At 44.3% G+C, this 57,671-nt stretch carries 42 protein-coding genes, 1 tRNA gene and 1 riboswitch (2 of these 44 cut by a window edge); of the genes, 29 read left to right on the forward strand and 14 right to left on the reverse strand.

What is annotated here, in order from left to right:
- From Q0465_RS11075 to Q0465_RS11160, 18 genes are all read left to right on the forward strand, one after another.
- Window positions 1-1,234, forward strand: the 3' portion of a protein-coding gene (locus Q0465_RS11075; RefSeq protein ID WP_298616209.1) for a polysaccharide lyase family 8 super-sandwich domain-containing protein. 935 nt of this gene lie to the left of the window's left edge; only the last 1,234 of its 2,169 coding nucleotides appear in the window; its start codon lies beyond the left edge, outside the window; its stop codon occupies window positions 1,232-1,234.
- 218 nt (window positions 1,235-1,452) lie between these two features.
- Window positions 1,453-3,306 carry an endonuclease/exonuclease/phosphatase family protein gene (locus Q0465_RS11080; RefSeq protein WP_298616211.1) on the forward strand — a complete coding sequence of 618 codons (1,854 nt, stop codon included), beginning with the start codon at window positions 1,453-1,455 and terminating at the stop codon, window positions 3,304-3,306.
- Window positions 3,307-3,354: 48 nt separating this feature from the next.
- Window positions 3,355-4,908, forward strand: coding sequence for an arylsulfatase (locus Q0465_RS11085; protein ID WP_298616213.1), 1,554 nt, complete (start codon window positions 3,355-3,357; stop codon window positions 4,906-4,908).
- A gap of 280 nt (window positions 4,909-5,188) precedes the next feature.
- Window positions 5,189-6,211, forward strand: coding sequence for a LacI family DNA-binding transcriptional regulator (locus Q0465_RS11090; protein ID WP_298616215.1), 1,023 nt, complete (start codon window positions 5,189-5,191; stop codon window positions 6,209-6,211).
- Window positions 6,212-6,278: 67 nt separating this feature from the next.
- Entirely contained in the window at window positions 6,279-7,121 is an 843-nt protein-coding gene (gene kduI, locus Q0465_RS11095) for a 5-dehydro-4-deoxy-D-glucuronate isomerase (protein ID WP_298616217.1), read from the forward strand.
- Window positions 7,122-7,178: 57 nt separating this feature from the next.
- Window positions 7,179-7,967 carry a gluconate 5-dehydrogenase gene (locus Q0465_RS11100; protein ID WP_298616327.1) on the forward strand — a complete coding sequence of 263 codons (789 nt, stop codon included), beginning with the start codon at window positions 7,179-7,181 and terminating at the stop codon, window positions 7,965-7,967.
- 29 nt (window positions 7,968-7,996) lie between these two features.
- Window positions 7,997-9,127: a DUF4861 family protein gene (locus Q0465_RS11105; RefSeq protein ID WP_298616219.1), complete on the forward strand. Its 1,131-nt coding sequence runs from the start codon at window positions 7,997-7,999 to the stop codon at window positions 9,125-9,127.
- Between the two features lie 64 nt (window positions 9,128-9,191).
- Window positions 9,192-10,235 (forward strand): sugar kinase, encoded by a 1,044-nt coding sequence (locus tag Q0465_RS11110; RefSeq protein WP_298616222.1) that lies wholly within the window; start codon window positions 9,192-9,194, stop codon window positions 10,233-10,235.
- 18 nt (window positions 10,236-10,253) lie between these two features.
- The gene (locus Q0465_RS11115) at window positions 10,254-10,937 is read left to right on the forward strand and encodes a bifunctional 4-hydroxy-2-oxoglutarate aldolase/2-dehydro-3-deoxy-phosphogluconate aldolase (RefSeq protein WP_298616223.1); all 684 of its coding nucleotides are present in this window, start codon (window positions 10,254-10,256) and stop codon (window positions 10,935-10,937) included.
- A gap of 2 nt (window positions 10,938-10,939) precedes the next feature.
- Entirely contained in the window at window positions 10,940-11,959 is a 1,020-nt protein-coding gene (locus tag Q0465_RS11120) for a TRAP transporter substrate-binding protein (protein ID WP_298616224.1), read from the forward strand.
- Complete coding sequence (locus Q0465_RS11125) at window positions 11,959-12,426, forward strand: TRAP transporter small permease (RefSeq protein WP_298616226.1); 468 nt, start codon at window positions 11,959-11,961, stop codon at window positions 12,424-12,426. The genes Q0465_RS11120 and Q0465_RS11125 overlap by 1 nt, the downstream gene beginning before the upstream one ends.
- 29 nt (window positions 12,427-12,455) lie before the next feature.
- Complete coding sequence (locus Q0465_RS11130) at window positions 12,456-13,751, forward strand: TRAP transporter large permease (RefSeq protein WP_367274311.1); 1,296 nt, start codon at window positions 12,456-12,458, stop codon at window positions 13,749-13,751.
- Window positions 13,752-13,772: 21 nt separating this feature from the next.
- Window positions 13,773-14,588 (forward strand): SDR family oxidoreductase, encoded by an 816-nt coding sequence (locus tag Q0465_RS11135; protein WP_298616330.1) that lies wholly within the window; start codon window positions 13,773-13,775, stop codon window positions 14,586-14,588.
- Window positions 14,589-14,621: 33 nt separating this feature from the next.
- On the forward strand, window positions 14,622-15,803 hold the full coding sequence (gene uxuA, locus Q0465_RS11140; protein WP_298616230.1) for a mannonate dehydratase: 1,182 nt from the start codon (window positions 14,622-14,624) through the stop codon (window positions 15,801-15,803).
- Between the two features lie 11 nt (window positions 15,804-15,814).
- On the forward strand, window positions 15,815-17,215 hold the full coding sequence (gene uxaC / locus Q0465_RS11145; protein ID WP_298616232.1) for a glucuronate isomerase: 1,401 nt from the start codon (window positions 15,815-15,817) through the stop codon (window positions 17,213-17,215).
- Between the two features lie 60 nt (window positions 17,216-17,275).
- Entirely contained in the window at window positions 17,276-19,393 is a 2,118-nt protein-coding gene (locus Q0465_RS11150; protein WP_298616234.1) for a glycoside hydrolase family 2 protein, read from the forward strand.
- A gap of 106 nt (window positions 19,394-19,499) precedes the next feature.
- Window positions 19,500-20,909 (forward strand): alpha-L-fucosidase, encoded by a 1,410-nt coding sequence (locus Q0465_RS11155; protein WP_298616236.1) that lies wholly within the window; start codon window positions 19,500-19,502, stop codon window positions 20,907-20,909.
- 19 nt (window positions 20,910-20,928) lie between these two features.
- Window positions 20,929-22,062 carry a glycoside hydrolase family 88 protein gene (locus tag Q0465_RS11160; RefSeq protein WP_298616238.1) on the forward strand — a complete coding sequence of 378 codons (1,134 nt, stop codon included), beginning with the start codon at window positions 20,929-20,931 and terminating at the stop codon, window positions 22,060-22,062.
- A gap of 121 nt (window positions 22,063-22,183) precedes the next feature.
- Here the strand turns inward: Q0465_RS11160 and Q0465_RS11165 are convergent, their stop codons facing one another.
- The 3 genes from Q0465_RS11165 to pruA all read right to left on the reverse strand — a co-directional run bounded on the left by Q0465_RS11165 (window position 22,184) and on the right by pruA (window position 28,591).
- Complete coding sequence (locus Q0465_RS11165) at window positions 22,184-23,443, reverse strand: amidohydrolase family protein (protein WP_298616333.1); 1,260 nt, start codon at window positions 23,441-23,443, stop codon at window positions 22,184-22,186.
- A gap of 297 nt (window positions 23,444-23,740) precedes the next feature.
- Window positions 23,741-26,263 (reverse strand): beta-N-acetylglucosaminidase domain-containing protein, encoded by a 2,523-nt coding sequence (locus Q0465_RS11170; protein ID WP_298616240.1) that lies wholly within the window; start codon window positions 26,261-26,263, stop codon window positions 23,741-23,743.
- A 696-nt stretch (window positions 26,264-26,959) separates the two neighbouring features.
- Window positions 26,960-28,591 (reverse strand): L-glutamate gamma-semialdehyde dehydrogenase, encoded by a 1,632-nt coding sequence (gene pruA, locus Q0465_RS11175; protein ID WP_298616243.1) that lies wholly within the window; start codon window positions 28,589-28,591, stop codon window positions 26,960-26,962.
- 200 nt (window positions 28,592-28,791) lie between these two features.
- On the opposite strand from pruA, the gene Q0465_RS11180 reads away from it, so the two are divergent.
- Window positions 28,792-30,744 carry an ABC-F family ATP-binding cassette domain-containing protein gene (locus tag Q0465_RS11180; RefSeq protein WP_298616246.1) on the forward strand — a complete coding sequence of 651 codons (1,953 nt, stop codon included), beginning with the start codon at window positions 28,792-28,794 and terminating at the stop codon, window positions 30,742-30,744.
- Between the two features lie 39 nt (window positions 30,745-30,783).
- The gene (gene rlmB, locus Q0465_RS11185; protein ID WP_298616247.1) at window positions 30,784-31,530 is read left to right on the forward strand and encodes a 23S rRNA (guanosine(2251)-2'-O)-methyltransferase RlmB; all 747 of its coding nucleotides are present in this window, start codon (window positions 30,784-30,786) and stop codon (window positions 31,528-31,530) included.
- Between the two features lie 57 nt (window positions 31,531-31,587).
- On the opposite strand, the gene Q0465_RS11190 is transcribed toward rlmB, so the two are convergent.
- Complete coding sequence (locus tag Q0465_RS11190) at window positions 31,588-34,179, reverse strand: putative LPS assembly protein LptD (protein ID WP_298616250.1); 2,592 nt, start codon at window positions 34,177-34,179, stop codon at window positions 31,588-31,590.
- Between the two features lie 171 nt (window positions 34,180-34,350).
- Here Q0465_RS11190 and Q0465_RS11195 point away from each other — a divergent pair, with 171 nt between their 5' ends.
- The 4 genes from Q0465_RS11195 to Q0465_RS11210 all read left to right on the forward strand — a co-directional run bounded on the left by Q0465_RS11195 (window position 34,351) and on the right by Q0465_RS11210 (window position 39,256).
- Entirely contained in the window at window positions 34,351-35,478 is a 1,128-nt protein-coding gene (locus Q0465_RS11195) for an N-acetylmuramoyl-L-alanine amidase (protein WP_298616252.1), read from the forward strand.
- A 5-nt stretch (window positions 35,479-35,483) separates the two neighbouring features.
- Window positions 35,484-36,671 (forward strand): MlaD family protein, encoded by a 1,188-nt coding sequence (locus Q0465_RS11200; protein ID WP_298616254.1) that lies wholly within the window; start codon window positions 35,484-35,486, stop codon window positions 36,669-36,671.
- A 385-nt stretch (window positions 36,672-37,056) separates the two neighbouring features.
- Window positions 37,057-38,481 (forward strand): chromosomal replication initiator protein DnaA, encoded by a 1,425-nt coding sequence (gene dnaA, locus Q0465_RS11205; protein WP_298616257.1) that lies wholly within the window; start codon window positions 37,057-37,059, stop codon window positions 38,479-38,481.
- Between the two features lie 178 nt (window positions 38,482-38,659).
- Window positions 38,660-39,256, forward strand: coding sequence for a YigZ family protein (locus tag Q0465_RS11210; protein WP_298616259.1), 597 nt, complete (start codon window positions 38,660-38,662; stop codon window positions 39,254-39,256).
- On the opposite strand, the gene Q0465_RS11215 is transcribed toward Q0465_RS11210, so the two are convergent.
- On the reverse strand, window positions 39,239-39,859 hold the full coding sequence (locus tag Q0465_RS11215) for a thymidine kinase (RefSeq protein ID WP_298616262.1): 621 nt from the start codon (window positions 39,857-39,859) through the stop codon (window positions 39,239-39,241). The two genes, Q0465_RS11210 and Q0465_RS11215, sit on opposite strands and share 18 nt — an antisense overlap.
- Before the next feature lie 203 nt (window positions 39,860-40,062).
- On the opposite strand from Q0465_RS11215, the gene Q0465_RS11220 reads away from it, so the two are divergent.
- Window positions 40,063-40,135 (forward strand) — tRNA-Lys (locus tag Q0465_RS11220).
- A gap of 467 nt (window positions 40,136-40,602) precedes the next feature.
- Here the strand turns inward: Q0465_RS11220 and Q0465_RS11225 are convergent.
- From Q0465_RS11225 to Q0465_RS11245, 5 genes are all read right to left on the reverse strand, one after another.
- Window positions 40,603-43,209, reverse strand: coding sequence for an alkyl sulfatase dimerization domain-containing protein (locus Q0465_RS11225; RefSeq protein ID WP_298616265.1), 2,607 nt, complete (start codon window positions 43,207-43,209; stop codon window positions 40,603-40,605).
- Between the two features lie 300 nt (window positions 43,210-43,509).
- Window positions 43,510-44,373: a fimbrillin family protein gene (locus Q0465_RS11230; protein ID WP_298616267.1), complete on the reverse strand. Its 864-nt coding sequence runs from the start codon at window positions 44,371-44,373 to the stop codon at window positions 43,510-43,512.
- 23 nt (window positions 44,374-44,396) lie between these two features.
- Window positions 44,397-46,214, reverse strand: a complete 1,818-nt coding sequence (locus Q0465_RS11235; protein ID WP_298616269.1) for a fimbrillin family protein — start codon at window positions 46,212-46,214, stop codon at window positions 44,397-44,399.
- Between the two features lie 32 nt (window positions 46,215-46,246).
- Entirely contained in the window at window positions 46,247-47,212 is a 966-nt protein-coding gene (locus Q0465_RS11240) for a fimbrillin family protein (protein WP_298616272.1), read from the reverse strand.
- A gap of 47 nt (window positions 47,213-47,259) precedes the next feature.
- The gene (locus tag Q0465_RS11245; RefSeq protein WP_298616274.1) at window positions 47,260-47,697 is read right to left on the reverse strand and encodes a hypothetical protein; all 438 of its coding nucleotides are present in this window, start codon (window positions 47,695-47,697) and stop codon (window positions 47,260-47,262) included.
- A 43-nt stretch (window positions 47,698-47,740) separates the two neighbouring features.
- On the opposite strand from Q0465_RS11245, the gene Q0465_RS11250 reads away from it, so the two are divergent.
- On the forward strand, window positions 47,741-48,052 hold the full coding sequence (locus Q0465_RS11250; protein ID WP_298616276.1) for a hypothetical protein: 312 nt from the start codon (window positions 47,741-47,743) through the stop codon (window positions 48,050-48,052).
- A 93-nt stretch (window positions 48,053-48,145) separates the two neighbouring features.
- Here Q0465_RS11250 and Q0465_RS11255 read toward each other — a convergent pair whose 3' ends face one another.
- From Q0465_RS11255 to Q0465_RS11270, 4 genes are all read right to left on the reverse strand, one after another.
- Window positions 48,146-49,240 (reverse strand): DUF3575 domain-containing protein, encoded by a 1,095-nt coding sequence (locus tag Q0465_RS11255; protein ID WP_298616279.1) that lies wholly within the window; start codon window positions 49,238-49,240, stop codon window positions 48,146-48,148.
- A gap of 11 nt (window positions 49,241-49,251) precedes the next feature.
- Window positions 49,252-49,503 carry a hypothetical protein gene (locus Q0465_RS11260; RefSeq protein ID WP_298616282.1) on the reverse strand — a complete coding sequence of 84 codons (252 nt, stop codon included), beginning with the start codon at window positions 49,501-49,503 and terminating at the stop codon, window positions 49,252-49,254.
- A gap of 185 nt (window positions 49,504-49,688) precedes the next feature.
- Entirely contained in the window at window positions 49,689-51,437 is a 1,749-nt protein-coding gene (locus Q0465_RS11265; protein ID WP_298616285.1) for a helix-turn-helix domain-containing protein, read from the reverse strand.
- Between the two features lie 181 nt (window positions 51,438-51,618).
- Window positions 51,619-52,506: a WG repeat-containing protein gene (locus tag Q0465_RS11270; protein WP_298616287.1), complete on the reverse strand. Its 888-nt coding sequence runs from the start codon at window positions 52,504-52,506 to the stop codon at window positions 51,619-51,621.
- A 1,277-nt stretch (window positions 52,507-53,783) separates the two neighbouring features.
- Window positions 53,784-53,992, forward strand: a riboswitch (cobalamin riboswitch).
- A 153-nt stretch (window positions 53,993-54,145) separates the two neighbouring features.
- On the opposite strand from Q0465_RS11270, the gene Q0465_RS11275 reads away from it, so the two are divergent.
- The 3 genes from Q0465_RS11275 to Q0465_RS11285 form a co-directional block, all read left to right on the forward strand.
- Window positions 54,146-54,988 carry a DUF4465 domain-containing protein gene (locus Q0465_RS11275; RefSeq protein ID WP_298616290.1) on the forward strand — a complete coding sequence of 281 codons (843 nt, stop codon included), beginning with the start codon at window positions 54,146-54,148 and terminating at the stop codon, window positions 54,986-54,988.
- Between the two features lie 122 nt (window positions 54,989-55,110).
- Complete coding sequence (locus Q0465_RS11280) at window positions 55,111-56,103, forward strand: YncE family protein (RefSeq protein WP_298616336.1); 993 nt, start codon at window positions 55,111-55,113, stop codon at window positions 56,101-56,103.
- 32 nt (window positions 56,104-56,135) lie between these two features.
- Window positions 56,136-57,671, forward strand: the 5' portion of a protein-coding gene (locus tag Q0465_RS11285; protein WP_298616292.1) for a PKD-like domain-containing protein. 273 nt of this gene lie beyond the right edge of the window; 1,536 of the gene's 1,809 nt are visible here — the first part of the coding sequence; the start codon lies at window positions 56,136-56,138; its stop codon lies beyond the right edge, outside the window.

The raw sequence follows: 57,671 nt of genomic DNA on the forward strand, positions 1-57,671 counted from the left end.
TGAGCATGCTCAGCGGGGGAAAGCCTTCGCTTTGGGAAAAGCGCTTCGGAATATGATGATAGCTGATCCTGCCTACAGCAAGCAGTATGAATACTTTTACAATGTTCACGTCCGGGGAAAGGAAAAAAGTAATAAGAAAAACGGATTTCGTTTCTTTCCTTATTCGGATTTCGGCGTATTCCGGAGTAAAACGTGGTTTGCGACTGTAAAAATGAGTTCCAGCCGGGTAATTGGCGGAGAAATTGTAAACAGCGAGAATCTGAGGGGGGATTATTTAGGAGACGGAGCTCTTTATTGTTATATACGGGGAGATGAGTTCCGGGATATTTTTCCGGTGTGGGACTGGCGGAGGATACCGGGGGTAAGTGTTTGGGAGGAAAAACAACTGTTTGAAACAGACAGAAAATGGGATATATTTCAAAATAAAGCTGATTTTGTCGGAGGAATTGCTGACGATAAAACAGGTATAATGGCTTTGGAAATCGATAAAAATGCTTTGCTGGGGCATAAAACTTACTTTTTTACCGGGAAAGCAATTATCTGTTTAGGCAGTGAGCTTAAAGGAAAAGGAAAGGGCAAAATAATGACTTCTGTTGCTCAATGTTTGCGGAGAGGGAAAATTGACTCTTTACATTTATTTGACGGAAAAGGAATGGCATATTATCACGACGGGATAGCTTATATTTTTCCGGAAAGGAAATATGTAGTGTACCGGCTGAGGGAGCAAAAAGGTAACTGGAAAAGGGTAGCCGCTTTTTATGATACTGTAGAAATTAAAAAAGAAGTATTTAATTTATGGGTGGAGCATCCGGCCGGAAAAGGAGAATACGATTATATTGTCTTACCGGGAGTGACAGAAAAAAACTGGAAAAAAGCAGTAAAGGCTTTTCCGGAAAAATTTTACCGATGTGGAAAAAATGTGCATTTCGTGGAGAACGGAAAGCAGTTTCAGCTTGCTTTTTATGCACCGGGCAAGGTACAACTGGAAACAGGTGTTGTTTTAACGGCTGATCAGGCTTGTTTGTTAATGTACCGGAAATCCGGGAAAAAATATCAGTTCAAAGTATGTGATCCTACTCAAAACCTGAAACGGATCCGCCTGGGTTTATCCGGAAAATGGACAGGGGAAAGGAGCGATTATGATCCGGAAAAAGGGGAAACCCGGATTCAGGTAGACATAAATGGGAAATCCGGGGAAAGCGTGAGCTGTTTACTGAAAAGGGATGATTTTTAGAGCGGTAAATCGGGTGAGAATATCTTTCCCGTTTCAGTTGTTCCCGTTTTATCTTTGTTCGGGTGAGAACTGAAAGTTCCTTTTTCACTTTAAGATAAAGGAGAAAAAACAGAGAATCGGTTTAGGAGGATAAAAATTTTAGAGAAATGAAGACGGCTAGGGATTTTTTGCATATTTGCACAATCGATTGCAGAGGTATAACAGATAAAGTAAAAACAATGAAATTTAAACTAGCAGGCATAAGCCTGATGTTCTTTTGGGTATGTGCTGTAAGTGCCCAGGTTTCCGCTCCGAAAGAGGGGCAAAGACTGAGGATTATGAGTTATAACATCCACAACGGGACAGGACTGGACGGGCAAAGGGATTTGGAACGGATAGCGGCATTTATTCATCGGGAAGATCCGGATGTCGTAGCTATTCAGGAGGCAGACAGTATGACGGAACGTTCCGGTTCTGTCGATATGATGAAGGTTTTAGGGCAGTATACAGGGATGTATCCGGTTTTCGGGGCTGCCATTCCTTATCAGGGAGGAAAATATGGAGTAGGAATTTTATCCAGGGAAAAGCCTTTGAATTGGTATACCTTACCTCTGCCGGGGCAAGGAGAGAGAAGGGTTTTACTGATTGCTGAATTTGAAAAATATGTTTTTTGTGCTACTCATTTTTCTTTGACAGAAGCAGACAGGCTTGCCAGTTTGCCTTTGCTTAACGGGGCTGTAGAAAAATATAGGAAACCTGTATTTTTAGCCGGAGATTTAAATGCGCACCCGGATGATGCTGTTATTCAGAAATTGAAAGAAAAATTCCAGCCTTTGACAGATCAGAGAAAGATGACTTTTCCGGCTGATAAACCGACGGAATGTCTGGATTATATTTGGGGAATGAAAGGGGAAGGGATTCCCTCCTATGCCGGTATACAGAGCCGGGTTGTCGAGGAGACTATAGCTTCCGACCACCGTCCGCTATATGCTGAGGTGCGATTGGGAATGAAAAAGGACAGGATATTCCGGACAAATCCTTATTTACAGAATCCGATGGACCGGGGCATTACGGTAAGTTGGCTGACGAATGCTCCCGTATACAGTTGGGTGGAGTACGGTACGGATTCACTGGAAATGACAAGAGCCCATACGTTAGTAGACGGCCAAGTCATTGCCAATAATTATATCCATAAAATTCGTTTGAATCATCTGGAGCCGGGTAAAACTTATTATTACCGGGTATGTTCAAAGGAGATTCTGTCTTATAAAGCTTACAGTAAGGTTTTCGGAGAGACGGCTTGCTCGGATTTATTTTCTTTTACTTTACCGGAAGAGGACAGAGATGAGTTTACGGCTTTGGTATTCAATGACATTCACAAACACGATCAGACCCTGGATGCTCTGTATGCCTGTGTAAAAGATATAAAATACGATTTTGTAGTGTTTAACGGAGATTGTATAGACGATCCAGCCAATGAAGAACAGGCTGTCAGGTATTTGTCTCACTATAATGATAAGGTGGGAGCAAGTCGGATTCCTGTCTTTTATCTGAGGGGAAATCACGAGATCCGGAATGCTTATTCCATTCAGTTGAGAGAATTGTTTGATTATGTCGGAGGCAAAACATACGGGGCTTTCCATTGGGGGGACACGCGTTTTGTCCTGTTGGATTGTGGGGAAGACAAACCGGATACCACCTGGGTTTATTATGGACTGAACGATTTCAGTCAGTTGCGGCAGGATCAGGTTGGTTTTTTGAAACAGGAATTAAATTCCAGAAATTTTAAAAAAGCGTCTAAACGGGTATTAATTCACCATGTTCCGGTTTTTGGAAATACCGATAAATATCAGCCCTGTAAAGAATTGTGGGGTGAGAAGCTGGGAAAAGCTCCTTTTCAGGTAGCCATCAATGCACATACACATCGGTTTGCCTATCATCCGGCAGATAAAGAACATTCTTTTCCGGTGGTAATCGGAGGAGGATATTCCCTGAAAGATGCAACAGTAATGATTCTGCAGAAAAAGGGGAATACGATGACATTAACTGTCAGAAATACGCAGGGGAAGGAATTGCTAAAACTGACTTTTTAGGAAACGGAAGGGAAACTTCTCTTTGTGCATATAATTAAAATTTTTGCTATGAACATCCGGAGTTCTCTGTTGTTGGGTACTTCTTTTTTGTTGGGTACGGGTACCGTAGGGGCCCGGCAAATCAGAAGACCGCACATTATTCTGATTATGACCGATCAGCAGCGGGGGGATTGCCTGGGAGTGCAGCATTCTGTTGTAAAGACGCCGAATCTGGATGCACTGGCCCGGGAAGGTTTTTGTTTTGACAGGGGATATTCGACTACTCCTAGTAGTACGCCGGCCCGGGCAGCCCTGTTGACCGGTTTGTCGCCCTGGCATCACGGTATGATGGGATACGGAGTGGTGGCGGAACATTATCGTTATGAAATGCCCCGGATGTTGCGGGAGAACGGGTACTACACATTTGGTATCGGTAAGATGCATTGGTTTCCCCAAAAGACTTTACATGGATTTCATGGAACATTGGTGGATGAAAGCGGACGTGTAGAGCAAAATGGGTTTGTAAGTGATTATCGCGACTGGTTTAAATTGAATGCACCCGGTCAAAATCCGGATGCACTCGGTATCGGCTGGAATGATCATAAAGGAGGGGTTTATCCGCTGGATGAAAAATTGCATCCGACTTGGTGGACCGGGGAAATGGCTGTGGAATTTATTCATCATTATAAATCGGATAAACCTTTATTCCTGAAAGTATCTTTTGCCCGTCCCCACAGCCCGTACGACCCGCCTCAGCGCTATCTGGATATGTACAGTGAGGTAAAAATTCCGGAACCGGCTATCGGGGAATGGGCTGCTGGGTTTGCTGATCGTCCGCAAACGGCTGATGCTGCTTTCGGGGATTTTGGCGTAGAACATGCCGTAGAGTCGAGGCGGTATTATTATGCAGCGATTACCTTTGTCGACGATCAGATTGGAAGGGTAATACAAGCGTTGAAGGAGGAAGGATTATATGAGGATGCTGTCATTTGCTTTGTGTCCGATCACGGAGATATGCTGGGCGATCATTACCATTGGCGGAAAACGTATGCTTATGAAGGTTCTTCACATATCCCTTATCTGCTGCGTTTACCTGCCTGGATGCAGGGCGAAAGAAAACAGGGAGAACATTTATCCCATGTCGTGGAATTGAGAGATATATTGCCGACCTTTCTGGACATTGCCGGAGCAGAAATTCCGGAGGATTTGGACGGGGCTTCTTTGTTGCCTTTGTTAAGGGAAAAACATGCCCGCTGGCGTGAATACATCGATCTGGAACATGCCACTTGCTATAATGCGGACAATTACTGGTGCGGGCTGACAGACGGAAAAATGAAATACATCTGGTTTTTTCGTACAGGAGAAGAGCAATTGTTTGATCTGAGCCGGGACCCGCAGGAAAAGACAGACCTTTCCGCCCAGAAAGAATATCGTAAAGTTTTGGAATTGTGGAGAAAGCGGATGATTGAACATTTAGAAGAAAGAGGAGAGGAATTTGTAAAAGACGGACAGTTGCAAAAACTTCAGAATACCTATTTATACAGTCCGAATTATCCCCAGGATAAGCGGTCGAAAAGGGATAAGCTGAAAGACTGGAAAAGAGACAGTCGTTTTGAAGAATAAAAATGGGTAAAATTTAAGTATTTTCCGGCTTTTAAACTCAGAACGTTCATAAGGTCCGGAGGATGCATGTAAGATAGACTTTAAATTAAAGATTTATATTTGTACCATTAATTCAAATGAGGTAAACCCTGTATTTTTAGGAGTAAATAAGGGAAAAGTACTTCTCAAAAGGGGAAATCCGGTGAACGGATACTTTCCCCTTTCCTTTTCAAAAAAATATATTGAATCTATATTTTTTTTCAAAAAAAATGTATATTTGTGCAACCGATTGCATAAACGAATGGAGTTAAAACGTAAAAAGATATCGATTTATGATATTGCCAGGGTATTGAATATTTCCGGTTCAACGGTATCCCGCGCCCTGCAGGATCATCCTGCCATTAGTAAGGAGATGAAAGCGTTGGTTAAGAAAACGGCCCGGGAGATGAATTATAAGCCGAATACGGTAGCGGTGAATTTAAAGCGGGGAAAATGCAATACGGTAGGGGTAGTCGTACCAAGCATAAACCGGAATTTTTTTGCATCCGCCATAGAAGGTATAGAAGAGGAAGTAAATAAAGTAGGATATGATGTGTTGATTTGTCAATCGCAGGATCTGTATGAAAAAGAGAAGAAAGTGATCAGTTCTCTATCACAGGGAAAGGTGGATGGCGTCATTGCTTCCATTGCTGCCGGAACCCGGGATTATACCCATTTTAATAGTCTGGAGACTTATGGGATACCTTTGGTGCTTTTCGACCGGGTAGCGGAAGGAATTAATGCCGGAATGGTAACCGTGGACGATTACCGGGGTGCTTACCGGGTGGTAAAGCATTTGCTGGCGCAGGGGAAAAAGCGTATTTTTCATTATGCCGGGTTTCAGCACGTTTCTGTGTGGAGAAACCGGTATAAAGGCTATATAGATGCATTGAAAGAGTATGGGATTGAGCCGGAGAAAGACTGGGTAGTTGTAGGGAATATTACGCGGGAAGAAGGGGAAGCTGTGGCACGTAAAATACTGAGAATGAAAAATAAGCCGGATGCCTTGTTTTGTACCAGTGACTTTGTTGCATTGGGAGCTATGTTAGAGTTCCTGAAGAATGGGGTAAAAATCCCGGAAGATATGGCGATATGCGGATTTGCTAACGAACCTTTTGATGAGTTGCTGCAACCTTCCCTGAGTTCTGTCGATCAGTTCAGTAAAAAGATGGGACAGCAGGCCGCCCGTATGTTGCTCGACCGGTTGAACGGGGAATCCTGGGTAAATATTATACTGGACCCGGAATTAATTGTACGCGAATCTTCCAGAGTCACTCAATCATAAAAAGAAAGTTACTGAAAGAATAAAGGTAAATGCAATCGATAATCTAAAGAATTAAACAATATCAGTCATGGAAATAAACTACGAAGTTCGTTATGCCTCCCATCCTCAGGATGCGAAGACTTATGATACCAGTCGCCTCAGGCAGGAGTTTTTAATAGAAAATCTGATGCAGCCGGATCATATTCAGCTGGTATACAGCATGTACGATCGCCTAATTGTGGGGGGAGCTGTGCCGGTGAAGGAAGAACTGGAGTTGTGTCCGGTTGATCCCTTAAAAGCAGCTTTTTTTCTGCACCGCAGGGAGTTGGGAATTATTAATGTGGGGGGAACGGGATGGGTTTCGGTAGAAGGTGAAAAATTTGAGTTGGGGTATAAAGAAGCTTTATATATAGGGAAGGGAGACCGGAAGGTCGTTTTTAGCAGTAAGGACAGTGCTTGTCCGGCTCACTTTTATTTTAATTCGGCTCCGGCCCATACCACTTATCCGGACCGGAAGATCACGAAGGCTGAAGCTGTGGTGGCGGAGATGGGCAGTTTGGAGGAAAGTAATCATCGGGTGATTAATAAATTAATTGTCAGTCCGGTATTGCCGACTTGTCAGTTACAGATGGGAATGACCGAGTTGAAGCCGGGAAGTGTATGGAACACAATGCCCGCTCATACGCACGATCGTCGTATGGAGGCTTATTTTTATTTTGAAGTTCCGGAAAAGCAGGCTGTCTGTCATTTTATGGGAGAACCGGAAGAGACGCGTCACATCTGGATGAAAAATGAGGAAGCTGTAATTTCCCCGGTATGGTCGATTCACTCGGCTTGTGCCACTTCAAATTATACATTTATATGGGGGATGGCAGGAGAAAATCTGGATTACGGGGATATGGATATGGCTGCCCCTCAGGATTTAAAGTAGAAAGCTTTTGTAAAATAAAGATTACGTCTGTTTTAAAAATAGAATACCATGAAAGGTTTGGAATTATTCGATTTGACCGGTAAGGTTGCGTTGGTAACCGGCAGTTCACACGGATTGGGTATGGCAATTGCTACTGCTTTGGCTCAGGCCGGGGCTACGTTGGTCATCAATGGTGCTTCTTCTGCCGGAAAGCTGGCAGATGCTGTAAAGGAATATGCCGGAAAAGGGATTCAGGCCCGCGCTTATTTATTTGATGTGACGGACGAACAGCAGGTGGCGGAATATATTCCAAAAATAGAACGGGAGGTCGGGCCTATCGATATTCTGGTAAACAATGCCGGGATAATTAAACGGATACCGGCTTTGGAAATGTCTTTAGCGGATTGGCAGCAAGTGATTCGTACTGATTTGACCGGACCTTTTTTAATGTCGAAAATGGTGGCTAGAGGGATGAAAGAAAGAGGGGGCGGAAAAATCATCAATATGTGTTCCATGATGAGTGAAGTTGGAAGGGATACCGTGAGTGCCTATGCTGCTGCCAAAGGAGGGTTGAAAATGCTGACCAAAAATCTGGCAACAGAATGGGCGCGTTATAATATCCAGGTGAACGGAATCGGACCGGGCTATTTCGCTACTTCCCAAACCGCTCCGATTCGGGTAAATGGGCATCCTTTCCATGAGTTTATTGTAAAACGGACACCGGCAGGACGTTGGGGAAATCCGGAAGATTTGGGCGGAACGGCTATTTTTCTGGCTTCATCCGCTTCCGATTTTGTTACAGGACAGGTGGTGTATGTGGACGGAGGCATTTTAGCTTCCCTGGGAAAAGCTGCAAATGAAGATTAGATAATTGTTTAATTCAGATGATCCGATATATGAAGAAATCTATTGTATGGGTTTTGTTATTGAGTATGACAATGGGGTGTAGTCCGGAATCCGGAGTACGGGTAAAGGTGAAGAATCCGATCCGCCTAGACCGTCAGAAAGAAACGGTTGAAATTCAATGGAGTGATTTAAACGGAAAATTAAGGGGGTTAAGTGATACGAGTATCGTGGTTTTGAGTCCCGAAGGGAGAGAAATACCTTCCCAGGTCCTTTTCCGGGGACAATCACAACCTCAGGCTCTTATTTTTCAGGTGGATGTTGAGCCGACTTCAGAGGCTGTGTACCGGATTGTGTCCGGGACTCCTCAGGCATACGAATCGCAGGCATACGGGCGTTTTGTACCGGAACGAATGGACGATTATGCTTGGGAAAATAATCTGGTCGGGCACCGGATGTACGGACCTGCCTTGGAGGCTACGGGAGAGATCAGTAATGGAATTGACGTTTGGGTGAAAAAAACAGGAGAGTTGCTGATTGACGAATGGTACCGTACCGGAGATTATCACAAAGATCATGGAAAGGGAATGGATTGTTATAAAGTCGGACGTACGCTGGGGGCAGGTGCTATGGCTCCGTATAAAGACGGAAAGATTGTATGGGGGAATAATTATGTCTGTCAGCGGACCCTGGACAATGGTCCAGTCCGGGTTAGTTTCCGCTTGGATTATGCTCCTTTTAAAGTAGGGGAGGAGGAGGTAAGGGAGACCCGTATCATTTCTTTGGATGCCAACGACCGGTTTAACCGGATAGAAGAACATTATGCCGGTGTGCGGGAAGGTATGGAAGTCGTTGCCGGAATTGTCGTCCGTCCGGAGCCCGGACAGGTAGTAAAGGAAGCGAAAAACGGGTTTATGGGGTACTGGGAACCTCAGAATAATGATAATGGAGATAATAACGGACATTTAGCTGTGGGCGTAATCTTTTTGCAGCCGGTGAAAGAGATTATTGAAAATGAAGGGCATTTGCTCGGAAAGGCGGATTATTGTGCGGAAGAACCCTTTGTATATTATATGGGGTCCGGTTGGAGTAAAGGGGGGGTCGAATCTTCAGAAGCCTGGTTTACAATGCTGGAGCAGGAAAAAGAGAAACGGATCCATCCTTTGCAGGTTAGCTTGGAGTAGAGAGTTAAGGGAAAGGGAGAACCAATAAAAATATCGGGTTTAATACAAGATAAAAAAAGTAAATATGAGTAATAAAGTAGTTACTTTCGGAGAAATTATGCTGCGTTTAGCGACCCCGGCTTATCTGCGTTTTACGCAGGCGGGGGAATATACGGCCACATTCGGAGGAGGGGAAGCCAATGTAGCGGTATCTTTGGCCAATTACGGAATACAGACGGAATTTGTAAGCCGTTTGCCGGAAAATGATATTGCGAAAGCTTGTCTTATGGATTTGCGGAAGTTTGGGGTAGGGACTACCCATATCTTATTCGGAGGGGAACGAATGGGAATTTATTTCCTGGAGACAGGCGCTGTGGCCCGGGGAAGCAAAGTGATATACGACAGGGCGCATTCTGCGGTATCGGAGATAGAACAGGGAATGATCGACTGGGAAAAAGTTTTCCGGGGGGCAAACTGGTTTCACTGGACCGGGATTACGCCGGCTTTATCACAGGGAGCGGCGGATGTGTGTCTGGAAGCCATCCGATGGGCCCGCAAAATGGGATTGACGGTTTCCTGTGATTTGAATTATCGCAAAAATTTGTGGAAATACGGGAAAAAGGCTGCAGAGGTTATGCCTGCATTAGTGGAAGGTTGCGATGTGATCTTGGGAAATGAAGAAGATGCGGAAAAGGTATTTGGTATAAAGCCGGAAGGATTTGATGTTATTGCCACCGAAGGTAAAGTCAATGCCGCTGAATTTGAGTCAGTATGTAAGCAGTTGAAAGAGCGGTTTCCATTGGCCCGTAAGATCGTCATTACGTTAAGGGGATCGGTAAATGCCAATCACAATACGTGGGGCGGTGTGCTCTATGACGGTAAAAAGTTGTATATATCCAGGTGTTACGATATTACACATATTGTAGACCGGGTCGGTGGAGGGGATGCTTTTATGGGCGGATTGATATACGGTTTGTTGACTTATATCGGTGATGACCAAAGGGCTTTGGAATATGCTGTGGCAGCTTCCTGTCTGAAACATACCGTTTACGGGGATTTTAACCGGGTGACGGTGGAAGAAGTGGAGAAATTAATGGAAGGGGACGCTTCCGGAAGGGTAGCCAGATAAATAATAAAATAAACTGAAATGGCAAGATTTACAAGAATAGAAGTCGCTTTAAAAATGTCGGAATGTGGAATTATTCCGGTGTTTTACCATCCGGATATTCAGGTCTGTAAAGAAGTAATGCGGGTGGCTTATACAGCGGGGGCCCGGGTTTTTGAATTCACCAACCGGGGCGATTTTGCCCAGGAGTTATTCGGGGAATTGAATAAATGGGCTGAACGGGAATTGCCGGAAATGATTCTGGGTGTCGGTTCGGTTGTAGATGCATCTACAACGGCTTTATATTTGCAGCTGGGAGCTAATTTTGTGGTTTCGCCTTTGTTAAATGAAGAGATGGCTAGGGTATGCAACCGCCGGAAAGTTTTGTGGAGCCCTGGTTGCGGTTCACTGACAGAGATTGGAAAGGCTGAAGAACTGGGAGCGGAGATTGTAAAAATATTTCCCGGGGCCGCTGTTGGAGGACCTGCTTTTGTGAAGGCGGTTAAAGGGCCTTGTCCGTGGAGCAGTATCATGCCTACCGGCGGAGTAGAGCCGACAGAAGAGAATCTGGAGGCCTGGTTTAAAGCAGGGGTAACCTGTGTCGGAATGGGGTCGAATTTGTTTCCGAAATCAAAAATTCAGGCGGGCAATTGGGAAGAATTGACGGCTTTTGTCAAGGATTGTTATGCTATTTTACACCGAGTGAGGACCCGCTTAAAAAAATAAAAATGAAATTCAGGGATTGCCGTTTTATCGGAATTATCATTTGTGCAATCGTATTCGCGGCCTGTACCTCCGGAGGAACGAAAGTCCGGGTACTCAAATTAGCCCACGGTCTGGATCAGGCACACTCTCTTCACAAAGGGATGGTCTTTATGGCCGATCGGTTACGGGAGATTTCCGGAGGAAAAATGCGGGTAGATATCTATCCCGGGGCACAATTGGGATCGGAGACTCAGAACATCGAACTGGTACAAATCGGGAGTCTGGCTATGGCAAAAGTGTCGACGGCTTCTCTGGAAGGTTTTGTGGAGGAATATAAGGTATTCGGTATTCCTTATATTTTCAGATCCAAAGCCCATCTTTTTCGCGTATTGGAAGGAGAAATCGGGAAAGAATTGCAGACAAGTACCGAGAAATACCTTTTCCGGGGCTTGGGATATTTTGATGCAGGGGCCCGCAGTTTTTATACCATGAAAAAACCGGTTTTAAAACCGGAGGATCTGAAAGGAATGAAAATCCGGGTGATGAAGAGTCCGGTAGCTGTCGCTATGATGCAGGCTTTTGGAGGATCGGCCACTCCTATTTCCTGGCCGGAATTGTATACGGCCTTGCAAAGCGGTGTAGTAGACGGGGCTGAAAATAATCTGCCTTCCTTTGTCACTTCCCATCATCACGAAATATCTAAATACTTTACGGTTAATGAACATACGATGTTGCCGGATGTATTAATTATCAGCAAGGTGGTGTGGGATAAATTGAGCCCTCAGGAACAGCGATGGCTGAAGCAGGCGGTAGCGGAAGCCGTCGTTTATCAGCGCAGATTGTGGGCACAGCAGGAAGAAGAGGCCATGGAAACAGCCCGGGGAAATGGAGTGGAAATTTATTTTCCGGATAAGAAGCCTTTTATGGAAAGGGTGGTTTCTATGCGGGAGATGTTCCGGGAAAATGAACGGGTTTACCGGATGATTCAGCGGATTGAAGTCATCCCGGATACGAATGTTTTACAAACAGAAAAGAAGAGATAATGCTTCGGAAGACTATTGATAAAATATTGGGAAACCTGCTGGCTTTTCTATTGGCTGTATTGGTACTGGATGTATTATGGCAGGTTTTCAGCCGTTATGTATTAGTCGCACCCAGTTCGTATACGGATGAGTGCGCCGGTTATTTGCTGATATGGGTGGGATTATTGGGGGCGGCTTATGTCAGCGGGCAAAAGGAACATTTGGCTATCGATATAATTTTGCACAAATCGGGAAGGAAGACCCGGCGGATACTGGAGATTTTGATTTCTGTTTTTACCCTGCTGTTTGCATTGACCGTAATGGTCACCGGCGGGGCCTGGCTGATGTATACCCGGTTTATGCTGGAGGTTACCTCCGCTTCCTTAGAATTGAATATGGGGTATGTCTATTCTGTTTTACCTTTAAGTGGCGGATTGATAATGTATTATGAGATAGACAGTTTAGTGAAATATAAAAGAGACCGTTAAAAAGTGTGTGTCTTTTGATTCTGGAGAATATGGATATTGCAGGTATTTTAATATTGGTAATTAGTTTTTTTCTGCTTCTGGGGATAGGAGTTCCCGTAGCTTATAGTATTGGAATTTCGGGCGTACTGACCATGCTGGTGAGTATCGATTCTTTGCCGGCTTTTACGACTTATGCGATGACGATGGCTTCGGGCCTGGATAGTTTTACTTTATTGGCTATTCCTTTTTTCGTTTTGGCAGGGAATATCATGAATAGCGGTGGCATTGCTTTGAGGTTGGTGAATTTCGCGAAAGTTTTGGTAGGACCTTTACCCGGTGGTTTGGCGTTTGTAACGGTAATGGCAAACATGTTGTTCGGTGCTATTTCGGGTTCAGCGGCTGCTTCGGCTTCGGCTATCGGAAGCATTATGGGAAAGGAAATGAAGAAGGCGGGTTACGATGAAAATTTCAGTGCTGCAGTAAATATCTCTTCCGCTACTACGGGTTTATCCATACCGCCCAGTAATGTACTGATTGTTTATTCTTTGGCTAGCGGGGGAGTATCTATTTCAGCTTTGTTCTTAGCCGGATATCTCCCTGGAATACTGACAGGTATCGCCATTATGCTGGTAGCGGGCTGGGTGGCTTATCATAAAAAGTATCCGGTAGGAAAAAGAGTTCCTTTCCGTCAGGCTTTAAACGTTTTTGCTGCAGCACTTCCCAGTTTGTTGCTGTTGGTTATCGTGATCGGAGGAATTATTGCCGGGATATTTACGGCTACAGAGGCGTCAGCAATTGCGGTATTGTATGCTTTACTCTTGTCGTTTATATATAAAGAGATAAAATGGAAGGATTTACCGGAAATATTGCTGGTATCGGTGAAAACGACGGCTATTGTGTTGTTGTTGGTGGCGACTTGTACGGGTTTGTCATGGATTATGTCGTATGAAAATATTCCGCAGACTGTCAGCCGGGGATTGTTGGAATTGAGCCATAATCCGGTGGTCATTTTGTTGATTATCAATTTGCTTTTATTGGTGGTCGGAATGTTTATGGATATGACTCCTGCCATTTTGATATTTACGCCTATATTTTTGCCGGTTGTTACCCAGTTTGGGATGGATCCCATTCATTTTGGGATAATGATGGTCGTCAATTTGAGTGTAGGATTATGTACTCCTCCGGTAGGCTCGGTTTTGTTTATCGGTTGCAGTGTGGCAAAAGTCAGAATCGAGAATGTACTGAAACCGTTGGTTCCGATATTTGTAGCTATGTTTATTGTTTTAATGTTGGTTACTTATATTCCTCAGATCAGCTTATGGATACCTCATTTGTTCGGTTTCTAAGGGAATAAGGATAAAAAATAGATAAAAATGATGTTTGACATAAAAGACAGGGTTGCTGTGATAACGGGTGGTTACGGCGTATTGGGTTCGTCTATGGCCCGTTGTTTGGCCCGGCAGGGGGCAAGGGTTGTTATTTTGGGAAGAAGGGCAGAAAAAGGAGAGGCATTAGTGGAAGAGCTGAAAGCCTTAGGGGTGGAAGCTTGTTTCGGGAAAGCGGATGTTTTAAATAAAAGTGAGGTAGAGGAGGTATGTTCGGCTGTTGTAAACCGGTGGGGACGTGTGGATATACTGATTAATGCGGCGGGCGGAAATATCGCAGGGGCAACGATTGCTCCCGGACAGACTGTTTTGGATATGGATATAGAAGCTTATCAGCAGGTGTTGGAATTGAATTTGAAAGGAACCGTCGTTCCGACTTTGGTCTTCGGTGCTCAGATGGCCCGGCAGAAAAAAGGTTCTGTTATTAATATTTCTTCCATGACAGCTCAGTCGGTTGTCACGCGCGTAGTAGGCTATTCTTCTGCAAAGGCCGGTATAGATAATTTTACCAAATGGGTAGCTGTAGAATTTGCGAAGAAATTCGGGGAAGGTATTCGGGTAAATGCGATTGCTCCCGGTTTTTTCCTGACAGAGCAAAACAGAACATTGATGACCTTACCGGATGGGTCGTATTCAGAAAGGGCCAGGGAGGTTATCCGGGCAACTCCTTTCGGCCGTTTGGGAAAACCGGAAGAACTGAATGGAGCGGTTGTCTTTCTGGCGAGTGATGATTCCTGTTTTATGACAGGGACGGTATTACCGGTAGACGGAGGTTTTAGTATTTTCAGCGGGGTGTGAGTTCAGAAAAGAGATATTTTTAAAATTTTGGAAATGAATACTTATCAATTTGAGCAGAGTTTCCGGTGGTATGGGCCGAATGATGTGGTCAGTCTGTCGGATATCCGTCAGGCCGGAGCTACAGCTGTCGTCAATGCCCTTCACCACATTGCCCCCGGGGAAGTGTGGACAGTGGAAGAGATTCGGAAACGGAAGGCAATGATAGAAGCTGCCGGACTGAGTTGGACAGTGGTAGAGAGTTTACCGGTGAGTGAAGAAATAAAGACAAGGGCTCCCGGTTATGAAAAGCACATCGGACATTATAAGCAAAGTATACGGAATCTGGCGGCATGCGGGATAAAGGTGGTGACTTATAATTTTATGCCTGTTCTCGACTGGACCCGTACTTCTGTCGTATATGAAACGGAAGATGGATCCCTGGCGCTCCGTTTTGAACGGGCGGCCTTCGTGGCTTTTGATTTGTATATATTACAGCGGGAAAATGCTTCTCGGGATTATACGCCGGAGGAGATAAAACGGGCCGGGGACCGGTATGCCCGAATGACGGAACAGGAAAAACGGGTGTTGGTGAAGAGCATACTGATGGGATTACCGGGGGCGGATAAAAGCTTTACGGAGCAAGCCATCCGGGAAGGTTTAGCATTGTATAGGAATATAGATGAAGAGCAATTGCGGCAGAACCTGATCGGTTTTTTGAAAGAAGTAGCTCCCGTGGCCGACGAAGCCGGTATACGGCTGGCTATTCATCCTGACGATCCTCCCTATAAATTATTGGGGTTACCCCGTATTATGAGCACCCGGACCGATTTTGAACAATTGGTGAAAGCCGTACCCAACCCGTCCAACGGATTGTGTTTTTGTACGGGCTCTTTCAGTGTGCGGGCAGATAACGATTTACCCCTTATGGCGAAAGAGTTGGGTGACCGGATTTATTTTGTGCACCTGAGGAGTACACAGCGGGATGAATGGGGAAATTTTTATGAAGCCTATCATTTGGAAGGCAGTATCGATATGTATGCCATCGTCCGGAATCTGATAGAGGTGATGAACAGACGGAAAGAGATTTTGCCTATGCGTCCCGATCACGGGCATCAGATGCTGGATGATTTAAAGAAAACAACTTATCCCGGTTATTCCGCCATCGGTCGTCTGAGGGGGCTGGCAGAAATAAGGGGATTGGAAGTGGGAATTGCCCGTACACTTGGATATCTTTAAAGAACCGACCTATGTTTATAGACGAACATTTTTTACTTGAAAACGAGTTTGCGGAAGAACTTTTTCAGCAGCATGCCGCTTCTTTACCGATTATTGATTATCACAATCATTTAAATCCCCGGGATATTGCGGAAGACCGTCAGTTTACTTCACTGACAGAGTTGTGGTTGGGAGGGGATCATTATAAATGGCGTTTATTGCGTGCCAATGGAGTAGAGGAAAAATATATTACAGGAAAAGAAGATGACTTTGCAAAGTTTATGAAATGGGCAGAGACGTTACCGTATGCTATGCGGAATCCTCTGTACCATTGGAGCCACCTGGAATTGAAACGTTATTTCGGAATAGACGATTTACTGAATAAAGAGAATGCCGGATCGGTTTACCGGCGTTGTAATGCTTTATTGAAAGAACGGGAGTTCTCAGTAAGGCATTTATTGCTACGGATGAAGGTAGAAATCTTGTGTACAACGGATGATCCTGCAGACAATCTGGAATTTCATGAGCAGATTGCGGCTCATCCTTTTGGGGTAAAAGTATTGCCGGCCTGGCGACCGGATAAGGTGATGGCGGTGGAGGACGGAACGGCTTACCGGCAATACCTGGAAAAGCTGGGGTGTGCTGCGGACATGGAAATCCGGCATTGGGCAGATTTATTGGAAGCTATAGACCGCCGGATGTGTTATTTCCATCAACGGGGTTGCCGGTTGTCGGATCATGGATTATACGCTTTTCCCGGAGCTGATTTCAGCGACGGCACTTTGGAATGTTTATTCAATAAACTTTTGAAGGGACAGAATTTAACGGCAGAAGAAACTGGCATATTTCAGGCAGGCATGTTGTATCAGTTAGCGGTGCGGAACTACCGGATGGGTTGGGCACAACAATTTCATGTGGGAGCGATCCGTAACAATAATATCCGTTTGTATAAAGTGCTGGGGGCTGATATCGGATGCGATTCAATTGCCGACCGGCCGATGGCGGAAGCTTTGTCTAAATTTTTGGGACGTTTGGATGCGGAGGGGAAACTGGCGCGTACAATCCTCTATCATTTGAATCCGAAAGATGCGGAGGTCATGATGTCGATGGCATATAATTTTAACGACGGATCAGTAGCGGGAAAAATGCAGTATGGGGCTGCTTGGTGGTTCCTCGATCAGATGGAGGGGATTATCCGGCAGTTGAATGTGCTTTCTAACGGGGGATTATTGAGTCGTTTTGTCGGTATGTTGACGGATTCCCGCAGTTTTCTTTCTTTTTCTAGGCATGAGTATTTCCGGCGTATTTTGTGTAATATGCTGGGGACAGATCTGAAAAGGGGAATATTGCCCCGTGAGGCTTTGGATTTTGTAGGACAGATGACCGAGGATATTTGTTACCGGAATGCCAAAGAATATTTTTTCAATCATTGAGAAGTTTATAAAAGTGTATAGGGAGAACAAAAAGTATAAACCGGAAATAAAATACAGTATATGCGAAAAAAGTTTGTATTATTTCTGATCGGGATCGTTTATGTGATTGCCGGATTACGGGCAGAAGGAAGGCTCGTCAGCACTTTTAATGACGGCTGGCAGTTTAAAAAAGGACCTTTCCCGGAAGATCCTGTAAAATGGCAGGCAGCTTGGGAAAAGGGTTGGACGGAAGTCAAAATACCGCATACCTGGAATGCCCGGGATATGCAGGAATATCACAATCAGTTTTATGCCGGTCCGGCATATTACCGTAAACGGTTACAGGTATTGTCCGGTTGGAAAGGGAAAAGGGTGTTCCTGCGTTTTGAAGGAATCGGACAAGTTGCTGATTTGTACATAAACGGGGTATATGCGGGTAATCATCTGGGAGGGTATTCGGCTTGTGCATTTGATGTGACTTCTTTGTTGAAGTTCGGGGAGGAGAATGAAATTCTGGTCCGGGCAGACAATCGTTCCCGTCCCGATGTGATTCCGGTCAATCACAATCTCTTCGGGGTGTATGGCGGAATTTACCGTCCGGTTGAGCTGATTGTCACGGAGCCTGTTCACATTGCTGTGACAGATTATGCTTCTCCGGGGGTATATATTACCCAGAAAAATGTTTCGGCCCGCCAGGCAGATGTAAGTGTGAGAGTCAAAATTGATAATCAGTTGGGAATAACCTGTGAAATGAGACTGGAAAATACTATTTATGATGCTGGAGGAAAGGTGTGCGAAGTACAGGAAGAGCAAATAAGGGTATTACCTCAGGGAGAACAGGAATTTATACAGCATTTCCGGATTAAAAAACCTCATTTGTGGAAAGGGCGCCCTGATCCCTATCTGTATAAGGTGGTTACCCGTTTGATACAGGACGGACAAGTCCGGGACGAAGTGGTACAACCCTTGGGATTGCGGAAATATGAGGTAATTGCCGGAAAAGGGTTTTATTTAAACGGCGAAAAATATCCCATGTACGGAGTAACGCGCCATCAGGATTGGTGGGGATTGGGCAGTGCTTTGGAAAGAGAGCAGCACGATGCGGATTTGGCTGCTATTATGGATATCGGGGCCACAACTGTCCGTTTGGCTCATTATCAGCAGTCGGATTATTTTTATTCCCGTTGCGATAGCCTGGGATTGATTATCTGGGCCGAAATTCCTTTTGTAAACCGCGTGAGTACTCAGGAAGGACCGAATGCAAAAGAGCAATTGAGGGAATTAATCCGCCAGAGTTTTAATCATCCCTCGATTTATGTCTGGGGTTTACACAATGAAGTATATGCCCCTCAGGCTTATACGGCAGCTTTGACCCGGCAATTACACGATGTGGCGAAAACAGAAGACCCGTACCGGTATACGGTTTCTGTAAATGGATACGGGCATATGGAACATCCGGTAAATTTAAATGCCGACATACAGGGAATGAACCGGTATTTCGGTTGGTACGAAAAGAATATACAGGATATTAAGCCTTGGATTGAGAATTTAGAGGCCCGTTTCCCGGACCATAAGCTGATGCTCACGGAGTACGGTGCAGATGCCAATATTGCTCACCAAACGGAATATATAGGTGAGTCCCTGGATTGGACAAAAGAATTTTACCCCGAGACTTTTCAGACTAAAACTCATGAATACCAGTGGGGAATTATAGCACAACATCCGTATATAATTGCTTCCTATCTGTGGAATATGTTTGATTTTGCTGTTCCCATGTGGAAAAGGGGCGGAGTGGAGGCCCGTAATATGAAAGGTTTGGTTACTTTCGACCGGAAGGTGAAAAAAGATGCTTATTTCTGGTATAAGGCAAATTGGAGTAAAGAGACTGTGGTATACATTACACAACGTCGCTTGAAAGAAAGAGAAAAACAACAGACAGAGGTGACAGTATATTCGAACGCAGGCCGTCCGGATTTATATGTAAACGGCGTCCTTCAGGCTCCCGCCAGACAGGGATATACATCGGTGCATTTTATTTTTGAGCATGTCGGCCTTCAAAAAGGGGAAAATATATTGAAAGCAGTTGTAAAACAAGGAGATAAAATTTATACAGACCAGATTGAGTGGCAATATGAACGGGAGCGGAAAGCCGGGGAAGCTGTTCCTTTGGATAAAAGTACGGAACATTGGGGATTTTGATTAATGAAATCCTCCCGGTTTATTTACTATTTGCATATTCTCATTTCATAAAAACGAGTAGAATTCCGAAAGTATGCTGCTTTCTGATTAAATTATTGAAGAAAAAATGAAACGTAAATTAGCATTAACTGTTGTTTTTTTAGGGTTATATTTTATTGTCTCCGGACAGGTCCCGGAAGAAATCCCGCTGAAATATGGCAGCAGCCGGGAAGGGAAGCGTACCGATGCCGCCATGCAGCATTGGCGGGATAACCGCTTCGGGCAATTTATCCATTTCGGTTTGTATTCTTTGGCAGGTGGCTACTGGAAAGGAAAATATAGGGAAGGTGCTGCTGAATGGATAAAAAGTAATGCCCGTATTTCCGATGCGGATTACGAAGCGTTGACACAGCAATTTGTCCTGTCTGAATTCGATGCAAAAGAATGGGCGCGCATTGCCAAAGAAATGGGGGTAAAATATTCTGTCATAACGACGAAACATCACGAAGGGTTTTGCTTATGGCCCAGCGCGTATACGGAATACGATGTTGCCAATACCCCTTTCGGGCGCGATTTATTGAAAGAATATGTAGAAGCTTATACGAAAGAAGGGATAGAGGTATATTTTTATTACTCTATTATCGACTGGAATCATCCGGATTGGCGTTCAAGGGTAGAGACGGCAGAAGACAGTCTCGCTTTTTTCCGTTATTGTGATTTTATGAATAAGCAAATTACGGAATTGATGACTTTTTATCCTGAAGTAAAGGGCTTTTGGTTTGACGGGACCTGGGATAAATCGGTGGTTAAATTCGGGAAGATTACCTGGGATATTGAACAATTGATGCATCGTATAAATCCTGCTATCATTTGTGGGAGCCGGTTGAGGGTAGATGAAAGAGGTGCCCGGCATTTTGATACGAACGGGAAATTGATGGGAGATTACGAACAGGGATGGGAAAGGAGTTTACCGGAAAAAACGCCGCAGAACGACTGGGAATGTGTAATGACAATACCTGAAAATCAATGGGGATATCAGGCTGATTGGCGGGGACATATTAAAAGCCCTGCGGAAATCATTGAGATGTTGGCAGCTGCTACTTCTATGAGCGGAAATTTTGTATTGAATTTCGGTCCGAAAGGAGATGGGAGTATACGGGAGGAGGAAAAACAAATGGCAAGAGAAGTGGGGAAATGGATGCGAATCAACGGAGAGGCTATTTATGGATGTGAAGGAGTCCCTTTCAAAACGCAAAAATGGGGATATTATACACAGAACCGGACTTCCGGTTCTGTGTATATGGTAGTGTCTTATCCTCCGGTGGCCGGGGTATTGAAGGTCGTGTTGCCTGCGGGGGTCGTCGTTGAAAAGGGTGTTGTGCTGGGAAATGAAACCATAGAGCTGAAAGCAGAGAAAAGTACAAAAAATGAATTTATTATTCCGGCTCCGGAAATAAATACCGGTTTCCCTTATGTGATCCGGCTGAGGTTGAAGAAAGGGGATTCCGTCGGGAATTATGTAGCGCCGAAAATATAATTAAAATCTTGTATAAGTTATGAAAAAAGGAATTAGTATTGTTTGCCTGCTCATCGGAATCAGTTTGTTTGTGCGGGGAGAAGGATATTCTGCTGCTTGGACGCCGGAAGAGGTGAGCCGGGTGATGAAACAGGTTGCGGACTGGCAGATCGGACATTTTGAAGAAGTAAAACACCGGCGGACGGACTGGACCAATGCTGCTCTTTATCTGGGAATGTTTCAGTGGGCAACCCTGGCAGAAGAAAAGGGGGATTCTACGTATTTTGAATGGCTGATGAAAATCGGGAACCGCAATTACTGGCAGCCGGGAGGAAGAATGTATCATGCCGACGATATTGCTGTGAGTCAGTTGTATCTGGATATGTATAAAAAATATGGGAAAAAAAGCATGATCCAGCCTACACTGGCCCGGACAGATTGGGTAATCGCCCATCCTTCCCAGGGCTCGTTTGAACTGGATTATCGCCAACCGGAAACATTGGAGCGCTGGACCTGGTGTGATGCGCTGTTTATGGCTCCGGCTGTATATGCCCGTTTGTATGTGATGAGGGGGGATAAAAAATACATCCGTTTTATGGAGCGGGAATTTAAAGAAACCTATAAACAATTGTTCGATGAAGCTGAAGATTTGTTTTACCGGGACCGTCGTTACCTGAATGAAAAGGAAGCAAACGGGGCGAAAGTATTCTGGGGAAGGGGGAACGGTTGGGTAATGGGAGGTTTGTGCCAGCTGTTGGAGCAGTTGCCGGCGAAAAGTAAATACCGGGATTTTTATGAGGATTTGTTTGTCCGGATGGCAGAACGGATTGCAGACTTACAACAGGCGGATGGATTTTGGCGGGCCAGTTTGTTAGATCCGCAAAGTTATCCTGCTCCTGAGACCAGCGGTACGGGTTTCTTTGTATATGCTTTGGCTTATGGCATCAATCAGGGTATCCTGCCCGCAGAAAAATTTCTTCCTGTAGTGGAAAAAGGCTGGAAAGCCCTGGTATCCGCAGTGGAAGAGAATGGTAAACTGGGATATGTACAGCCTATTGGTGCTGATCCGAAAAAAGTGAAGCGGGAAATGACAGAAGTGTATGGAGTCGGGGCATTCTTACTGACCGGTTGTGAGATATACCGGATGTGTCATGACCGCAAAGGAAGTAAATGAAAAATGTCCTGAACCTTTATTGACAAACTGACTAATAGTGGAGGTAATCCTGATGGAGCCAATGGTGAGCGGAAGGGAGATTACGGCAAAGACAAAAACAAACGGCAGCTGACGGGTGTAATTATAAATTATTTTTGTATACTTTTCCGTTTTTCATGATCAGTAACATGTTCTTTTCCGGTTCGGTCAGTACTTTTATATCTTGTAATGCATTTCCGTCTACAATGATCAAATCGGCCAGCGCTCCTTCTTCGATGACTCCCAGCGTACCCGGATAAGGATTGCGGCGGCCGGATAAGGACAGCAGTTCGGCATTGTCGTGGGTAATCATTTTCAGAATTTCGTAATTGGAAAACCAGCGGGTCATTTTTTCAATATTCAGATTCTGGTTCTTTGCATTGGCTGGATTGAACAACAGATCGGTTCCCCAAGCCAGTTTTACGCCGTATTTTTTGGCCAGTTTATAGGCATTTTCCGTTCCCTGTACGACCAGTTCGTGTTTTGCCTGTTGCTGGGGATTGGAATAGTGATTATTCCCTTCTCCGATAAAAGGTTGCATGGATAGCCATACGCCTTTTTCTGCAATTAGTTTCATGGTTGGCTCATCGATCAGCTGACCGTGTTCTATGCTTTTTACGCCTGCTTTAATGGCCCGGCGGATGGCTTCCGGTACATAGACATGTACCATTACGTAGGTTCCGGCATCGTTGGCAGCCATAACGGCAGCATGCAACTCGTCTTCGAAGTACTGTACATCTTCCAGCTGGTCGTATAAAGAAGAAACTCCGCCACCGGCCATTAATTTAATCTGACTGGCTCCCAGACGCAGATTATTCCGGGCCGCTACTGTTACGGCATCGACTCCGTCGGCAACCATCGCTGCTCCGATTTTTTCCGTATGAGTCAGTCCGCAGCAATCAAAGGGTTGCGGAATATCGTATACCATTCTGAAATCACCATGTCCTCCGGTTTCTGTGATGATGGCTCCACTGGGGTAAATCCGGGGACCCAGGAGTAATCCTTCATCTATTGCCCGCTTCAAACCAAATACCGGTCCTCCGGCATCCCGTATGGTGGTAAAGCCCCGCAGGAGGGTCCGGCCTGCTTCCTGCCCGGCTCGCAGCTGAGTATAAGAAGCATGGGCCGTCAAAAGGTCTACCATGGTATTGGCTGCCAGGTAAGCATGCCAATGCGCATCTATTAATCCGGGCATCAGGAATTTTCCATGACCGTCGATTACTTCAACATCTTCCCCCACAGTTATCGGTCCGGCGGAAACTTTCCGGATCACATTGTCTTCAATCCATATATTTCCGGTAATTGTTTCCGGATTTTTTCCGTCAAAGATGACAACATTCTGTATCAAAATTCCTTTTCCCATAGTCAGTAATGGCCACAATGCCAGTAAAATGATGAAGTGTAGTTTTTTCATAGATGTTTCATTCTCATTCAGGTTGTTTTTATTACTCTTTTCCCCTTTCCTTTTTTTAGATGCAATTCAGAAGATTATCAGTCGGAATGGGAAAAATAAAACAACGCTTTTCGACTTTCTTTTGAAACAATTATACGTTTGAGGATAGAGAAGGTTTTATATTATCCCTATTCCTCCCTACGGATTTTTTAGGTTGAATTAACAAAATAAAGTTGTTGGGAAAAAGAGATTATTTTTGCAGTTTTTTTATTGCTCGATCAATTCGTAAAGAGGGATGGGGTGTGAGGCCCGGTTGGAAATATGTATTTCTTCCATTTCTGACGGACAGGAAAAGGTATAACAATTTTTGTCGGCTGTTCCCAGGGAAATAAACCGGTTGTCTTTTGTTTTCCCTTTTATGTCGAGTGTTGCCTGCGGAACTAAAATGGACAGTAAACTGTAACAGCATTCCGTACCTTTGTGCGGGTTTACGATAACGGCGCTTTGTCCTGGAAACAGTATGCAGGCTGTTTGCAGCTGCTTGTCTGAGAGAAAGGCAACGCTGTTTTTAAGGTCTGTCAGCTGGGGGGAAGTAAGGCTGTATTTTTTCAGGTAGATTTCTTTTTGCGCCGGACTGAAATTTAGAAAACGGATGTATTGGAAAGGAAGACTATCCGGTAGAACTGCTGTAAACGCTGTTCCCTGGAATTTTACTGTAGAGGGGATCCATTCCATACCGTTTACTGAAATTTCCGTGCGTCCCCATTTTGAAACGGAGGTATTGAAGTTGACTTCTAGGCGGGTTGAAGAAACAGGATAGGGAAATGCGATGCCCAGGTATTCTCCGGGACGGATCCGGATTACTTCCAGCAGCGGGGATAGTGAAATACCGTTTGTATCTTTCCGGATGGGCAAGTCTTTGATTTGTTCGATATTTGTATAAAGCCGGGGAACGGAACTGTTGTTTTGTGTCACCTGGGATTCCTTTTGCCAGAATTGTTGTTCGCTGATAAGGCGTATGCTGTCGATAAAGGGCTGCATAACAAGGGAACCGGTTTTTATTCCGGTTTGATACGGATTTTGATTGGAGGTCCTGTCTGTACGGAGACGCTCATTTTCGTAACGGATCAAGGCGCTGTATTTGTCCCAATATTCACTGAGGCCTTCGCGGGGAGATAATGTGGCTAATTCGGTAGCCGCAATACCGGCTTTCCCTAGGATTTCAAATTGAGTTAACCAGGGGGAGATTTCCCGGAGAAAGTCTGGGTTTTCCCGGCTTGCTGAAAGCTGAAGAGGGGCTGATGCGATCTTTTGGTATTCTGTACGGATTTGAGAAAGAGATTCTTGTAGGATTTCTCCTTTCCGGAAGGCTGCCAGAAATTTCCGGATTTCCGGTTTTATATTTACCGATTCTTCCCTTCTGTATTTGTGACCGTTGGGACCGGGGTCTGAATTGTGGGTGGCAAAGGTATGCAAGGCCGGAGATGTACCGGGCATCAATACTTGTATAGCTTGTTCCCAAGCTTTTTCGGGATCGTATTTCACAGGATTCCAGGCATAATCTGCCACACTGAAAATCGCGATTTTAGAAGCTTCGGCTTTTTCCATCGGATTGGCTACAAATCCGGACATCTTTTTCCCTGCAGCGGCCTCTAAGCCGTAGGCAGGTCCCATTAACAGATGATCCCGGACATAGTCGTTTACCGGGAAATTCCACCATACATAAGCCGGCCGGCGGATACGCTGATTGACCCACTCCAGACCGGAAGCGGTGATGTCGGAAATAACCCGGTCGCCGGTCCACATAACCAGCACAGAAGGATATAGTTTTTCTCCTAAAATGTCCAGGTAACTGCCGGATTGGGGATTTGACCAACTTTTGTTGTATTCAGTGGGGCACATGATCAAAGGGGTTACATCCGGTTTGGCAGCTACGAAATGGTTGTGCAGAAAATTCAATAATTCTGCCTGGCGTAACGGGTCGGTTCCTTCTCCGGAGATATCGTCAAAAAAAACGGCGAAAGAACGTACTCCCAACCGATACATATCTTCAAATTTTTCCAGAAGAGCCTGACGGTCACTATTATTCCATTGTATATCCTGTCCGGGATGAACGGCCCATATAAAATCCACCTGATTGGCTTTTGCTGCTTTGACCAGTTCGCTGATCTGCTCTGCCTCTTTTTCCGGATAGGGAATTCTCCAGTGAGGAGAACTGTGATAAGGATCGTCTTTCGGACCGTAGATATAAGTATTCAATTTAAAATTTCCATAAAAGTGCAGCTGGCGGAGGCGGTCTTCATGACTCCAGGGTTGTCCGTAGAATCCTTCTACTACTCCCCGGTAGGCTACTTCCGGAAAGTCGGTAATATCCACTTCCGGTAATGAATTGTGCTGACGGAGCTGCCGTAACGTTTGCAAAGCGTAAAAAATACCTCTCTCGTCCGCTCCGGCGATAACTATGGTTTCCGGACGGACGGATAAATAATAAGCACCCGGAATTTCCGGAACCTGTGTCCGGAATTTTTTAATATAGGGATCCGTTGTTTGCCCCATAAAGAGTTGGGGAGAACGGCCTTTTTTCCCCTGTTGAAGCGGAATAATTTCCGAAAGCAACTGTTGTAAATGGGGATCTGTATGCTTCGTCTTTACCCGGAAAGCCTGTTCTAAAGAAAAGGTTTTACCGGTAAAATTCATTTTCTGAGGAGTCGGGAAAATTTGTATGTCAGTACAAAATCCTGTAAAATAACTTATTACAAAAATGCAAAGGAGAGAAAAGCGGATATACATAAACGACTGTATTTAAAAATTTATTTATCGGGTCAGCAAAGGTAAAAAATTCTGAAATCAAAAAGAATAACTGTATTCCTGGAACAGTAGATTTTTGTAGCTTTCTATTCGTTCTTTGTATTGTACCCATCCTCCGTCTTGTTTTGCCTGAAAGGTTCGGGCTGCGTTCGTTATAGCGTAACGTTCAGCTTCCGCTGCAACGCCGATACTTCCTCCTTTTAGGTGCACAGAATGCACCTAACGTCGGCGGACAACCCGGCGTTGCGGCCGCTGTAGCTTCACACGCTATCACACTCACCTCCGCCAGACCTTTCAGGCAAAACAAGACTCCGGAGAAGCAGTCTGTGCCTTGAATAACCGGTATTCAGGGCGGTTTGTTCAGAACCGGAGGTCTGTTGTATTTGCCGGTCCTTGCGGGAACGAGCGTCTTTTCGTTTGAAGTCCGGAGTGTTAAAAAACGCCGGGTTGTTTGCCGACGTTAGGCAGGCAAAGCCTGACTAAAAGGAGGAAGTATCGGCGTTTTAACGCAGGACGAATTACGAAAAAGCGAGTGGAGCATCAGACCGGCAAATACAACAGACCGAAGGGAAAAGACGACAAAAGAAATCTACGTTTTTCCTGGGAATGAAAAAAGCTCCCCTGCAGAGTATATACAGGGAAGCTTTTTAAACTACATCTTAAAGTATAATTTATTTTTTAGTCTTCTAAAAAATTGGGATACATATAATCCGTTGCCGGTACAAATGTCTCTTTAATAGCCTGGGGAGATACCCAGCGGAGCAGATTCAGGACAGAACCGGCTTTATCATTGGTGCCAGAGGCTCTTCCGCCGCCGAAGGGCTGTTGATCTACTACTGCGCCGGTCGGTTTATCGTTGATATAGAAATTACCGGCAGTGTAAGTAAGACGCTCAGTCATCCATTCGATAGCAGCCCGGTCTTGTGAGAAAATAGCGCCTGTCAGTGCATAATTGGAGGTATGATCCAATATGTCAAGGGTTTCTTCTACCTGGTCCGGTTCGTATACATATACAGTCAGTACCGGTCCGAACAATTCTTCCTGCAGGGTGACATAATCCGGTTTTTTAGCCAGAATAACAGTCGGATAGATAAAGTAGCCTTCTGATTTATCGTATTTTCCTCCCATAATCACTTCTGCGTCCGGGGAAGCCTGTGCATTGTCTATCGCTTTCGCCAGTTTGTCGAAAGAATCTTCATCGATTACGGCGTTTACGAAATTTGTAAAATCTTCTACGCCTCCTACTTTGATTTTAGCCAGATCTGCTTCTACATATTTCCGGACTTCTGCCCAGATATTGGAAGGGATATAAGCCCGGGAGGCTGCCGAACATTTCTGTCCTTGATATTCGAAAGCGCCTCTTACCATAGCGGTCGCTACCTGTTTAGCGGGTGCTGTCGGGTCGGCAAAAATATAGTCCTTCCCTCCGGTCTCCCCGACAATGCGCGGATACGTCCGGTATTTGGTAATATTTTTTACAATATTGGTCCATACGCTGTTGAATACGCCTGTAGAACCGGTAAAATGAATACCGGCAAAATCTTTACTGCTGAGGATGACGTCAGAAGCTACCGGTCCGGAACAATACACCAGATTGATAACTCCGTCAGGTAATCCGGCTTCCTTTAAAATCTTCATAATTAAGTGTGCGGAATAAACAGCAGTCTTGGACGGCTTCCATACACATACATTCCCCATTAATACCGGAGCTCCCGGCAGATTTCCTGCAATAGAAGTAAAGTTAAAAGGAGTCAGGGCAAATACAAAACCTTCTAACGGACGCCAAACATTACGGTCCCAGATTCCGGCCGAAGAATTCGGTTGCATATGATAAATTTCATACATGTTTTTTACGTTGAACCGATAGAAATCTGCCAGTTCGCAAACACAGTCGATTTCAGCCTGAAAAGCATTTTTAGATTGTCCCAGCATAGTGACAGCATTCATCAGCTGCCGGTACGGACCCGCAATTAATTCTGCTGCTTTTAAAAAAATAGCAGCCCGGCTTTCCCAATTCATCTTTTCCCAGGCCGGTTTTGCCTTCATGGCAGCATCGATGGCCATTTGTACGTGCGAAGCATCTCCCTGATGATAATGGCCTAACAGATGTTTATGTTCGTGGGGAGGACGGATATCCATTAATTTGCCGGTTCGGATTTCTTTCCCATCAATAATCATCGGCAGGTCTGCCACCGTGTTTTTCACTTCAGCCAATTTTTCTTTCAATGCTTTGCGTTCCGGTGAACCCGGAGCATAACTTTTAATTGGTTCGTTGGTAATGTTGGGTAATCTGTATACTCCTTTAGGCATAGTTGATAAGTATTAAATGTTAATGATATGTTTTTACAAATATAAAACTATTTCCGGGATAAAAAATATGACAAAAGTCATAGAGTTTTCAGCCCTGTTGGTCTTATGGGAAAAAAGGACTTAAATAATGAAGATTTACAGAGAAACTCCCTATCTTTGCAGCGGAATTTGCTTTGTATATTTTCAATTCTCAGTGTTTTATGATTTCAGTAAATGGTGTAAGTGTTGTTTTCGGAGGTTTTTATTTGTTGGATTCCGTGTCTTTCCTGATTAATAAGAAAGACCGGATCGGCTTAACGGGACGGAACGGAGCAGGAAAGTCCACTATGCTGAAGATGCTGGCCGGACTGCAGCAGCCTTCGGAAGGGAATATTTCAATGGCTTCCGGCTTGCGGATCGGGTATTTGCCTCAAACCATGATCTATCAGGATGGGAATACGGTACGGAAAGAGGCTGAGAAGGCTTTCAGCGATTTACTGGCATTGCGGGAAGAAGTCGACCGGATGAACAGCCGTTTGGCCGAAAGGGAAGACTATGAATCCGAATCTTATATGCGTTTTCTGGATCGTATCCATGAAAAAACCGAACAATTGACCCTGAGGGGAGAAGAAAATGTCAATGGGGAAGTGGAAATTGTCCTGAAGGGTTTGGGTTTCACATCGGAAGATATGGAACGTAAATGTGAAGAGTTCAGCGGAGGATGGCGGATGCGCATCGAATTGGCGAAGATATTGCTGGCGAAACCCGATATATTCCTTTTGGACGAGCCCACTAACCATTTGGATATCGAATCTATTTCCTGGTTAGAATCTTTTTTGCAGGGATATTCCGGAGCAGTGGTATTGGTTTCGCACGACCGGGCTTTTTTAGATAATGTGACGACCCGTACTATCGAAATCTCTTTGGGAAAAATATACGATTATAAAGTACCCTACAGCAAATTTACAGAGCTTCGGAAAGAAAGGGTGGAACAACAATGGAGAGCTTATCAGAATCAGCAGAAACAGATAAAAGATACAGAAGAATTTATAGAACGTTTCCGTTATAAAGCGACGAAATCAGTACAGGTGCAATCCCGGATCAAGCAGTTGGAGAAACTGGAACGGATTGAGGTGGAAGAGGAAGATGCTGCCCGGATTAATATCCGTTTCCAGCCGGCGGTCCGTTCCGGGGATATTGTACTTACGGGAAGGAATTTGTGTAAATCGTATGGGGAAAAGAATGTGTTGAGGGAGGTAGACATGGATATTAAAAGGGGCGAAAAAGTCGCTTTTGTAGGAAAAAACGGGGAAGGAAAGTCTACCTTGGTGAAAATGATTATGAATGAGATCCCCTATGAAGGGATTTTGAAAATCGGTCATAATGTAAATGTCGGATATTTTGCTCAGAATCAGGCGGATATGCTGGATACACAACTGACAGTGCTGGATACGGTCGACCGGGTGGCAGTAGGGGAAATCCGGAAAAAAATAAGGGATATTTTAGGTGCTTTTCTCTTTTCGGGGGAAGATGTAGATAAAAAAGTGGAAGTTTTGTCGGGAGGTGAGCGGACGCGTCTCGCCATGGTCCGTTTATTACTGGAACCTTATAATCTGTTGATACTGGATGAACCCACCAACCATCTGGATATGCGGACCAAGGATATTCTGAAAGAGGCGCTCCGGAAGTTTGAAGGAACGGTGATAGTCGTTTCCCACGACCGTGACTTTCTGACAGGCTTGGCGGATAAGGTCTATGAATTTGCCAATCACGGTATTAAGGAATATATAGGAGGAATAAGCGATTTTCTGGCCGCTAAGAAAGTGGCCTGTTTCAGCGAATATGAAAGATGGAAGAACAAAAATTCCGTTAAGGAAACAGGAGGTACCTCAGGTGATATCAAAATTTCCGGAGGAAAATTATCTTATGAAGACCGTAAACAACTGAACCGGGAAATAAAGAAGGCAGAACAACAGGTTGAAAACGTGGAGAAAGCCATTTCCACATTTGAGGAAAAAATAAAAGAGATGGAGGAAAAAATGGCTACCGGAGCGGTAAATGAAGATATTTATTTACAGTATAATCAGTTGAAGAAAACACTGGAGGACTATATGGAAGACTGGGAAAAAGCCCATGAAGTTTTGGAAAAGGTGAAAGGGAAAAAAGCAGAATAAGTGAAGAAAATCAGATACAATACGATATAAAAGTGAGATATGGCAAAATACAAACAGGAATATATATTCGGTTTACGGGCTGTAATAGAAGCGATACAACAGGAGAAAGAGATTGATAAAGTGATGTTGAAGCAGGGAATACGAGGAGAATTATTCCAGACCTTGTTTTCATTAATGCGGGAGAGGCAGATACCTTTCCAATATGTACCCGACGAAGTCTTCAAACCTTTTGCTGACCGGAATCATCAGGGGGTATTGGCAGAGGTGGCTCCTGTCCCTTATCAGGATATTCAGGAAGTTTTGGATCAGGTGGCTGCAAAGGGTGAAATTCCTTTTGTACTGATCCTGGACCGGGTGACTGACGTCCGGAATTTCGGAGCTATTGTACGAAGTGCTGCCTGTGCAGGCGTACATGCAATTGTTATTCCCAATAAAAATTCGGCTAAGATATCTTCCGATGCAATAAAGACTTCGGCCGGTGCTTTGTATCATTTACCGGTATGCCGGGTACTGAACCTGAAAAAATTGGTCCGGGAACTCAAGTTTGTGCGGAAGATAAAGGTATACGCCGCTACGGAAAAAGCTGAAAAATTTTATACGGAAGCAGATATGACTTCTCCCCTGGCTATTGTTCTGGGGTCCGAGGATAAAGGGATTGACGAGGGACTGTTGAATATTGTAAATGAGCAGATCAGGATTCCGTTAAAAGGCGAGATCGAATCCCTCAATGTTTCTGCTGCTGCTGCTGTGATGATGTTTGAAGCGGCCCGGCAGAGAGGATTTTGATTCCTGTTTAAAAGATAAACAGTATCCTTTGAAAATACCGGCTACCGGGAAGAGAGGTTAACGGTAAAAATTCCCTGTGTCATACCAGGATTCCTTCTTCGTCAGTTTCAAGTCCCGCAACAGACTGGAACGGACGTTGATCTGGAAATTATAGGACTGGTGGGTCCCGAAAGGAATACAGGAAAAAGTCATATCCCAACAATGCAGGTCCCGGGATACATTGAAACTCGTCGCTGTCACTTCGTGATTGTCGAAGTCGTATCCCGTGCTGAATCCGATTTTCCATTTAGGCGTCAGAGAAAAATCCCCGTTTACCCGCAGCATTTGAGAGACCGTCCCTTCCGATAGAGCTTTGGTAGCTCCCGGATTCGGATTCCGGTACCAGGTTTTCGAATAATTCAGGGTATAGTCGACACTAATCGACCAGGGTACGTCAAAATCGACATAATGGTCATAAAACCCTCCCACTAATTCATTTTTTTCTTCTCTGTTTTTCCCATTGTCGGAAGTAAACTGAAAACCGGTAGAAACACTTACATTTGTTAAACGGCCCAGGCCTCCGTGAAATTTTTTGATACGTGTCCCGTTTACATTTACGGCATAAGGGTCTAAAGTGGCAGTGGCATCCAGGTTCAGCTTATCGTTAAACAACTTTGTACGGGCAGCAATCCGGATATTGGACCAATTCATTGAATCGGCAAATATATCATAACTGGTGCCGATACTGAGACTTTCCAGAATCTTTATTTTCTTAAATTCGTTTTCTCCGGTAGTGTCTTTATCATTCCGGACTTTCATTTCGATATTGTTATCGATGCTCATACTGATGTTTCCGGAATTTTTCTGCGTGCCGCTGGGCGTTCCGTAAATACCGTCTTCATAAATAGAATATTCGTGTTCTGCATTGTCAACGTCGAGGTAAGTATAATAATATTTACTTCTTTTTACACCTATTTTGGGCGTATACGAAACGGAAACACTGGGGCGGATGACATGCCGTATAGCATATACTTTACTTTCAGGTTTAAACATATACATACCGTAAATAGTGGGATTATAGGCTAAAGTAACACTGGCAGTATAATTGTGAGCGTAATGCAGACCGTTGATCGTATCTTTTTTTACATAACCTTTGGCATAATAAGAAGTATCACTGACCCAATATTTCCGGATGGCGTGAGTATAAAGCACTCCATTATAAGTAAAATTAGGAGTCAGGGAAACGTCTTTGATGACATTAATGGTTGAACTTACAGGTATAGAATGTTTGAATCCGTTTTGCCATTTGTCGATAGATGATTTAAACAAAAGGTCTTCCTTGGTTTGAATACTGTTTTTCAGTTCAGCCGAATACGAAACTGAAATGTTGTCGTACCATTTCAGGTCTCCTGATTTTCCTTTTTTCCGCAATGGATAAAATTGGCTGACCCGGAAATTGACATTCGGTAACGTTACGGAGATGGAGGAATCCCGGCTATTCTGGTTGTGATTGAAAGCTGCTGTCAGACTGAACGGTTTTTCCGGCCACTTTTTACTCCAGGAGATACTGGATTGCTTCCGCTGGTTGGCAATGTCATTAATATTTGTGGAGTTATAGTAGTTATTGTTTGCTGAAGAAATGTCGACGGAGGCAGAGAATGTGCTGTAAGGATTCGCTTTATTATCCTGTGCATGTGTCCAGCGGATGGACCAGTCACTGGATTGCGTATAATCCGGCATCCCTTTTTCACTGGTATGATTCCGGCTCATCGTAAAATTCAAATTCCCGTTGTATTTATAACGCTTCCGGTAATTCGTAATGAGGTTGAGCCCCCAGGAACCATTGGTAAAAATGTCCCCGGTGAGGGCTAAATCGATATAATCGCTGATGGCCCAGTAATACCCTCCGTTTCTGAGGTTAAAACCTCTCATCCGCTCATCTCCGTAAGTTGGCATAATGATACCGGAAGTCCCCTTTTTGGTAATCGGGAAAAATCCGAAGGGAATAAAAAGCGGGAGGGGAACGTCTTCCAGAACGAGATTGGAAAAACCGGCAATAACCTTTTTATCCCGTATCATTTTGGCTTTATTCATCCGGATATAAAAATGAGGATGGTCGTGCTGATCACAGGTCGTATACCACCCTTCTTTAACACAATAAATGGAGTCCGTCAGCTTTTTGGTTAATTTTCCTTGTACATACCCGTCTCCTTCCTGAGTAATGATGTCTTTTACAAAACCTTTTCCCGTTTCAAAATTATACCTCAGTTCTTTACTTTCGAATTCCTGGGATCCGTCTTTAAAAATGGGGGTTCCTACTATCGTTCCCGAAGTATCCGGTAAACCTGAAGCAAAAGCTTGTTTTTTCTCCATGTCCAGTTCGATAAACTGGGCATTTAATTCGGTAGTGATGTATTTGACATTCGCATTTCCATAGAGGAACACTTTTTTCTGTTCTACGGAAAACCGGATTGAATCCTCTGCATCGTAAGAAATGATGTCCTGAAAGAGTGGTTTTTCTCTTACCGTATCCCTGATGACCGTATCTGTTACTATCGTATCCTGTATGAAAATGAGGGGTTCCGCTTCTATAACCGGAGGGGTTTGGGAGAGGAAAAGAGAATCCGCTTTCTCTTGCGCAGCAAGTGAACCCGTAATAAGTGTTACCATTACAAAAATGATACACAATCTAATAAATTGATGTATATATTCTCTAATTTGCAATTTATTGTATTATTTTTGTGTGGACGATGTCGCCGTTCACTTTCTGATTCCGAATGGCAAATGTAAGAAATATTGACTGTTAATACTCATTATTCTTTTTAAAAAGTTTTAAATATCATGATAATTCGATGCGGAGTGGGTGGATTTTTAGCAACGATGATACTTCTCTTTTTTCCGTTTTTTGCTGAAAGTCAGGATAAGTTGGGGAAAATCAAGTGTATATGTATTGATGCGGGACATGGCGGAAAAGATCCGGGCTGTATAGGGTTAAAGAGCTATGAAAAGAATATTGCGTTGAGTGTGGCCTTAAAGGTAGGCAAATTGATTAAAACGGAATATCCGGATATTAAAATTGTATATACCCGGGAAAAGGATGAGTTTATCGAATTGGATCAGAGGGGAAAAATCGCCAACAATCATAAAGCTGATTTATTTATCTCCATTCATGTAAATGCTGCAAAAGATAAAACGGTAAAAGGAATTGAGACCTATGTAATGGGGTTACATAAATTGCAGGCCAATTTGCAGGTGGCAATGAAAGAAAATGCGGCTATAAAGTATGAAGATAATTACACGGTCCGTTATGCCGGTTTTGATCCTTCCCGTCCGGAATCCTATATTATCTTTTCTATGATGCAGAATTTATACCTGGGAAAGAGCCTGGAAATAGCAGGATTGGTTCAGGAAGAATTGATTAAAAGTACCCAAAAACACGATAGAAGTATTCGCCAGGCGGGTTTTCTGGTGTTGAAAGATGTGGCCATGCCGGCTATCTTGATCGAATTGGGTTTTATGTCTAATCCGGAAGAAGAGCGTTTTTTGAATTCTCTCTCCGGTCAGAATAAAATGGCAGGAGCGATTGCCAGGGCTTTTCAAAAATATAAAACGCATGTGGAAAAGAATAGCGTTGTGCTGACACCTCATCAGACGGAAAGGGAAAAAGATACACTTCAGCAAAATCAGGTATCCGCTTCTTCACTTGAGCTTTTTTATGCTATACAGGTTGCTTCAGCGGTTGCGCCTGTTAAAAATACACAGAACTTATGTGCAGATTATGAGATTGAAGAATTACTTACAGAGAAACGGTATCGCTATTTTGTATGTAAGTCATCGGACCTGGAAGAAGTAAAGCAGAAGTTACAAAAAGTCCGTAAAAAGGTAAAAGATTGTTTTATTATTGCCGTACATAAGGGGAAATTGATTAATATTGCAGAGGCTCGCAGGCTGGAAAAGAATTTGAAATAAACACTATGGTAATAAAAAAGGAGATAAAACTGGCAGTGACAGCTATTGCAGCTGTCATTATTCTGATTTGGGGTATTAATTTTCTGAAAGCAAAGGCTCTTTTCGACCGGAATAATATGTTTTACGGTATTTACGACCGTGTGGACGGATTAAAAATATCCAGCAGTGTGATCTATCGGGGATATCATGTGGGACAAGTAACTGCAATTCGTTTTACGGGAGAACGGTATGACCGTTTGCTGGTGCAGTTTTCCGTTGGAAAGAATCTGGAAATACCGGTTAATTCCGTAGCTGTTATTCAAAATGCAGACCTGATGGGCACGAAAGCTATTAATATCGTACCCGGAGATTCCATACAATATGCTCAAAGTGGGGATACATTGCGGACAGCACTGGAATTGGGGCTGATGGAGCAGTTTAATAAGCAATTGCAACCGTTAAAGGTCAAAGCAGAAAATACGCTTTCTTCTCTGGATTCCGTACTGTCAGTCGTACAGGATATTTTTAATACGGATGCCCGGGGAAATATTGAAGGAAGCCTTAACAGTGTACATAATACCTTATTGAATGTAGAACATGCTTCTGCTAGCCTGGACGAATTGATTACGGGACAGTCTTCCCGCATTGCTTCTATTCTGGAAAACATCCATAGTATTTCTGCCAATTTAGAAAAGAATAATGACAATATTTCCCGGGGATTGGATAATATTGTTGTCATCAGCGATTCTATACGTGCGGCAAACCTGAGTAAAAGCATAAATAGCCTGAATGGCATTTTGTCCCAATTGGATTCTATCGTACTTAAAATCAACAGGGGAAAGGGAACTCTGGGAGAAGTCGTAAATGACGATGATCTCTATTACAATTTAACGGCTGTCACGGAAAACCTGAATAAGCTTTTAACTGAATTCCGTACCAATCCGAAAAAATTTGTCAATCTTTCGCTTGTCAGTTTCGGTTCGGGCGTTAAAGAAGGAGATCAATACGGAATTTCTATTTACGAATCTGAAAAACCTTTGCCGGCAGATTCGGAATGGTATTTGAAATATCCTGATCTGGTGGAATTTAAAAGCCGGGGCCAATTTTTATACTTGATAAATACTTACAGAAAATTAAAAGAAGCGGAAAAAGACCTTGGGAAGATTAAAAAAGCATATCCAAATGCTTTTATTGTTAAAATTTCTCAAAACTAATATCTGGAATGCTTCTAAATAAGCAGGTAAAAATGAGGGTTTATTATTAACATAATGTTATTATTTTTATTAATATTATGATTAATGTTAATTGAAGAACTGACCTTCTGTTTTAGTACATTAGAGGGATTGTTAAGAAGCGGTTAAGGTGTATTTCCGGATCCTTCTCAAAGTGAATTTTTTTATTTTAACAAATTGAATTTTTCTTGTGTAAATATCTGAAATACAGTATATTAAATTTAAAGTACTGATAATAAACCCCGAGCGTTTTTTTCAAAAAAATAAAATAAAATGGTATTTTTTTTATCCACTTTTTTTTCTCAATTTAGCCTTCCCAAAACGGAAATGAAACAAAAAAAAGAAACTATCTTTCTAACAGTAAACTATGGAAAAAGATTGTAAAATAATTTGGACGAAGTGTCTAAGGTTGATTGAGGAGCAGTTACCGCCCAAAACTTTTAAGACATGGTTTGAGCCAATACGGGCATTGAAATTAAAAAATGACGTATTGACGATTCAGGTAGCCAGTAGCTACGTATATGAATGTTTGGAAGAACGTTTTATCGATATCCTGAGAAGTTCTTTAAAAACAGTTATTGGTCCGAATGCTAAGTTAGAGTATTCAGTTGTTGTGGAGAATCAGCCGAAGAAGCCTTTAGCTGTTACTATGTCGTCTTCTCCTGAAAAGAGGCCGGAGACCAATACGATTTATTTGAATAAGCAACTTTCCGGCGGTTTGAAGAATCCTTTTGAGCGGACCGTAAATTGTTTGCAGATCGATTCCCAGCTGAATCCTGTTTATACGATGGAGAGTTTTATCGAAGGTGCCTGCAATCGTTTGGCGAAATCGGCAGGGATGGCTATCGCAAAAAATCCCGGGGGAACCGCTTTTAATCCTTTGTTGATTTACGGAGGCTCCGGCTTGGGAAAAACACACCTGGCTCAGGCTATCGGTCTGGAAGTGAAGCAAAATTTTCCCGGCAAAGTCGTATTGTATGTGTCGACAAATTTATTCCAGACCCAGTTTACTGAAGCGGTACGAAAGAATGAAATCAATGATTTTATGCATTTCTACCAATTGATCGATGTATTGATTTTGGATGATATTCATGAGTTGGCAGGGAAAACGGCTACACAGAATACTTTCTTCCACATTTTCAATCATCTCCAGCAGTTAGGAAAGCAGTTGATCCTGACTTCGGATAAGGCTCCGGCGGAATTGAGCGGTATAGAGGACCGACTGTTGTCCCGTTTTAAATGGGGATTGTCTGCGGAAATTAAATCCCCCGATTTTGAGACGCGCAAAGAAATTGTCCTGTATAAAGCTAAAAAGGACGGTATTGAATTTTCCAATGAGGTAATTACCTATATTTGTAAATATATTAATAATAATGTCCGGGAATTGGAAGGAGCTATGATTTCATTGCTGGCGCAGGCAACTTTTAATAAACGGGATCTGACTGTCGATGTGGTGAAGGATATCCTGGTAAAGATGGTTCATAAACAGGCGGAAGAGGAACTGACGGTGGATAAGATCCAGCAGGTGGTTTGCGGACATTTTCACATAACACCGGAAACTTTACAGGCCAAAACCCGTAAGCGGGAGATTGTACAGGCCCGTCAGCTGGCAATGTATTTCTGTAAAAATTATACCAAGGCTTCCCTTTCTTATATCGGAAACCAAATCGGTAAAAAAGATCATGCTACAGTATTGTATGCTTGTAAAGCGGTAGCCGATCTGATGGAAACTGACCGGAAATTTAAAATGGAAGTGGAGGAGATACAGCGGAAGTTGTATTGCGGAAATTGAGAGAAAAGATTTTGACCGGAGGAAACCTTCAGTTCTGTGCCTTAGGGAATTAACCAGAACCGGAGGTTTTTTTGTAAACGGGAGGTTTTGTTTACCCTTTACGGATGGAAAACGGGCAAAGGAATGGTTTTATTTTATCTCCGGCAATGGGAGAAGGGAAAGAAATATTATGGAAGGTATGGAAGATCTATATAAAACGATAGAAACGGCAGCTGAAGGTCTTTACAAAGAAAAAGGCAGTAGGTTTATCGCGCTTGCTTATCCGGTTTATACGGAAGAAGAGATTAAATCCATACTGGCCGGGGTAAAAACGAAATACTACGACGCTCGCCATCATTGCTATGCCTATTGTTTGGGGGCAGATAAAAAGCGTTTCCGGGCGAATGATGACGGAGAACCTTCTTCTACAGCAGGAAAACCTATCTTAGGACAGATATTATCTGCCGGCCTGACCAATATTTTGATTGTAGTCGTGCGTTACTTTGGGGGAATAAAATTGGGGGTATCCGGATTGATTCATGCTTATAAAGCCGCCGCCGCCGATGCCATCCTTCAGGCCAGGATCATTGAAAAAACGGAGGACCGTTTGCTTCGGATCCGCTTTAGTTATATGGTCATGAACGAAGTTATGAAGGTGATAAAAGAAGAAGAACCGGAAGTGCTGAATCGGGAATTTGAATGGGAGTGCCGGATGACTTTGTCGATACGTCAAAAATCCTGTCCGCAATTGATGGCCCGTTTGGAAACCATAGATTCTTTAATTTTTGAGGATTAAATCTTTTTTTTCAGCCTCTGTTTTTTCCTTTTTGTTTTCATTCCTTAGGGCCTGATTAAAACAATGGCGGCAGAGGGGCTCGTAAATGTCCTTTTCCCCTAACACCACCAAACGATCGTTGTCTGCCAGCCGGTGGGAGTGATGTGCCAGATTCCCGCAATGTACGCATATGGCATGTACTTTACTGACATATTCGGCTATAGCCATTAATTGAGGCATGGGACCGAAGGGATTTCCCAAAAAATCCATATCCAGTCCGGCGACGATTACCCGTATCCCGTTATTGGCTAATTTCTGGCATACTTCTACAATATTGGCGTCGAAAAACTGGGCTTCGTCTATGCCGACTACGTCTACATCCCCGGTAAGTAAGAGGATATTTCCTGAATTTTCTACCGGGGTGGAACGGATTACATTTGCGTCGTGCGATACCACTTCTTCTTCCGAATAACGTATATCAATTTTGGGTTTGAAGATTTCGACTTTCTGACGGGCGAACTGAGCCCGTTTCAGGCGTCTGATCAGCTCTTCCGTTTTCCCGGAAAACATGGAACCGCATATAACTTCAATCCAACCGGCTTTACTGGCATTTTCCAAAAACATCCTTTTTCCCTTTTATTGATGAGACAAATGTATAAAAAACGCAATTGTCACACAATGGAAAAATCTGTTAAAAGAGATGAAGTTACCAACATCCTCCGTTGATAAATATTTTTTTCTGTCTTCTACTTTCAAAAAAAGTAAAATAAAATTTGCAGTTTTAATATTTCCCCTTATCTTTGCACCCGCATTCTAAAAGTAAAGACGATTCGCTAGCTCAGTAGGTAGAGCACAACACTTTTAATGTTGGGGTCCTGGGTTCGAATCCCAGGCGGATCACTGAAAGATGCGCTGTAAGGCGAAAAAGTACAAACGACTCCTGCAATATTACTACATTGCAGGAGTTTTTGTTTGCTGTTATTACTGCCTTACAGACAAAAATACCTTAAAATTGTGACTAAATTGTAGCTGTTTTTCAGCCCCTCAAAAAATGATCATTCGGAGTCCTGGACGGGTAGATTACGAACTTTTTGTTTATCCTATAAATATCCTCATTTAAAGGCTTTAATCTGAAAATATTGCAACTTTCTGCCGGAGGGACATGCTACTGTTGCGTTCTTCGGTCCGAACGTGCCGTTTATCAGTACGCGGGTCTGCATATCGCCCGTCAGCGGAGAAATTGCCCTCCGGAACATTTGTAGACGGTCATAGCTGCCGTCATTGTCCGCAAGGCCGTTTCTGCCCTTTGTCCGTATTAGCAGAGCAAACACAACTGACAGATATAAAATGTTTGCTTTTATAATTTGTCAGCTGAACACGATTTCCCAGTTCTCTTCCGGCAGTTCCAGGTAGCGGCACAAATCCGTCAGCACGTCCGGGGTGCTTTCCTCCGCCTGCAAAGTTTCTCCTTCCGCTTCCGGGAGGTCGTTTGCTTTACGCATGGCCTTGCCAAAGGCATCGGCAAAGCCTTTTATCGAATCGTAAGACAGTAAAGGAACCTTATCGGATATTTTAGTGGACGGGATGATTTTGGCATGGAGCACACCATGGCAGAGGGTGAGACAATAAGTGGAGGATTCGGTATCGGCGAATTGCACGTAGAACTCTACGAATGGTTCTTCTCCCTTTCCGAATGGTCCGACCATTTTGCGGCCGTCTACGAGGATGCTGAGGTATTCAAAAGCTTGCTCCGGTTCCAGGACCGCGAGACGGGCGACGCAGTTGCCGATCAGGATTTCTGTGGGTGTAGGAGAGTGACGGCCTTCACGGAGTTCCTTGGCGCCGGTGAGGAAGATATTGCGCCAGGTACCGGCTTCGAAACCGTAGGCCAGTTGTTCCATGGCATCGGCCTGAAGAAAGCAGGCTTTGCGGAGAAGATCATCGCCGGGATCGTCGTCCGGAGTATCCGAAGTTGTATCATTCTCGGTTTGGGTGTCCAGTGCGAATACCATCTGCCGGGTCAGCTCCATTGTCCAGCGGTAATCACCCCCGGCAAAATATTCATAGGCTTTTTTCAGTACTGCATTTGCGCCACCCATGCTGTCCACAAACCGACAGGCAGCCTCGGCTTCGGGATAGCGGAAGTAGTTGGCAGGATTGCCATCCCACCAGCCTACATAATATTGAAAGACGGCCTTTACGTTGTGGTTGAGCGAGCCGTAATAACCGCGGTTATAACACTTCGAGGCCAGAGACGGGGGGAGGACGAACTGTTCGGCGATTTCTTCCATGTTCAGTCCCCGGTTAATACCGTGAATGACCTGATCGTTGAAGAAGCGGTACATGTCACGCTGGCTTTTCATGATTTCGCAGCATTCTTTATTTCCCCACACAGGCCAATGGTGAGTACCGATAATCGTTTGGATATCTTCTTCCCATTCATCCAGCGAGCGGTCGATGGCTTGGGAGAAGGCTTTTGGATTACGGATCTTGGCACCGCGGCAGGTCAGCAGGTTGTGCATGGTGTGGGTGATGTTCTCGCCCGGGCAGAGGGTGTGGTAGTCCTCGAAATAGATGTGGTATTCCGAAGGTGCTTCGCTGTCGTGGGCGTCGAGGAAAGAAATCTTCCGACCGTCGATCACCACCTTGCGGACATCTCCTGCTGCGAAATCGATTTCCACCGAGGGTTTATACAAAGCTCCTGAAGCGTCGCCTACGGTCTTTCCTAATCCGCTGCCGATGTGACCGCGTTCGTCGTGGGGAAGGGTGCGGCCGTACATGTAAGCTGAGCGGCGCGTCATGGAATTACCCAGATAGAGGTTTTCGGACACGGCCTCGTCGTAGAAGCAGGCGGGGGCGATGTAGAGAATATTCTTGGTGGCAGGGTTAACGTCCGCTTCCGGAGCGGGGACATAATGGATCGTTTCGTACTCTTCTCCTTCTTTGCGGGAAATATACGCTTCTCCGGGGGGAATTAATTTATGGCGTTTGTCGGTCAATGCCTGTATGCCGCGGTAATGGTCTACGTGGCTGTGGGTGACCAGTACGGCAACGATACTGTTTTCGTCGTTCTCCGCATTGCCTGAGGGAAAAATCCGCCGGAATTGAGCCAGTCCTTCTTTCACGTTCTCCTCTCCTCCCAGTGGGTCGATGACAATCCAGCCGCTTTTGCCCCGGACGAAGCTCATCGTGGCCAGATCGTAGGAACGTATCTGGAGGATGACGGCGTTTCGGATGATGTCTTTATATTTCTCGTTGTCCGGCGAGAGCTGCTCGCTGGGCACGGGGATCGGAAGACCGTTGTTATAGCTTACTACAAACAGCCCGTTTACGTTGTTCATTTGTTCCTGCCGGAGCAGGTTGGGGTGAATGGTCGTGCAGGTGAGGGCATCGAGATCGTTCAGAAAATCGTATGAGGGCATGTCCCAGGCAATGGTTTGGTTTTGGCCGATAGAGGGACCGGCAATGCAATCTGTCAGTGCGGTACCATCGACACGCCCTTTTCGTGCATTCTTTATTTCAACAGCATAGTCTGCGGCGGAAGGAAGGCCGGAGGTGTTAAACAGGGTTTCTTTGGCGATAACAGAGAGGTTAGGTTTGCGGTAGTCGTTGCTACCCCAGGAAGCCAGGGGTTTTAGAGTCACTTCGATCTCCTTTACGTCTGCAGGGAACGGACAAGTTGTTTTCAGTATATAGTCCTTACCGGGTATGAGGTTGTTCGGTGTGATATACTTGTTGTGGATTCGTTCCGACACAACGGATGGCGGGTTGTTGCTGGCCTCGGTGGAATAGATGGAGAAATGAAAGCTGTCGGGGGAATTCTTTACATCCCAGGCGAGATAGCATATTTCCCCGGACTCATCCCTGGGTTTCTCCAGGGTAAAGGGTTGGGAAGTGAACTCCTTGTTTTCGTTTAGTTGTATCTTTAAAGTGATATCCTGAAATACAACGGATGATTTGTTTGCTTCATTCATGATATTCGTTGTTTAGGTAAATGATTTAATTAAAATTGTGGGTCACTCTCCCCCCTTTGAGGATAGCTAAGGATAATTCAAGTGACAGATAGCAAATAAGGGGAACGTCTGGTATTCGTTATGTGGTTTGATATTCAGTTTTTCATTTTTTTCTATCTGTCAGCTGTTGTTTGTCATGAGGTTTGCCGGAAAATGGCTTCTCCGTTTGAGATTCCATTTTCCGGGCGTCGGGAATTCCCGAGCGCTGTTACTATAGTGTACTTTGTTTCCTGGTCTGTCTTTGGCAAGGAGAATTCTGAATTATTCTTTCAGTCGGTATGTCTTACACTTTCCCCGGTTGTCGGGATCGCGGATGCCGGTAAACTCGAAATCACGGATTTCACCGCTGGGGGTGGTATAGAAAAGGCTGAGGTCTTTAAAAGGTACATTTCCCTGTAATGAAGTGAGGAGTGCCTGTTGCATGATATAGCGGTAAACCGGCACGCCGGGGTCGGGCTGGTAGGGCGTGAAATTGTTGAACTTCACCCCCGACGGGTCGGATAGTTCGCTGAGGTCTATTTCGAGCAGCGTCATCCGGTGGGCGAAGGTAAAAGTAATTTCACGGGGGCTATCGGGGGTGGGGTCGCCGCGGGCAACCATCAGGTCGGCGGCGGTGTACTTCTCATGGGTACTTTGGTCGGCCGGAATGGACCATTCGCGGATGAGGGGGGTGAAGAATATATCGGGATCTGTGTAGTTATAAAGAGGTTTGGGCACCTGCTGCCGATAGGGGTAGTAGGCAAAGTAAGCGCACTTTGTGCCGTTGTACCAGAGGAGATTGCCGTCAGGATTCTTCCACACCGGTTTGCCGTTCTCCTGAGTAAGCACAAAGGGAAGATTGGTGTATAGTCTCTCACTTTCACCTCTTCTTGAGGGTGTGAAAATTCCGATGGTGTCGCCTTCGGTGAATATCGTTTTGTGGCCTTCTTCCGTTGTACGGGTGGACGGGCCGCCGTTGTTCGGGGTGCCGGGGGCGAAACCTGCGTCCGCCACCTGTACGGTGAGGGGAATGCCTGCTTCTTCTGCCGCGTCCGGCAGCTCTTCGCGGGTACAGCTCCACAGCACCGCTGCCAGCAGGATACCCGGCAGCAGGCGTAGCGTGTGATATTGTTTTCTTTCTTTCATATTTTTTGTTTTTAACTGTTTATCTAAAAAGCAAGGACTGGCCGGACAAGCCCGGTGTAATTCTTAATTATTTTACCCAACTTGATTGTATTATTCCTCATATCAAAATTGAAAAACCAGGCATTGTTATTGTCGTATATGGAACTTGTCCAATAGCGGAAACTGAAATCCTGCGCACCGGGAATCCATTCCAACTGTGTGGAAATATTTCTTCGCGCGTAGGGTTGTTCCTGGTCCAGGGAGACGTTTCCCGTTGTATTGAACTTGCAGCCGAACAGGTTCTCCGCGATGTCCCACCATTGCCCGGCGGAGGGGAGGTACCAACCGGAAGTCCCGGCGGGAGCGGCGTATGGTTTCGTCCTGTCCGTCTTGCCATATTGGCTGACTTGGTAGAAGGCTTCGTATTTTGTATCTTTCAGGGCATCGGGATTCCCTTTTCCGATAGCGTCTATCACTTGCCGGGTGGCTTCGTAGCCGGATAGAAAGCTCTTGCAGTCGTAGAATGTGGTAATTGCTGTCATACCCGGTATAGACCCGGAAGCTCCCCAGTACCATTTATTGGCACTCTGTTCGGGAAACTCGCCGCAGGCGGTAAGGGCTACCACATAGCCGTGTGTCCAGCCCTTATCTGTTTCTGCCTTGGTCATCCGCTTCCAGTCGGTTTGAAAGACGATACCGATGACCTGTTTCCCTTCCACGGGTGCGATGTCGAGCCAGGCTTCCGTGCCGTCGGTGTAGCGGCGGTAGCCGCCGTCGCTTCGTGTGCCGTCGCTGTAAAAGTAATCGAATATTTTGGTGTCGGTTGCTCTGAACCCCGGTTGAGGTGTCCTGGCTGTCAGCTCCTTGTCTTCGGTGTCCTCCCATGCGGTGGATTCTTCGAAGCGCACTACGGAAAACCCTTCCCGCTCCACGGTGATGTTGTAGGTGTATTTATGGCCCCCCTTCAGCGTGAGTTCATCATCGCGCTGGGGAGTATAGGTAAAAATAAGTGCTAATTGTGTGTTGCGAAATTTGATAAACACCTCGTTTTTGTTCAGTATTTGCGGTACGAGCAATGCCTCGAAGGTTTTAACAAAACCGGTTTCAGGTATTAGTCGTGCATGCGCATACAGGCTGTCGGGATATATTGCGGCAGGTTTCTGTTCTATTGTTCCGTCAGGGTTTATTTTATTCGGAGTGAAGGACTGATTACAAAATTGCAGTCGTGCCGGGCGAATGTTGTCTTCCGTCACTCCGTCACCGGCTTTGAGGTTGATCACTACTTTTGTGAGGAGGTGGCGGAGGGTAATTGCCCGGTTACCGGTCAGGGAGATCCGGGTGGCGGGGGCGAACAGAAAGTCATTCTGCTCATAGGGGGTATACTCCTGATCTTTCTTTACGGTGATTGCTTCGGGCAGCTCGTCCGAATAGGGATACCATGCCACGACGGTTTTCTCCTCGTCGGGACTGTTCCAGCGGGGAACTTCCTGGCCGGGGGCTGCTGTTAGCTTCCCTTCGACATCGGCTATGAATTTATAGTGTTTGCCGTCCAGTTGCACAGCTACTTCTTCGCCGCCTTCCCAGGTGTTATCTACGGTAGCACGGCTCTGTACAGGACCTCCTACTCTGGCTGTCAACTCCACGGGAGAATTCTTCCCGGGCCATTCATCCGTGGGGAAGTTGTCGTCCGTGCAAGACGAAAACCAGACGACAGATGACAATAGACTCATGATAAATAAGAGGACAGATAGGGAATTCCGTCCGTACCTCTTCGGATTGCCTCTGTGATTACACATCCGCTTTCTTGATTTGTCTTTTATCCTGTTTTTCATATTATCTTTTTTCTTATTTTTTGATTCCATCTTTCATCCCTTATCTCTTTTTATATGCCGTTCTACTCTGGAAAGGCGGAGCCCTCTCTCGGTTGTCCCACAGCTTCCCAGTCTTTGATCGTGGAGTCCACGATGAGGTCGTTGAGGTCCACTGTTATGTTATAGATATACTTTTTGCCGCTTTCGAGCTTTAGGGAAGCTCCGGCCGGGATTTTGTAAATAAATGTCCTCCCGTCGGGGGCCGGCAGTTTCACCCTGATAAATGCCTTTCCCACGTCAACTGTTTGTGGTACGACAATCGCCTCGGCGTAATGTATATTAGGGGCATTGAAGTCGGTAGTAGTCATAGTGGGGATAATGATCGGGGTGATACTTCCGGATGCTTCAACCATTCCGGCACGGGCGGTAGCTTGGGTCATATCCGCATTTTTGTCCGGGCGGAATGTAGCTTGCGTCCGGGTATTATCAATGGTTACCACAACTCCTGCCAGGTCAGGATTGCCGTTTCCCCGCTTCAGCACTACTTCCACCTTCGACAGCATGTGATAGAACGTAAGGGGGATGACATCGGGTGTTGAGCTCACTTCCTTTTTGATGGCAAAGAGCAGGTCGGAAGCTGTGTAGGCAGCTGACGTAGTCTGGTCTGTTTCTGTCTTATGGGTAATCGGAATATCCTTCGAGGGAAATGCTGTCTTCGTATATGCCGGGTTAGAGTGAATGGCGTAGATGTTCACAGGATCCGGTGAAGTGTAATACATGGTGGTCTGGTAGGAAAATCCGCCCTTGCCGTCGGCATTCAGTATGTTGTTCTCGTAAAGTGGCATGGCATTTTTGTCTTCTACCCAGACGTTTATCTTTTCACCTGCGGCAATCTGTGTGTCGGAGTCGTATGCCCGTGTCGGTGTAGTAACACCGCTGCTCAGGCGGATTTCGTTGTTCCAGTTATCGGGAGATATATCTCCATTGTCCCTATTACAAGCTAACAGTGCGAGAGCTCCTACAATTGTTGTTAAGGTTTTCAGTTTCATAATCGTTCTGTTTTTTAATTTGGTATTTATTTATCGTTATTTTGTTTTTACTGTTCAGTTGCCGATCCGTTTTCGCCCTTATCCCCGTTGCCGGATATCCAGTCGATGATTGCGGAGCCCAGATCGGCACGGTTGGGGCTGCGGAGGTTTCCCGTAAGCTTCACGGGGGTGAATTTCCCGTCGTTGAATCCGGCAAGCAGTTGTGAGAGATCGCTGCGGGTAGTTTGAGGCGTTGGCTCGTTACCTTCGAAGCTAAAGGTAACGGCAAGTTCCTGCTGCGTGTCAGAAATACCTGGCAGACAGGCTTCTCCTGTAATTTTATTCCCCGTACGGGTAAAGGAAAGGCTTACCGAACCCGTACTATTAGCCGTTGTACCCGTATACAAATCTACAGTAGTAGCTATGCCGCTGAGGGTTGCTTCAATACCTGCGATGCGGTCGTATTCCCCTTCGGTCACCGTCAGTTCAAAGCATAGCAGGCGCATCCGCTGCCGCATTGGAAGGAGGGCATATACAGTATCGTCGGCGATGACCGTAATGTCGGTACTTCCCGTGAAGAGCCATTCCGCCTGTGAGGTAAACAAGCCGGGGTTGCCTGCTGCCTTTTCAAGCGTCGCCTTCCCGTTGGTTATCGTAAAACCTTGTGGGATATTCCAGGCGCAAACTTTTAGGGTTCCGGGAGTAAACAGACCGGGGAATACAGCAGGATTGGCGGTTAGTGCAGTGGTGGTACCGTTCACTTCTGCTGTGTATATGACCGGAATTTCTACTCCTTCACCTCGTGCCGACCAGTCGGCAGAGAGATTAACCGCTCCCTCTTCTGGATGCGGAGTATTGTAAATCGGGTCTTTCACGTTGCAGCTCGCGAGGAGAAGCAAGGCGCATCCGAATAATGTAGTGATTGTTTTCATATTTCGTGTTCTTTGTTATTTTCTACTTGCTCTTTTCAAATGTCCACATGAGATTGATTCCCGCTTGAGTAGGTCCCCAGAAATTCTTGGTTCTGTTCCGTTCTTTATATACACGTATACCTTCCTTAATATTGAAACTATCGTATTCCGAGCGGGTATAGCCAATGCCGAGATTGAAATCGACTGAGAAATGATGTGAGAGACAGAGTTGATACCCCACCGTAAGACCAGTATTCCACATCCTGCCTTGATAACCGTTGTCCTTAGAGAAGAATGAGCCGAAAGGATATTTATAGAAATTATATTCCCCGTAATTCCCCGATACGCCCAGATAAAAACGTCTGTTGCTTAACAGATACCAGCGTACTTCGGGGTTCAGTAGCCAAATCTTCTGTATTTTGTCATTTTTGCTGCTCCAGCAGCTGAGGCTGCCATCGAGTTTGATGCCGAAGCGGTCGTTTATACGCCATTCCGCGCCCAGTGCAGGGAGCAGGAAAACATCGTACAAGAGATTGGTGCGTAGAGCGAAGTGGTACGGTTCTGCTAACAGCATTGCCGGAATACTGTCTGCTTCCGCTGCAATTATCGTTTCGGCTTGTTTCTCGGGCCCGGGTTGAGGTTCCGCTTCCTTCACGATAAATGTTTCGGGCTCTGGTTGTTCTCTTATAACAGGGATTCCGGAGGCAGGTTGTTGTTCCGTTTTTGACGGGATACGGAGCGTTACTACAACTATATCTTTACTATTATGGTATGTATCTACGTAATTGTTGGTGATGAAATCCGCTTCTTTCAGTCCCTTATGAATAATGAGTTCTGCTTTCACGCGGTTGGCCCGGACAAACGCAGTGTTCAAATTCTCTCTTTCCGTCGGTAGTGAAGCACAATAGCCGTCCACATAGACGGGTATGTTTTTGTCTGCAATTTGCATGCGGTATTTATCCACCAGTGCGTAGAGCCGTTTCAGTTCCGCTTCATTGCCTTTGAGGATAAACAAATCTTCTCCCGGCTGAAAGCGGAAGGTGACAGTTATAACATCCGGTTCCTGAACGGCTGTGTGTGCGAAACCGATGGGGGCCATTGCTAACAGAAGAATCAGTAGGGCAAGTGTTTTTTTCATATGGTGTTATTTTAGGTAATGTCCTTTTGGGCGGACGTTTCATCGGATCTTCTCAGTTTTGCTGTGAGTAGCCGTTCAATCGTCTCCTTCTCGATGCGGATATGCTCCAACTCTTTAGCAAGAAGATCCTGCTCGTGCAGGATACGCACGATGCTGTGGTTCTTCTCCCGCTGCATTTTGCGGCAGCAGCAGTACGTCAAGCTCGCGGTAGCCAATGCTGCCAGAGCGACCATCAAGGAGAGAATAATGATCCATTCATTCATATCCATTTTCTTTTATCACAAAAATGCATAAAGAGAGCCGGAACAATAATGCAAATTGTCCTAACTTCTATGCATTTTGTCACATTCTGTTCTTTCAGGACATCTGGCAGGTATCTGCAGAACCACTCCTCCGTGCACAAAAAAAGCACGGAATAGTCCGTGCTTACCGTCTGTACAGGTTACTTTTAGGGTTTGCAGGAGTCTGCTATTTTACGGTATTCAGCCGGACCGATTCCGTATTGTTTCCGGAAGATCCGGTAGAAGGTACTTTGGGTGTTGAAACCGCAACTATAAGCAATCGCTTCAATTGTCAGTTCGGTATGTTTATCGATCATTTTGCGGGCCTGCTCTATCCGCATGGCACGCATATATTCCATTGCCGTCATGCCCTTAACAGCTTTGAGAGCTTCGTTCAGCGTATTTTTATTCGTTCCCAGCGCAGCTGTGATCTCGTTTCGGTTGATATCTTTGGAGAGATTGTCGTCTGTAAGCAGATATTTCTGTAAACGCTCGACTAATTCGCGCTGCTGCCGATCACCCGGGAGATTTGTTACATTATCGCTAACAGCCTTATCTGTGCTACACTTTATCCGTAGCAGGGCGATCTCTTCTTCAAGACGGTCCTGCTGTTTAATTTGCTTGTATAATCCGATATTTTTACGGGTAATGATCCGGTTGTAATAAAAAGTTATCCCTAATAGTATAACCAACAGCAGGCATCCGCCCAGTGCAAAGAGAAAATAATTACGGTTGCGTTCTTTCCCGGCTATGTGTTTTTCCACTTCATACCGGGTACGCAATTCGTCAAACCGGGCATTGATTTCTACATTTTTTATAGTATCGTTGACAGCGATGATTTTATCGAATAATGCGAATGCTTCGTCGGTACGTCCCATGCGGGCAAGTATTTCCATTTTTATCCTTCTGCTGGCATTGAGATCGAAATTTGATTCCCGGACTTCGACTGCGGCACTGTCAATCGCAGCAAGTGCCTTACGGTAATCTCCCTGCGATTGGAAAATCAGTGCCCTTGCCCGCGCCAGCTCATATTTTGAGATATTATTATTGACGATATTCTCCAGCTTCGAGAGATATTCTCCGGCTTTGTCATAGACTTTACAATCTATGTAGGTATTCATCAATATTCCATAAAGATTTCCCCGGGCTTCGGGCTGCGTTCTTCCGGCAGCTTTCTCAAATCGTGCAATGGCTTTTTCATATTCGGGTATAAGTTGTAATACCTTCTCATATTGTGCTTGTGTCCGCAATGAGTTGCATAAGAATGCATAAGCTTGTGTCAGGATATTGTCGTAACCCGAAACTTCCCATAATAAACGAATGCACTCTCTGAAACAATCTTCTTCCTCTTTCCGCCTGTTCTGTACATTATAAGTGATGGCAGTGGCGTAAAGTGCTGTCGCCATTCCTGCTTTATCTTTCCGTTCCTTGGCACGGTTGAACATTCTTTCCGCTTCTTCCGCTGCCTGTTTATAATCTCCTTTCAGATTGTAGGCAGTGATAAGTTGCATATGTATCTGATAATAGAGTTTCCACTGGTTGTGCCGGATATAAAAGTCCAGATAACCGGGTGCTTTTTGAATAATTTTGTCGTACTCATTTCTGTTTATATGGGATATAATAGTATTTCCATATACCATCCCTTGCATTTTTACATTGCCTTGCCTGATCGCTTCGGCTTCTGCCTGACGGAACAACCTCAGCAATGTATCCATTTTCTGATCATCGGCAATTTCCGACATATATAAATAATACAGTTTGTTGTAGGCTCTCAGTTTATCGATACCTTCGGAGTGATCAATAAGCTGGCGCAAAGAATCCTTTTGAGACTGAAGAATATTTTGTGCCGGAACCGGAGAAGTAAAGCATAAAAGGCTGCCGTATACCATTGCTATCAGCTGAATCTTAAATTTCATTCTGGATGCGTTTATGTAAATTTCTGACTATTAATTCTCAAAAATACAAAAAATGTTGCCGGACAAAAAAATCTTTAAAGACTTTATGAATCAATTTCTGATTTTAGCACCCGGGGCCGGGGGAAGATGCTATTTTGAAACTTCCGGGTTGTCCGGAAATCTTAGAAGAAGAAAAATGATCTTATAGGTATTCTGTTTCCCATTTTCCCTGCCGGTCAATCAAACCGTAACGATTGTCAAGTTGTGCTTCGGCATAATCATTAAAATAATTACCTAAATATTGATATTTTACAGGAATCTTTTCATTTCCCTGAGAATCTACATACCCGTAGCAGCTTCCGATACGTACGCGTAACCAGTCGTATTTATTTGGTTCGATTTCATCGTATTTTAATGTTGTCAGCAAATGACCTGATAAATTAATCAGGCCCCATTTGTGATTTTTGCAGATACAGGCGCTGTGATTTAAAAAATCCGTCGCATTTTCATATCTTCCGGCGATCACTTCCTTGCCCTTCTTATCGATAAATCCATATTTTCCCATGGTGTTCCGGAATCGTGCCAATCCTTCGGAAAAATTCCATAGATCGGTATAAACAGTTGGAATAACTTCTCTGCCCGATCGGTCGATAAAACCCCACAATCGATTAACGCAGACGCGGGCGTAGTCTCCCTGAAAAAAATCAGCCTGATCGTAAATACAGTCCGCAATCACCTTTCCTTGCAGATCGCAAAACCCCCATTTACCACCTTTACATAAAAAACCGCCATCGGGTTGACCTTTACCTCCTCTATTCAGCAATATGCTTCCCTGGTTTGCACTAAACATAAAATCGTAATCCGGAGGAAGAATTTCTTTTCCTTTCAGATCAATTAAACCGTATTTACCTCCTGTATATTGGCGGAAGCTATCCTTTAGACCACCTTTGGCTACAACAATGACTCCCTCTGTAGGGGAGGCTGCATAATCATAAGGCAGACGAATGCAGGCCGAGGTATTTCGGTTACACAAATAATTTCTTCCGTTTAATGTCCGTATATAAACCGGATAGTCTTTTTCTTTACTCATATTGCCAATCGGATTGTACTTTTCTTCGTCCGCTTATTAGCACCCGGGGCCGGGGGAAGGTGCTATAATTGCCGGATTGTTTGTTTTGCAAATATACCAAAATATCGTGTATGCCGGGAAATTCAATAAGAATTCAGTCTTGATTACATTTCCGGTGGTATTCCTTCCGTTTCAGCATATTGTTATAATTGATAAAAGATAACATACATCATAATGGCATTGAATCCGGGATGAGCCAACACTGCTCCCTAAATGAAATTGCAATATTATTTACACCGGAAAAGCACCTCATTGACCAAAAACATTACGATTACCTAAAGAAATGCCGGCAGAGGGGAAAAATGCTAGGTTTCTGAAATATGAACAATGCCAGAATGGGTGGGGTGGGTAAGAGCAAAAGTCGGGGAATTAAAAAAGATGCCTTGATTTCTCCGTATTTTCATACAAAACTACCCTAGATAATAACTCCTCTGTATAAAAATTTTTCGTCTGTCGGACTAAAAATCATACTGGGGATAATTGCTATCCAAAAAGAAAGTTGTTTGTCGGAGTCCGCTATAAAAGCCCGGAGATTGTTTCCTGCAATATATACAAAAGTGTTTTCCGGGATTTTGTCAGATAAAAACAGAAAAATATCACGGCACAGGACAAGCACCCTGCAATAAAAGACCAATAAGGTTATTTTATACGCTTGGAGCGTCTGATACCGATATACTTCCGCCTGTACTTTATGAGAAAAATAAAAGGCATGTACCACACGACTAAAAAACGAACATAACAATACTGTAACTTTTGGTTACATAAGATTGAAGTACAACTTCCCCTTGCAAAGGATACTTCCCGTAAAGTAGTTTTAGTTTTCGAAAATACTATCGGAAGGACAGTTTGTTACAGAAATAATACAGTTTCAAACGGATTGGGATTAATATTTTCATATTGTATATTATTTTGTCATGTATGCAAAGATTTCGTTGTCTTATATAAACAGAATATTTTTGTCGGGATGAATTGGGGCGTATATTCCGGCTCCCTGAATAAATTTATATTTTAGTATAAACTTAAAAACAAGGTACTTACCTCTTATTTATATTCAGTAAATCCAGGGAATTTTTCCATAAACGGTTGAGTCTTAATCGTAATCCGGAAATTGTATGCAGGGAATTTTACTTATTTCATTTTTTTGTAAACCATTTTTCCTGTAAATACCTTTTAATAAACAAAATTGAATTAATTACAAATGATTTTTTAAAAATAGTGTAATCAGAATATAAAATGAGTATATTTGTCACCGAAATGGTTCTCTTTTGGTGCTAACCAAAAATGAGATTAATAGGGAATACCGTGAGATTCGGTAACAGTAGCCGTTGCTGTGTGTCCCTGTACGATGTAAATCGTACAAGTTTGTAACTTTTTGTCACTGGAATCCTCTGGGAAGGCGTTACAAACGGGACGAGTCAGAAGACCTGCCTTTTCGATTACGGATTTTACTCCTGCGGCGTTCGGGAAGTAGGTCAATAGGGCTTTAAACTCTATTCGGAATTTTAGGTCATCACCTGTTGTAAAATCTGTATCGTCTTAATTGCTAATTATTGCATTTCTCTGAAAGAAATGTGTGTGTTTAATTTAAATTAGTTTTATTATGGAAAGATTCAGATTTTATCTTGCAGCCTTGTTATTTGCAGGTTGTGCTGTGTTTTATTCTTGTAGTAATTCCGACAATTTTTCAGATGTTGCCCCTATAGGGTCCGGTACCCGTGCTGAGGGAACTTTTATATGTGATTTTGAGAGTGCTCCGGATTCTGTTTTAGTCAATTCGGCTTATGGAACGAATTTATATGATGGCACTTATACGGGGTATTACGATACGGCTACCGGATTGTATATGGGGTTAAATGTTACAGGAGGATATGGTTATGCCAGTGGCGGGTTTGCCATTTCTCAATTTAATGATATGGTGACTGTGGGGTACACCAACCAGTGTAGTGTATATTATAAGGATGCTATCACAGGTAAAGGCGGGCATAATGGTTCCTCCACTTTTGCTGTAGCTTACGGTTATTATGATGACCCGGTGACCTCGGTTTCTTACGATTCCCGGCCGAAAATGTACTTTAAAGACGGGAAGGAATATACCATTCAATCGGCTTGGGTAACCAATAATACCTACGCGGTATTGTCTATGGAAAACGGAGACAGTTTTGCCAAAAAATTTTCTTATGAAAATAAAGACTGGTACAAATTGACGATTACCGGATATAAGGCAGACGGTGTAACCGTTACCGGTACGGTAGAAGTTTATTTGGCAGACTTCCGTAAATTAAGATCTCCTGGAATATTAACTGAATGGCAGCAGGTAGACTTGTCTGTTTTGAAAAAGGTAAATAAATTGGTATTTAATGTTTCCAGTTCGGATGCCGGACAATATGGTTTAAATACACCTGCATATTTCTGTATAGACGATATTACTGTTACTAAAGATTAATTCATTGGGTTTCCCGGGTAAGATATTCCGGGAACTCTTTCTACCTTATTTTGATGAATATGAAAAAGACGATACGTCGGTTTTTTTTGGGAATCTTTTTATTTTTTTTCTGTTTTTCCTGTATGGATTACGGTCCTATAGAGACGGTAGATTTTGCTCCGACAGGGGATGGTTTGTTTATCACCAATGAAGGTAATTTTATGTATGGAAACGCCTCGCTTTCTTACTATAATCCGAAGACAAAACATGTGGAAAACGAGGTGTTTGCCCGGGCAAATGGGATGAAATTAGGAGATGTAGCTCAATCGATGGTTATACGGGACGGGAAAGGATATGTAGTTGTCAATAATTCAGGTGTTATTTTTGTTATTGATATCAACACGTTTAAAGTCTTGGGGAATATTAGAGGTTTGACGTCGCCCCGTTATATTCATTTCTTAAGTGATACAAAGGCCTATATCACTGATTTATATGCTCCTGTCATTACGATATTCAATCCTCAGACATTGGAAAAGACGGGCCGGATTGATACAAAAGGACATAAATCTACGGAGCAGATGGTGCAATATGACAAGTATGTATTTACCAATTGCTGGTCGTATGACAATAAAATTTTAATAATCGATTCGGAAAAGGATATAGTGGTGGATTCCATTACGCTTGGGATTCAGCCGACTTCTTTAGTCATTGATAAATACAATAAAATATGGACGGTGACGGATGGGGGATACGAAGGGAGCCCATACGGTTATACGGCTCCTTCTTTGTATCGTATCGATGCAGCAAGCCGGAAGGTGGAAAAAGAATTTAAGTTTAAGAAGGGAGATTGGCCTTCCGAAGTGAATTTGAATGGTACACGGGATACTCTCTATTTTATCAATAATGATATTTGGTGTCTGGATGTGACTGCAAACCGTTTTCCTCTGCGGCCCTTTTTGCCTTATAAGGGGACTTTATTTTACGGGTTGACGGTAGATCCGGTAACTTCGGAGGTATATATAGCAGATGCGATTGACTATGTACAGCCGGGGGTGGTATACCGTTTTACTCCGCAGGCTGTGCCGGTGGATACATTCCGTGTCGGAATTATTCCGGGAGCTTTTTGTTTTAAATAATTGAGAGTTAATGCTAAATTAAATAAATCGGTATGAAGAATAGATTGAAACGATGGGGATTGGTGCTTTCCCTGATTATGGCACTGGGATTTGCTTCCTGTAATGACGATGACGATAAAATAATCCCTGAGCCGGCACCGGAGATCACACTCGACAGTGAAACCGGGGTTTATTTGGTAAAAGTAGGGCGGCAACTTGTGATTAATCCTACGGTAGAAAACGATGAAGGAGCTTACTATTCCTGGATTATCGGAGGTAAACTGGTCGGTATGAAAAAGAATTTTACATTTTCATCAGACACTTGCGGAGGAGTGTTCGTTACTTTCCGGGTAGAAACAAAAGCCGGGATTGCAGAGGAAGAAATGCGGATAGATGTTGCAGAACTGGCTCCTCCTGTAATATCGTTGATTATGCCTTCCAAAGGATTAAAAGTGTTAGCCAATACGGATTATATACTGAATCCGGATGTACAAAACCGGGAAGGGGCTACTTATCAATGGACTCTGGACGGACAAACAGTGGGTACAGACAGTTGCTATACCTTTAACCAACCGGAATTGGGACATTATACCGTATCGCTGGAAGTGGTAAATGAAGATGGAAAAGGGGAAAAGACAATAGATATAGAAGTTGTAGAGCAGTTGCCTTATGCTGTAGAATTTGACAAACCTACTTATTTTGCGAAGAATAATGACCGGAATGTTTTTTCGGGCAGAACGATTTATTTGGAACCTTCACTGGATTATTTTATGAAACCGGCTTATGTATGGACGGTAGACGGGAGTGAAGTAAATAACGGAGGGAAGGCTTTATTGGCTTACACGGCTACGGATAAGGGTGAGCACACGATAGGAGTGAAGGTAAGTGAAACGGCTAATAGCGGGACACAAGTTATTACCCGGAATATTATTCGGACTGGTTCAGCCAGTGTAGAGGCAACAGTAAAAGTGATTTGTTACGGTACGGAAGAAGAGCGGAAACGTCCGGAGACGGCTTCCAGTTCGGCCCTTTGGGACAGGGTATATGAATATTGCCCGGCTCCCGGTCAGTTTATCAATGAAACCAAGACCGGTGGTTTTGTTGGGAATGAAATAACCCATGAACAAGCGATTGCCTATGCTGAGAAAAGACTGAAAACGGGGAATGTCTGGGTATCTTTGGGTGGTTTTGGCGGATACATTGTCGTCGGTTTTGACCATAGCATTGAAAATAAAGGTAGTTATAATGGATATGATTTTTCGATTACAGGGAATCAGTTTGAGGGAAGTTCTGAGCCGGGTATTGTTTGGGTTATGCAGGATGTAAACGGAAACGGCTTGCCCGATGATGAATGGTATGAACTAAAAGGAAGTGAGACCGGCAAAGAAGAAACTGTTCAGAATTATGCCATCACCTATTATCGTCCGGCTGGTCCGGGGATGAAGGTGGAGTGGACAGATGTAAACGGGAAAACCGGTGCTATCGATTATCTGATAGAGTACCACTCTCAGGCTTTTTATTATCCCAATTGGATCAGGGAAGATTCATATACCTTAAAGGGGACCTGTCTGGAAGCCCGGAATGTTCAG

This window comes from uncultured Odoribacter sp., from assembly GCF_937966165.1.
Taxonomy (GTDB): domain Bacteria; phylum Bacteroidota; class Bacteroidia; order Bacteroidales; family Marinifilaceae; genus Culturomica.

Bases quoted from the DNA above. Each gene is read 5' to 3' on its own strand.
- Q0465_RS11080 (WP_298616211.1), top strand. From the start codon at position 1,453: ATGAAATTTAAACTAGCAGGCATAAGCCTGATGTTCTTTTGGGTATGT.
- Q0465_RS11085 (WP_298616213.1), top strand. From the start codon at position 3,355: ATGAACATCCGGAGTTCTCTGTTGTTGGGTACTTCTTTTTTGTTGGGT.
- Q0465_RS11090 (WP_298616215.1), top strand. From the start codon at position 5,189: ATGGAGTTAAAACGTAAAAAGATATCGATTTATGATATTGCCAGGGTA.
- kduI (WP_298616217.1), top strand. From the start codon at position 6,279: ATGGAAATAAACTACGAAGTTCGTTATGCCTCCCATCCTCAGGATGCG.
- Q0465_RS11105 (WP_298616219.1), top strand. From the start codon at position 7,997: ATGAAGAAATCTATTGTATGGGTTTTGTTATTGAGTATGACAATGGGG.
- Q0465_RS11110 (WP_298616222.1), top strand. From the start codon at position 9,192: ATGAGTAATAAAGTAGTTACTTTCGGAGAAATTATGCTGCGTTTAGCG.
- Q0465_RS11115 (WP_298616223.1), top strand. From the start codon at position 10,254: ATGGCAAGATTTACAAGAATAGAAGTCGCTTTAAAAATGTCGGAATGT.
- Q0465_RS11120 (WP_298616224.1), top strand. From the start codon at position 10,940: ATGAAATTCAGGGATTGCCGTTTTATCGGAATTATCATTTGTGCAATC.
- Q0465_RS11125 (WP_298616226.1), top strand. From the start codon at position 11,959: ATGCTTCGGAAGACTATTGATAAAATATTGGGAAACCTGCTGGCTTTT.
- Q0465_RS11130 (WP_367274311.1), top strand. From the start codon at position 12,456: ATGGATATTGCAGGTATTTTAATATTGGTAATTAGTTTTTTTCTGCTT.
- uxuA (WP_298616230.1), top strand. From the start codon at position 14,622: ATGAATACTTATCAATTTGAGCAGAGTTTCCGGTGGTATGGGCCGAAT.
- uxaC (WP_298616232.1), top strand. From the start codon at position 15,815: ATGTTTATAGACGAACATTTTTTACTTGAAAACGAGTTTGCGGAAGAA.
- Q0465_RS11150 (WP_298616234.1), top strand. From the start codon at position 17,276: ATGCGAAAAAAGTTTGTATTATTTCTGATCGGGATCGTTTATGTGATT.
- Q0465_RS11155 (WP_298616236.1), top strand. From the start codon at position 19,500: ATGAAACGTAAATTAGCATTAACTGTTGTTTTTTTAGGGTTATATTTT.
- Q0465_RS11160 (WP_298616238.1), top strand. From the start codon at position 20,929: ATGAAAAAAGGAATTAGTATTGTTTGCCTGCTCATCGGAATCAGTTTG.
- Q0465_RS11165 (WP_298616333.1), bottom strand. From the start codon at position 23,443: ATGGGAAAAGGAATTTTGATACAGAATGTTGTCATCTTTGACGGAAAA.
- Q0465_RS11170 (WP_298616240.1), bottom strand. From the start codon at position 26,263: ATGTATATCCGCTTTTCTCTCCTTTGCATTTTTGTAATAAGTTATTTT.
- pruA (WP_298616243.1), bottom strand. From the start codon at position 28,591: ATGCCTAAAGGAGTATACAGATTACCCAACATTACCAACGAACCAATT.
- Q0465_RS11180 (WP_298616246.1), top strand. From the start codon at position 28,792: ATGATTTCAGTAAATGGTGTAAGTGTTGTTTTCGGAGGTTTTTATTTG.
- rlmB (WP_298616247.1), top strand. From the start codon at position 30,784: ATGGCAAAATACAAACAGGAATATATATTCGGTTTACGGGCTGTAATA.
- Q0465_RS11190 (WP_298616250.1), bottom strand. From the start codon at position 34,179: ATGGTAACACTTATTACGGGTTCACTTGCTGCGCAAGAGAAAGCGGAT.
- Q0465_RS11195 (WP_298616252.1), top strand. From the start codon at position 34,351: ATGATAATTCGATGCGGAGTGGGTGGATTTTTAGCAACGATGATACTT.
- Q0465_RS11200 (WP_298616254.1), top strand. From the start codon at position 35,484: ATGGTAATAAAAAAGGAGATAAAACTGGCAGTGACAGCTATTGCAGCT.
- dnaA (WP_298616257.1), top strand. From the start codon at position 37,057: ATGGAAAAAGATTGTAAAATAATTTGGACGAAGTGTCTAAGGTTGATT.
- Q0465_RS11210 (WP_298616259.1), top strand. From the start codon at position 38,660: ATGGAAGATCTATATAAAACGATAGAAACGGCAGCTGAAGGTCTTTAC.
- Q0465_RS11215 (WP_298616262.1), bottom strand. From the start codon at position 39,859: ATGTTTTTGGAAAATGCCAGTAAAGCCGGTTGGATTGAAGTTATATGC.
- Q0465_RS11225 (WP_298616265.1), bottom strand. From the start codon at position 43,209: ATGAATGAAGCAAACAAATCATCCGTTGTATTTCAGGATATCACTTTA.
- Q0465_RS11230 (WP_298616267.1), bottom strand. From the start codon at position 44,373: ATGAAAGAAAGAAAACAATATCACACGCTACGCCTGCTGCCGGGTATC.
- Q0465_RS11235 (WP_298616269.1), bottom strand. From the start codon at position 46,214: ATGGAATCAAAAAATAAGAAAAAAGATAATATGAAAAACAGGATAAAA.
- Q0465_RS11240 (WP_298616272.1), bottom strand. From the start codon at position 47,212: ATGAAACTGAAAACCTTAACAACAATTGTAGGAGCTCTCGCACTGTTA.
- Q0465_RS11245 (WP_298616274.1), bottom strand. From the start codon at position 47,697: ATGCGCCTGCTATGCTTTGAACTGACGGTGACCGAAGGGGAATACGAC.
- Q0465_RS11250 (WP_298616276.1), top strand. From the start codon at position 47,741: ATGACCGTAATGTCGGTACTTCCCGTGAAGAGCCATTCCGCCTGTGAG.
- Q0465_RS11255 (WP_298616279.1), bottom strand. From the start codon at position 49,240: ATGAAAAAAACACTTGCCCTACTGATTCTTCTGTTAGCAATGGCCCCC.
- Q0465_RS11260 (WP_298616282.1), bottom strand. From the start codon at position 49,503: ATGAATGAATGGATCATTATTCTCTCCTTGATGGTCGCTCTGGCAGCA.
- Q0465_RS11265 (WP_298616285.1), bottom strand. From the start codon at position 51,437: ATGAAATTTAAGATTCAGCTGATAGCAATGGTATACGGCAGCCTTTTA.
- Q0465_RS11270 (WP_298616287.1), bottom strand. From the start codon at position 52,506: ATGAGTAAAGAAAAAGACTATCCGGTTTATATACGGACATTAAACGGA.
- Q0465_RS11275 (WP_298616290.1), top strand. From the start codon at position 54,146: ATGGAAAGATTCAGATTTTATCTTGCAGCCTTGTTATTTGCAGGTTGT.
- Q0465_RS11280 (WP_298616336.1), top strand. From the start codon at position 55,111: ATGGATTACGGTCCTATAGAGACGGTAGATTTTGCTCCGACAGGGGAT.